Source organism: Rhizobium sp. H4, from assembly GCF_003013335.1.
Classification (GTDB): domain Bacteria; phylum Pseudomonadota; class Alphaproteobacteria; order Rhizobiales; family Rhizobiaceae; genus Rhizobium; species Rhizobium sophoriradicis.
This window is the reverse complement of the sequence record NZ_PSOW01000002.1, coordinates 1-57671: the sequence shown is the minus strand read 5'-3', so window position 1 is coordinate 57671 and position 57671 is coordinate 1. Positions and strand designations below refer to the sequence as shown.

Below are 57671 nucleotides of genomic sequence, written 5' to 3'. Positions count from 1 at the left end.
GCCCCCTGCACTTGCCGAAAGGCCTGAGCGGTTTCTTGCAAAGCAGGGGCGCGTGCTTATCTAGAAGGCGCCGATCAAGCGATAGAGCGCCTTTGGCGCGTCCCGTCGGACGCGCGGCGCTCCAGGGAGCTGCCATGTCCAAGCCGCGCAACCTTTTCTTTGCTGCCCTCTCTCTTTTCGCGCTTTCAGCGGGCGCCGTCTCGGCCGAAGTCGTCGGTAAGGTCGGGGTTGACTGGATCGGCAACGACATCATCGTCGAGGCAGTCTCCGATCCCGAGGTCAAGGGGGTCACCTGCCATGTCACGTATTTCGACCGCAGCCTGATCGACAGGTTCAAGAAAGGCAACTGGTTCGAAGATCCGTCTAACAATTCCATTGCCTGCCGGCAGACCGGACCGATCGAGGTCGGCAATATCGACGTGTCCAAAGACGGCAGCGAAGTGTTCCGCCAAGGCATGTCGCTGATCTGGAAGACGCTGGTCGTCAACCGCATCTATGACAAGGCGAACGACACGCTGATCTACCTCGCCCATTCCAGGGAGCTGACGGATGGCTCGGCGAAGATGTCGATTTCGACGATTCCGCTCTACGGGCAGAACGTCACCTGGAAGAATGGGAAGCCGCAATAAGGCGAGGGTAGCGTTCGATTTCGGGGCAGTGCATTGCTTCCTCCTCGCCCTCATTCCTGTGCCTGTCACAGGAATCCAGCGCGCCCAAGTCCTTGGGCGCAAGAGACTCTTCTATCTGCTGCAAGTGAGGTCATTCACCGCGCGGACGCGCGGTGGCTGGATCTCTGTGACGAGCACAGAGATGAGGGAGGATGGGCCGTGCCATGGCTCTGAAGAGATTGGTGGCAAGTCGGTCTTTTCAAACAAAAAGGCCCGGACGAGCCGGGCCTTCGCATTCCGTTCAGCGATAAATTTCAAGCCGCCTGATTCAGCTCGTCGGCAATCACGGTATCGAGGTTGAGGAAGCAGACCATGGTCTTCTCAAGCGCGACGATGCCGCGGCAGAAGGCGCGCTGGGCTTCCGGGATGATTTCCGGCGGCGGCTGCAGGTCTTCGCTCTTGATGGTCATCATGTCGGAAACCTGCTCGACCAGCAGCCCCACCAGCTTGCCGGCGATGTCGGTGACGATGATTGCCGAGCGCTCCGAAGGTTCGGTCATCTTCATGCCAAGGCGGCAGGCCATGTCGATGACCGGGATCACCGCGCCGCGCAGGTTGATGAGGCCCAGCACGTAAGGCGGAGTATGCGGCATCGGCGTCACCGGTGCCCAGCCGCGGATTTCGCGGATGGCCATGATGTCGATGCAGAATTCCTGGTCGCCCAGATGGAACGAAACGATTTCGAGATAAGCGCCCGACTGTTTGATGGCGTTGTTGTTCATGGTCAGAATTCTTCCCAGTTGTCCCCGGCGGGTGAGGCGATGACTTTGGCAGCAGAGCCGCCGTTGAATGCGCCCGCGACCTTGCCGATCAGGCTGCGCGCGGGAGAAGGTCTCGAATGCGAGGCGGCGGTTGCCTCTCGCGGCGTTTGCCGGGCGCTCATGCCCTCGCCGGTTTTGAACTGCTTGATCAGCTGCGTCAGGTTTTCCGCGTCGATGGCGAGCGTATGGCTTGCGGCGTTCGTCTCTTCCACCATGGCCGCGTTCTTCTGCGTGACCTGATCCATCTGGCTGATCGATGTGTTGATCTCGTTCAGTCCGACCGATTGTTCGCGCGCAGAGGTTACGATTGATTTAACATGTTCGTCGATGCGCAGAACATCTTCGCCGATCTGGCGAAGCGCTTCACCGGCGGCTGTTACCAGTTCGCCGCCGATCTTCACTTCCTCGCCGGATTTTCCGATCAAGGCCTTGATATCCTTGGCAGCACCCGCGGCGCGGCCGGCGAGTTCGCGCACTTCCTGGGCAACGACGGCGAAGCCCTTGCCGGCCTCACCGGCACGCGCCGCCTCGACGCCGGCGTTGAGCGCCAGCAGGTTCGTCTGGAAAGCGATTTCGTCGATGACGTTGATGATCTTGCCGATCTCACGGGAAGCACCTTCTATCCGTTCCATCGCGGCCATCGCATCGCCGACGACGATGTCCGATTTCGCCGTGTTCTGACGGGTATGCGAGACCATGTGGCCGACTTCCTCGGCGCGGTTGGTCGCATTGCGGACGGTGGCGGTGATCTGGTCGAGGGCGGCCGAGGTCTCTTCCAGCGAAGCGGCCTGCTGCTCGGTGCGCTTGGCAAGATCGTCGGCTGCGGCGCGCATCTGACGGCTGTTGGCTTCGATCGAGCTGCTGTTGAGGGCAATGTCGCTCATCGCCTTGCGCAGCGTCGCCGTCGTCTGATTGAAATCCAGGCGCAGACGCTCCAGCTCCTCGCGGAACGGCTGGTCGATCGTAACGGTAACGTCGCCGCCCGACAGACGGGTGAGGCCGGCGCCGAGCGCGGCGACGGCGGCGTTCAGGGCCTCGGCGTCGGCAAGCTTGGCGGCTTCGCGGGCGCGGTGCTCGGCGTCGCTGCGCTGCCTGTCGTTCTGGCTCTGCGCTTCGAGGTCGCGCTTTTCGATGGCGGCAAGGCGGAAGGCGTCGGCGGCGCGGGCCATGTCGCCGATCTCGTCGCCGCGGGCCTTTTCCGCAACGTTGCTGGTGAGATCGCCGCCTATGATGCGCCGCATGCTTTCGCTCACGGCTGTGATGCCGCGGCGGATCGATCCGCCATGGATATATTGCAGGACGCTCATGGTGAGGATGGCGAGGATGCCGAGTCCGATCTGCAGGAAGAGGGCACGTTGCGATATGGCATTGGCGGCCTGGACATGCTGATGGGCAAATACGGCACCATCGGCGGCAAGCTTGTCGAGCGTCTTCGTCAGCTCCTCGCCGGCGCCGTCGATCGTGTCGTCGATCTTGTCGAACGCCGCGTCGGGCGCACCTTGCTGGACCAGCGCGACGAGATCGGTCTGGATCGCCTTGCCCATCTCGGCGACGTCGGCGTCGTAGTTCTTCAGCAGGGCGCCGGCATTTATCTCGTCGGCCAGCAGACGTATGTCTTTCGAGCCGTTGGATAGGACGGCCAGAGAATCGGCAATCAGCTTGATACGCTCCGGCGCTACCGCCTTGTCATCCTTGTCGACGATGATGTCCATGGCGGCCAGCACCATCGTCAGGTTGGCAAGCCGCATGTCGTTGATACGGTCGACACTCGCCTGGATCTCGGTGGCGCGGCGCAGGCCGGCGTCGATGCGCGTGTTTTCGTACCAGCCCACGGCGAGCATCGTTCCGAAACCCACAAAAGCGGCGCCGCCGAGCGTCCAGAGCCGCTGGCTGACCGACAGGCTCTTGCGCACTGCTGAATTCGTCATGAAAAGACCCTTCCACAAACCGCTCGGGTTTATGCTTTTCTACCCTCATGCGGATGTCCGGGGTTTTCGCCACGCGGCAGACTTCATGTCAGAACGGCTCGATGGGGCCGCACGCAATGTTAAATATAGATAGGACGGCTTAAGTCTTTCCTAACGATGTTTATCTTGAGATCGCTGATAGGCCTCCGCGGCAAGCCATTAAAAGCATGTGATTTTTTGCTCCATCTCCGGGACTGATCGATGGATAGCCCGTTGCCGGCGGGCTTGGTCGGTGAGACAATTCATCACGGGTCAGAAAACATAATGTTGAATTGCGCCCGTCTGGTCGGGACTATATCAGCGGGCAAGAGCAGCCGGACATATTCGGCCCGGACGAGGACAGTGCCAATGAAGACATTCCGCATCGCCATCTGGGTCGGCGTCCTGATACTGGCCGGGATTCTCGGTTGGGTCACACTCAATCTCGACACATCGAAAGACGTGGTGGCGGAAGCTCCCTATGGCGTGCCTTTCACGCTCGTCTCCCAAAGCGGACAGCCGATCACCGAGCAGGCGCTGCGCGGCAAGCCGACGGCGCTGTTCTTCGGCTTCACCCATTGCCCCGAAGTTTGCCCGACGACGCTGTACGAGTTGAACGGCTGGATGGAGAAGGTCGATCCGGACGGAACCAAGCTGCAGGCCTATTTCGTGACCGTCGATCCCGAGCGCGACACGCCCGAAGTTATCAATCAATATGTCTCCAATGTTTCCAAGCGCATCATCGGCATTTCCGGTCCGCCGGATAAGGTCACCGAGGTCATCAAAGGTTTCCGCATTTACGCCAAGAAGGTGCCTGTCGACGATAAGGATCCGAACGGCGACTATACGATGGATCATTATGCCTCGGTTTTCCTTCTTGATTCGGCTGGACGATTTGCGGGGACGATCGCCTATGGCGAAAACCCGGACACGGCGGTAAAGAAGCTGGAGAATCTCGTCAGCAAAGGGTGACAGCTTCAGCGTGATAGGGCGCTGGCTCGACCGGTGGCGGGCAACGGAAACGGGAAAGACCGCCTAACGTGAGTGAAATCCGCCTCTACGTGTCGACGACCGAAAGCCAGGCCGAATCGATCCTCGACCTCCTGAGCGAAGTCTTCGGCGAAGAAGACTTTGCCATCGGCACCACTGAAATCGATGAGAAGAAGGATATTTGGGAGGCCTCGGTCTACATGATGACCGAGGACGAGGCGGACGTGCGCTCTCGCATCGAAGCGGCGCTGCAAAGCGCCTTTCCCGATGCTCAGCTGCTGCGGGAGGTCATCCCCGACGTTGATTGGGTGGTGAGATCGCTGGAAGGACTGAAGCCGGTCAGGGCAGGGCGTTTTCTAGTGCATGGCTCGCATGACCGCGACAAGGTCCGCCCCGGCGACATCGCCATCGAGATCGATGCCGGCCAGGCCTTCGGCACCGGCCATCACGGCACGACGGCCGGCTGCCTCGAAGTGATCGATCGTGTGGTGCGATCCCGCCGCGTCCGCAACGCGCTCGATCTCGGCACCGGCAGCGGTGTGCTGGCGATTGCGGTGCGTAAGCTCAAGAACATACCGGTACTGGCCACCGACATCGACCCAATTGCAACGCGGGTGGCGGCCGAAAACGTTCGCCGCAACGGCATCGCCTCGGGCATCGTCACCAGAACCGCGCCGGGTTTTCATTCCACGGCCTTTTCCGAGCATGGTCCGTTCGATCTCATCATCGCCAACATCCTCGCCCGGCCGCTGATCCGCATGGCGCCGCAGCTTGCCGCCCATCTTGCGCCGGGCGGTTCGGTGATTCTTTCGGGGATTTTGGCTGCGCAGCGATGGAAGGTGATTGCCGCCTATAGCGGCGCGAGGCTCCGGCACGTCAGGACGATCTGGCGGAACGGCTGGGTGACGATCCATTTAGACCGGCCGTGAGTTTTTGGGCTGGGTCTGCAGTCCGCTTGTTGAGGCGCGGCGTCTTCTCCCCACCCTCATTCCTGTGCTCGTCACAGGAATCCAGCCACGGCGCGTCCGCGCCGTGAAAGACTCCATCAGACCTTGAAGAGTCTCCTGCGCCCAAGGACTTGGGCGCGCTGGATCCCTGTGACGAGCACAGGGATGAGGGAGGAGAGGTTGTGCATCTCGCCGATGCGAAACCGCTCTGCGCTACCCCGAAAATAGCAGAACTTGCCCAGCACAACAAAAAAGGCGGCGCCAGTGGCACCGCCTTGGACCGGTCTATCCGGTCAATGCCCGCGAGCTCGAAGGAGGAGGAGCGCTCGAGCGGGCTCTACTGCATTCCAATAGGCCGGTCCGGGGAGGAGACGGACGGCTTTCAGGTTCAGAACGCGTAGCTTGTGGCGCCCTGGTGGCGCGTGACGCGCTGGCCGGCACCGAGCAGCTTGAGGCTATCCTCGTTCTGCGGGCGGCGGGCGCCGATCACGTGACGCACGGTCTGGCGTTCGCCAGCCTGCACCGGGCTGCTGTATGCGAAGCGCGAGAGAGAGGCGGTCATTTCAAAAAATCCTTTGTTTGCTGGTTCGTCCGAACCGTTCGATGGCGTCTATATAGCTATTCTGAAATGCGGAGGCAGAGGGTTTTGCTCATGGGAGCCATGCGGCCAATGCAATGCGCGTGGCAAATTGACTTTTGTCGTCACAGTTCTGTCAAAATGCTGAGCGGGCTCGACGCTTTCGACTCGTTTCGTCGCTTTTTCTCCCCATCGATTGAAATTTCGCTAACATGGCCGCCATCCCATTAACCGGATTCGTCTCAAACATTCGGGTTTTCAGCATGTTTCAGTCCTTCGACGTCACCTCCACGCCGCATTTCGGCAGGGAACGGGTATCGGCACTGCGCGCGACTTTCGATTCGCTGGGCATCGACGCCTTCCTCGTGCCGCGCGCCGATGAATTCAACGGCGAATATGTTCCAGCATGCTCGGAGCGGCTGGCATGGCTGACGGGCTTTACCGGTTCGGCGGGCGTTGCGCTTATCCTGCGTGCGCAGGCGATCGTCTTCGTCGACGGGCGCTATGTGACGCAGCTTGCCGAACAGGTCGACGGTTCGGTGTTTTCAGGCGGCGATCTCGTCAACGAGCCGCCGCATGTCTGGCTTGCCGCAAATGGCGCCAAGGGTCTCAAACTCGGCATCGATCCCTGGCTGCATTCCGGCGCCGAGGTTCGCCGTCTGGAAAAGGCGCTTGCGGAGATCGGCGGCACGCTGATCCTCGTGCCGCACAACCCGCTCGACAGGCTCTGGAGCGACCGGCCGGCCGAGCCGCTCGGCGCCGTGACCATCCAGAATGTCGCCCAGGCCGGAGTGCTGGCGAGCGACAAGATCGCGACGATCGCTGCCAATCTTACGAAGAAGAACCTCGCGGCGGTGCTGATTGCCGATCCCTCTTCGGTCGCCTGGATCTTCAACATCCGTGGCGCCGACGTGCCGCACACGCCGCATCCGCTGGCGCGTGCCATCATCCTCGCCGACGGGCGGGCCGAGCTCTTCCTTGACAAGCGCAAGACCGGCATCGAACCGGAGGCCTATCTTGGGCAGATCTGCACCCAGCTGCCGCCTTTGGCGCTGGAAGAGCGGCTTGTCGCTGTTTCGAGGGATGGGGGCCGCGTGCTGATCGATCCCGATATCGCTTCCTATGCCCTCGCCGAGATCATCCGCAAGGCGGGCGGCGAGGCGGTGGAAGGGGCCGATCCCGCCAAGCTGCCGCGGGCGGTAAAGAACGACGTCGAAATCAACGGCTCGGCCGCCGCGCATCTGCAGGATGGGGCGGCGATGGTGGAATTCCTCTACTGGCTGTCGCAGGAAAAACCCGGCACGGTCAGCGAGATCGCCGCTGCCGAACGGCTCGAAGCGGCGCGTGCCCGCGTCGGCCAGAACATGCAGAACCCGCTGAAGGACATTTCCTTCGATACGATATCGGGCGCCGGCGAACATGCGGCGATCATGCATTACCGCGTGACGACCGAGACCGACCGGATGATCGAGGCCGGCGAACTCTTCCTGATCGATTCCGGCGCGCAATATATCAACGGCACGACCGACATCACCCGCACCGTCGGCATAGGCGCGGTTTCGCAGGAGCATCGCCGCTTCTTCACGCTGGTGCTGAAGGGCATGATCCAGATCAGCACGGCGCGTTTTCCTAGGGGTACGCGCGGCTGCGACCTCGATCCGCTGGCCCGTATCGCGCTGTGGCGGGCGGGGGCCGATTTCGCCCATGGTACGGGCCACGGCGTCGGCTCCTATCTCTCGGTGCATGAGGGGCCGCAGCGCATCTCCAGGCTTTCGACGCAGGAGCTGCTGCCCGGCATGATCCTTTCGAACGAACCGGGTTACTATCGGCCCGGCAGCTTCGGCATCCGCATCGAAAACCTGATCTATGTGCGCGGCGCCGAGGAGATCGAGGGCGGCGACATGGCCATGCTCGGCTTCGAGACGCTGACTTTCTGCCCGATCGACCGCAGCCTCGTCATCCCCGAGCTTCTGACTCATGACGAGCTGCACTGGTTCAATGATTATCACCGCCGCACGCGCGAGGCGCTGATGCCGCTGATCCACGATCACGACGTCAGGGCATGGCTCGAGAACGCGACGCTGCCCTTGGAATATTAGGGATTATCGCGCCTGAACGCCGGCGTTAGGCGCCGGCGCTATGGCGCCATATCATCACGACGATCCAGGCGGCGACCAGCATCCATGTATGGGTGAAACGCAGGCCGACGAAGAGAGCGACGGCGAGCGCCAGCTTCGTATCCCAGCCGCCGATGAAGAAGGCAGGTGCGACCAGCGTCGTCAGAACAGCGGCCGGCACGGCGTTCAGCGCCGCCTCCATGCGCGGCGGGATGCTCTTCATTCGGGTGATAAGGACATAGCCGCCGATGCGGGTGGCGAAGGTGGCGGCAGCGGCGGCGAGGATGACGAGCGCCATGTGAAGATCGAATTCCATGGCTCAGACCTCATGCACTTCGGATTGCAGGGCATCGGCTTCCAGATCCGGCTCCTGCCGGGGCAATGGCAGCAGGGCGGCGAGCACGATACCGGCAGCCGCGCCGAGGCTCACATGCCAGGGCGAGCCGACATAACGATAGGCGAGGACGGAAGCCACCGCGCTGACGAGCGCCACGGGCAGGAAATTGTCGCGCTTGCGGAAACCGAGGACGATGCCGAGGAAATAGGCCGGCAGCAGGATGTCGAGGCCGATCGCCTTGGGGTCGCCGATGAAGCCACCGAGCATGCCGCCGGCGATACTGATCAGCACCCATGGAATGTAGATGATGATGCCGAAGCCGAAATACCAGGCGAAGGTCAGCGGTTTTCCGGCCTCGCTGCGCTTCACAGCTTCGGCAAATTGCGGATCGACGAGCAGGAAGAAGGTGAAGAATTTCTGCACCGGCGTGAAATGGCCGATATAGCGCGCGAGCGCCGCCGAGTAGAGCACGTGGCGAAAATTGACGGCGAGGATTGACAGCACGATCAGCCAGGCGTGGACATTGTGGCCGAAGAGCTCGATGCCGACCATCTGGCTGGCGCCGGCATAGACCGTGGCGCTCATGAAGGCGGCTTCGGCAAGCGACATCCCGTTTTCGACCGCCAGCGCCCCGAACAGAGCGCCGAAGGGCGCCGACGCCAGCGCAACGGCGGAGCCTCCTCGCAAACCTTCAACAAAGTCGGCGCGATTCATCTGGATGATCCTTTTGGAAATTCAGTTTTCCCTTATGGTCTGCGATCTGCAACGGCAATTGAATTTCGTTGATTGATCAATCGATTTCGCTGAAGCATCAACCTACTGATCGTAACCGGCGGAGAGGGTGCCTATGAAGAAGATCGAATTTACCAAGGAAGCGAAAGCGGCGATCGTCTCGCGCATCCGCCGCTATTTCGAGACGGAACTCGACCAGCCGATCGGCGCGCTGCCGGCGGAGTTCCTGCTCGACTTCTTCGCCGAGGAGATCGGCGCTCACTATTACAATCAGGGTGTTCGCGATGCACACGCCGCCCTTTCGAAGAAGATGGAGGACCTCTCCGAGGACATCTATCTGCTCGAGCGTGACGAGAAGAACAAGGCTGCGGGCGCCTGAGCCGGCGCTTCACCCCTCGCGCTTCATCCGCTCCCGACGCGCCAGTTCGGCCTGCGAGGGATCCTGCATCGCGAAGCTGCCGGGCTTGACCTCGCCGGCGCGCTGATAGACGCTCATGGTGACGCCCGTCGTCGATACCGAGCTGGCGGTGAGCTTCAGCGCTGCCGGTGTGGCGCCCGTGCCGAACAGGCGCTTCCCGGGGCCGAGGATGAGCGGGAAGGTCAGGAGCCGGAGTTCGTCGATCAAGTCGTGCGCCAGCAGCGTTTGCAACAGGCCGCTGCTGCCCTGCGTCAGCAGGTCGGGGCCGTCCTCCTGCTTCAGCCGGGCGATTTCGGCGGCGGCATCGCCGCGCAGCGGAACGGAATTTTCCCAGGTGAGCGGCTCTTGCGATGTCGTCGCGACATATTTGGTCGCGGCATTGAAGACCTTTCCGATGGGGTCGTCTTGCCCGACAAAGGGCCAGTGCGCGGCGAAGATCTCGTAGGTCTTGCGGCCGAGCAGCAGAGCGAAGGGATCGGTAAAGATCCCGTCCATGAACTCCCCCATCGGCTCGTCCCAGTAATTGACGGTCCAGCCGCCAAGTTTGAAGCCGCCGGTCGGATCTTCCTCGGGCGCGCCGGGCGCCTGCATAACGCCGTCCAGGCTCACGAAGGCCGCAGTCACAAGCTTTCTCATCTCTCAACTCCCATGTTTGGTTCGTTCAGAAGCAAGGACGGATCGATATAAGCCGAACCGACACCGGACGCATCAATCCGGCGAGTATATTTCACCTTAACGTCAAATTATCGGGGCGCCGCTATGGTCACGGCATTTTCGATGACCGGATTGCTTCCGTTGGCTGTTATTGTCTCTAAAATCGATGAACCTCGATCAACAACGCTCTGCAAGACGTTGATCTTTGTGGTGTGGTTTGCGCTGACATCCGCGCTTTGTTGGTCAGAAACCGTGTGGCGCGATGAGGTTCGCGCCTTGTCGCTGGCCCTTCAGGGAGAGAATTTCGTCGACATGCTTCGTCAGATGCAGGGCGAAGGTCATCCGGCTCTCTGGTATATCCTGTTGCGCGCCGTTTATCTTGTCATCGGCTCACCGGTCGTCCTGAAAATCGTCGCACTGACGATCGCGGCCGCCTCGGCCTACCTTCTTGTTTTCAGGCTTGAACTGCCGCGCTCGATTATGCTGCTGTCGTTGTTCAGCAGCTTTTCGGTTTTCGACTACGCCGCGATGTCGCGAAATTACGGCATCAGCATGCTTTTGGTCTTCCTTATCGTCCTGAGCTGGGAGAGGGGAATGCGCAACGGCATGGTGCTCGGCCTGTTGTTTGCCTTGCTGGCAAATACCAACGTCCACTCGGTCGTGCTGGTCGGCGGCTTTCTTGCCTATTGGTTTTTCGATCTGATCCTGGCGCGTCCAAGACCTTTTCTGTCGGCATATCGCGCCTTTGGGACAGCCGCGGCCTTTGCCGCGGTCGGCGTTCTTCTGTGTGTCATGACAGTCTATCCGACCTTCAACGATGCCGGGCAGAACGATCTCGCAGGCAAGAATTTCGCTCCGCTAGTCCTTTATGCCTTTGCCGGGGCGCCTTCCTATTTCATGGAGTTCTACCCCGACAGGATCCTTCGACTGGTCTTGGCCGATCCATTGCTTGCTCGGGTTTTCGCCTCGCTGATGGCGGTGCTCATCTATGGCAGTCTGCTTAGGCTGGCCAACCGGCCGCCGGCGATGTTCGCGGCCGCATCGGTTCTCTTCGGGCTTTCGCTGCTTTTTACGCTTGTCTACCCAGGCAACTACAGACATCAAGCCTTATGGCTGGTCTTCATGATCGGCATCACTGCTTTGACCACGTCGCCTCGGCCCGGCTCCGCGGGCATAGCCGGTGTCGAGGCAGCCGGTGGCGTCGTCAAGATCGGGCGTCTGTGCTTCATGATATTGCTGGCGCTGCAGGTCGCCTCCGGTATCGAAAAGGTCCATCAGTTCCTCTTCACCGACATTCCGCTGAGCCGAGCCCGGGACCTCGGGTCGTTCATTCAATCGCGCCCGGACCTCAAGGATGCGATCATCATGGCGGATCCCGATTATCTCGTGGAACCCTTGCCCTATTACATCCCCAATCGCACCTATCTTCTACGGGAGCAGCGGTTCGGCGCGATCGTGCGGTATACCCGCCATGCGCGGCTTTCGCTCAGCCTTGCCGATATACTGCAGACGGCGCGGCAACTGCAGCAGAGCGAGGATGCGCCCATCGTCATTCTTCTCTCACAGCGGCTTGACCGGATTGCCGCGCCCGTCTCATTGCGCGAAAGTTACAGTTGGCTGCTGTCTCTGACGCCGGAGGAGATTTCCGCATTCCGGAGCGAGACGACCCTCGTCAGGCGTTTCGGCCCCGTTGCCGGCAGCGATGAGACATTCGATGCCTATCTGTTGAAATAGGAGATCGGCGGTTCATTCGCGCAAGGCATCCGCACTGTTGATCACGGCAATGCCGTGCGCCCGCATCTCATCGATGGCGGCGGCGACGCCTTCAGGCGTGATGCCGCGGCTGGCGTCCTCGATGAAGCGCACGCGCAAGCCCGGCATCATCTCCAGCGCGTCGAGGGCGGAGAATTTGACGCAGTAATCGGTCGCCAGCCCGCAGACGTCGAGGTCGGTCACACCCTGATCTTCAAGGAAATCGGAAAGGCCGGTCGAAGCGTCGCGGTCATTGTCGCGGAAGGCCGAATAGCTGTCGATCCCGGGATCCTCGCCCTTCTGCTGGATGAGGTCGATTTCTTCGGATTTGAGCTCCGGATGCAGTTCGGCGTCAAGCGTGCCCTGGATGCAGTGGTCGGGCCACATCATCTGCGGCTTGCCGGACAATTCCCCCATCTCGAAGGGGGCGGCACCCGGATGGGCGGAGGCGAAGCTGCCGTGGCCGGGCGGGTGCCAGTCTTGCGAAGCGACGATCAGATCGTATTTGCCGCTGTCGATCAGCCTGTTTGCGACGGGAACGACCTTGTCGCCGTCCGGCACCGGCAGGTTTCCTCCCGGACAGAAGCCGTTCTGGATATCAACGAGCAGCAGCGCTTTCATCAAGGCCAATCCCTTCGCGTTATGGCAATGCAAATGCCAAATGCACCGAATGCATCAACTAGTGAATTCCCGGAAGCCCGCATGCAAGCGTTAATTCTGTCACTGTTGGTAGCAGTCGGCGGAAAAGAATTTGCTAATTCAACCAATGCGATAGGTGTCGGTTGCGTCCGGCAAAGAGGGCGGCCTTGCCGGCCGCCCCGATTTCTGCCTTTCTTGCCCGAGCAGCAAGCCGAGACCGAGACCCATGTCCGAACCCCAGACAGATGAAAAGATCGATGCAACCTTCCGCAACGGATCGTTAACGGCAACCGGAATCATTCTTGGTTTCTCGCTCAACTTCATCAGTCTGTGGGTTTCCAACCCGAATGACTGGAGCCGTGTCGATCTGCTGCCGATGGCATTCCTGACCGTCGGCATCGCCATTCAGGTGAAGGTGTTTGCCGATCTTTTGGCGCGAGACTCGCTGCTCGCCGTCAAATACGACCGGGCGCGCCGGCTGTTCCTGATCGGATTGTCGATCGTCGCCCTCGGAATGGGGATCGCTCTGCTGAACGATATCCTAGGGCTCAGCAGTATGCGGATGTTCGGGTGACTGTTCCTGCGGTTCGTCGCGCGGTCAGACGCGCTCAACGAAACCGTCCAGCACCCGCTTCTGCCCCGCACGGTCGAAGTCGATCGTCAGCTTGTTGCCTTCAATGCCGGTAATGTTGCCATTGCCGAATTTCATGTGGAATACGCGATCGCCAAGGGTGAAGCGCGACGGCTCCGACGAGGTCGACTTCGCCACCAGCTCGCCATCGATCGTGCGTCCCTTCGGGCCGCTTTCGCCATAGCCGATGCGTTCGACGGCGTGGCCGGAGCGGGTACCCCAGTTGTCGCGCGTGGCATCGGTCTTGTTGGCCTGGGCACGTTTCCAGCCGGGCGTGGAATAGGAGTTGGCGAAAGGTTCGGCCTTGTCGAAGCGGGACTGGCCGTAGCCGCCGCGGCCGTAACCGCCGTAGCTCTGCTCCATCTCGGCGACCTCGACATGGGTTTCCGGCAGCTCGTCAAGGAAACGCGAGGGCAGCGTCGATTGCCAGAGGCCGTGGATGCGGCGGTTGGAGACGAACCAAATGTGGCAGCGGCGCTTGGCGCGGGTGATGCCGACATAGGCCAGCCGGCGTTCCTCCTCCAGGCCGGCGCGGCCGCTTTCATCCAGCGAGCGCTGGTGCGGGAACAGGCCTTCCTCCCAGCCGGGCAGGAAGACGGTATCGAATTCCAGGCCCTTGGCCGAATGCAGCGTCATGATCGAAACGGCGTCGAGGTTCTCGTTGGTCTCTGCATCCATGACGAGGGAGACGTGCTCGAGGAAACCGCGCATCGACTCGAAGCTCTCCATCGAGCGGATCAGTTCCTTCAGGTTTTCGAGGCGGCCGGGCGCTTCGGCGCTCTTGTCGTTCTTCCACATGTCGGTATAGCCGGACTCTTCGAGGATCTGCTCGGCAAGTTCGGTATGCGGCGTGTTTTCAAGCAGTTCCTGCCATCGGCGGAAAGATTGAATCACGTCGAAGAGAGCCTTGCGTGCCTTCGGCTTCAGTTCGTCGGTCTCGATCATGTCGGCGGCCGCCGCCAGCATCGGGATATCGCGGGCACGCGCATAATCATGCAGGGCGCGCACCGTCGTATCGCCGAGGCCGCGCTTCGGCGTGTTGATGATGCGCTCGAAAGCCAAGTCGTCGGCCGGTTGGGCGACCAGGCGGAAATAGGCCATGGCATCGCGGATTTCCAAGCGCTCGTAGAAGCGCGGGCCGCCGATGACCCGGTAATTGAGGCCGAGGGTGACGAAGCGGTCTTCGAACTCACGCATCTGGAAGGAGGCGCGCACGAGGATCGCCATGTCGTTCAGCAGATGCTTGCCCCGCTGGAGCTGCTCGATCTCTTCGCCGATGGCGCGGGCTTCCTCCTCCGAATCCCAGGAGGCGTGGACCTGCACCTTGACGTCGTCGGGATCGGCGCGGTCGGTGAACAGCGTCTTGCCCAGGCGGCCTTCATTATGGGCGATCAGATGGGCGGCCGCACCGAGGATATGTTCGGTCGAGCGATAATTGCGCTCGAGCTTGATCACCTTGGCGCCGGGGAAATCCTTCTCGAAGCGCAGGATATTGTCGACCTCGGCGCCGCGCCAGCCGTAGATGGACTGGTCATCGTCGCCGACGCAGCAGACATTCTGGGGCTCGCCCTTGCTGCGCTGGGCAAGTAGCCTCAGCCACATATATTGTGCGGTATTGGTGTCCTGATACTCGTCGACGAGGATATAACGGAAGCGGCCGTGATATTCCTTGAGGAGATCCGGGTTCTTGCGGAAGATCGCGATCGGATGCATCAGCAGATCGCCGAAATCGCAGGCGTTGAGCGTCGACAGGCGCGCCTGATAGGCGAAATAGAGATCACGGCCGCGGCCATTGGCGAAGGCACGCGCGTCGCCTTCGGGAATATCGGCCGGGCCGAGACCCTTGTTCTTCCAGGTGTCGATCATGCCGGCGAACTGCTTGGCCGGCCAGCGCTTGTCGTCAAGACCTTCGGCCTGGATCAGCTGCTTGATCAGGCGGACGACGTCGTCGGTGTCGAGAATGGTGAAATCGGAGCTGAGGCCGACGAGTTCGGCGTGACGGCGCAGAAGCTTGACGCCGATCGAATGGAAGGTGCCGAGCCAGGGCATGCCCTCGACGGCGCCGCCGACGAGGAGCGCGATGCGCTCCTTCATCTCGCGGGCGGCCTTGTTGGTGAAGGTGACGGCGAGAATCTGCGATGGGAAGGCGCGGCCGGTATTGAGGATGTGGGCGATGCGCGTGGTCAGTACTCGTGTCTTGCCGGTGCCGGCGCCAGCGAGGACGAGAACCGGACCTTCCAAGGTTTCCACGGCTTCCGTCTGTTCGGGATTGAGGCCCGCGAGGTAATCCGGTCGCTTGCCGCCGTCTCGCGCCGCCATGGCGCGGGCGGCGATACCGCCGCCGGCAGCGGGCGCCCTTCCGGCGGGTGCGGCAGGCGGCTGCGGCTTGCGCGCCATTTCGCCCGGCTCTTCGTCGAAGAAGGGGATGTCGTCGAAACTATTGCTCATGGCGCGTAATGTAGTGATTCGGGAGGGAAAGACCAGAAAAGATGTTCTGCTTTCATTCCCGGACTGCCGCGATCCCAGGCGGTTCGCCGCCACGGCACTGCGGCAACGGATCGGAATGTGGCGGCTGGGACCGCGGCGACTGCCGAAAAATTTCTGCGGCAGCTGTCGGTGCCGGCGCCGGATCGACGTCCTTGGATCATCGAACAACGATCCGGATCATCCCGCCGACAAGCCATCAGGAGGAAGTTTCATGCCGAAGGTCATCTCAAATCTCTGGTTCGCGGAGCAAGCGCGCGAAGCTGTCGAATTCTACATATCCATCATCCCCGATTCCAGGATCGGCCGCACGACTATATTGCCGGCGGAAACGCCGAGCGGTCCTCCCGGCAGCGTCGAGCTGATCGAGTTCACCCTCGGCGACCAGGCTTTCCTGGCGATGAAGGCCGGCCCGCTCGACAGCTTCAATCACTCCTTCTCGATCGCGGTTTTGCTGGAAAGCCAAGCCGAGATCGATCGGGTCTGGGATGCTTTTCTCGCCAATGGCGGCACGCCTGAGGCTTGCGGCTGGCTGAAGGATCGCTGGGGTCTTTCCTGGCAGATTGTGCCGCGGGTGCTTTCGGAAATGGTCGCTGACAGCGATCGCGAGCGGGCGAGGCGGGTGACCGAGGTGATGCTCGGCATGGTCAAGATCGATATCGCCGCGCTGGAAAAGGCGTTCAACGGCTGACGGCGCGGGCGGGCGCGTGGTCACGATGCGCCCGTTCTATTCTGTCGGAGGAAGAGAGCGCGATTCGCCACCCGTACCGACCGGGCTTGTCGGCCGCCGATTTCCCGCAGCTCGAATCACCGGCGCCATTGCACACCTTTTTGACAGTCATGTCACGTCGCTAAATGTGCTGATATCGCGATGGGCCTTTTCTCAACTACAATATGAAACAGTTTCGTAGAGTAAAAAAATACCGGTGCATGCAATTTTTTGTGCATTGCCACAAACAGCCGGTGAGCGTCGAATATACCTACGAAACTATTGATTCTTAGGAACGCCGTGGCCATCTCGATGGTTATACGGCTTAGAGCCTGCGGCATAACCTTAATGGAGGTCCCATGCTGAGTGAATCCGTATTCGATGCGTTCACGCGCAGTTATGAAGCGCGCCGCGAGACCGACATCTCGGTTTCGGAATATCTCGACCTCTGTAAAAAAGAACCGATCGCCTATGCGAATGCGACGGAGCGCCTGCTAGCTGCCATAGGCGAGCCGCAGATGGTCGACACCGCCAGGGATGCGCGCCTCGGCCGGATCTTCATGAACCGGACTATAAGGGTCTATCCAGCGTTTGCCGGCTTTCACGGCATGGAAGAGACCATCGAACGCATTGTTTCGTTCTTCCGGCACGCGGCGCAAGGACTCGAGGAGCGCAAGCAGATTCTCTATCTGCTCGGCCCGGTCGGCGGCGGCAAGTCATCGCTGGCGGAGCGGCTGAAGCAGTTGATGGAGGTCCATCCGATCTACGTGCTGAAAGCGGGCGACGAGATCAGTCCCGTGTTCGAGAGCCCGCTCAACCTCTTCGATCCTGAGACGATGGGCTCGCTCCTCCAGGAGCAGTATGGCATCCCGCTGCGGCGCCTGAACGGGCTGATGAGCCCTTGGTGCCTGAAGCGGCTTGACGATTTCGGCGGCGATATTTCCCGATTCCGCGTGGTCAGGATACAACCTTCGCGGCTGCGCCAGATTGCGATCGCCAAGACCGAGCCCGGCGACGAGAACAACCAGGACATTTCCTCGCTGGTCGGTAAGGTCGATATTCGCAAGCTGGAAACCTACTCGCAGAACGATCCCGACGCCTACAGCTATTCCGGCGGGCTCAACCGCGCCAACCAGGGCATTCTCGAATTCGTCGAAATGTTCAAGGCGCCGATCAAGATGCTGCATCCACTGCTGACGGCAACGCAGGAGGGCAACTATATCGGCTCCGAAAATATCGGTGCCATACCCTTCTCCGGCATCGTCCTCGCGCATTCGAACGAGGCGGAATGGCAGACCTTCAAGGCCAACAAGAACAACGAGGCCTTCATCGACCGTATCTGCGTGATCAAGGTGCCCTATTGCCTCCGGGTGACGGAGGAACAGAAAATCTACGAGAAACTGATCGAGGGATCCGAACTGGCGGATGCACCATGCGCACCGGCAACGCTCGAAATGCTGGCGCGTTTCTCCGTGCTTTCTCGCCTGCGCAAGCATGAGAACTCGACCTTCTTCTCGAAGATGCGCACCTATGACGGCGAAAGCCTGAAGGAAAGCGATCCGCGCGCCCGCAGCGTTCAGGAATACCGGGATGCTGCCGGCATAGACGAAGGCATGGACGGGATATCGACCCGCTTCGCCTTCAAGGTGCTCGCCTCCACCTTCAATCACGACACCACGGATATCGGCGCTGATCCCGTCCATCTGATGTATGTGCTGGAACAGGCGATCCGTCGCGAGCAGTTTCCCGACGATGTCGAGAAGCGTTATCTGGAATTCATCAAGGCCGATCTTGCGCCGCGTTATGCAGAGTTCATTGGCAACGAGATCCAGAAGGCCTATCTTGAATCCTATGCGGACTACGGACAGAACCTGTTCGACCGCTACGTAGACTATGCCGATGCCTGGATCGAAGATGTCGACTTCAAGGATCCCGATACCGGCCAGCTTCTCGACCGCGAGCTCCTCAATCAGGAACTGACGAAAATCGAAAAGCCGGCTGGAATCGCCAATCCGAAGGACTTCCGCAACGAGATCGTCAAGTTCTCGTTGCGATCGCGGGCAGCCAACGGCGGAAAAAATCCGTCGTGGACGAGCTACGAGAAGATCCGGGAAGTCATCGAGAAGCGTATGTTCTCTCAGGTCGAGGATCTTTTGCCGGTCATTTCCTTCGGATCGAAGAAGGATTCGGAAACCGAAAAGAAGCATAGCGAATTCGTCTCGCGCATGGCCGCGCGAGGTTACACGGAGCGGCAGGTTCGGCGCCTTGTCGAATGGTACATGCGCGTCAAACAGGCAAGTTAATGCGGAGCCATTATGCACATTGTCGACCGGCGGCTAAATCCGCGCGGTAAAAGTCTGGAAAATCGTCAGCGGTTCCTTCGACGCATGAAGGGAGCCGTGCAGCAGGCGGTGAAACGTTCGCTGCAAAACCGAAACATTCGAGACGTGCTCGACGGCGGGGAGATCAGCCTGCCGATCGATGGGATGGCCGAACCGAGCCTGCGCAGGGGTGAGGGCGGTATTGCCGATCACATCCTGCCCGGAAACCGGGCCTTCGTCGAAGGCGACATCATTCCGCGGCCGCCGAGCGGGAGGGGTGGAAAACCAAAGGATGCGGGCGAAGGCGATGGTGAGGACGGCTTCCGTTTCGTCCTGACGCGGGAGGAATTCCTCGATGTGTTCCTCGACGATCTTGAACTGCCCGATCTCGCCAAGCGGCGTCTAGCCGAAACCGAGGAGGAAACGCCGTTCCGGGCTGGCTATTCGGTTTCGGGATCGCCCTCCAACATCGCCGTCGGCCGCACGACGAAGCTTGCGATGATGCGCCGTGTCGCGCTTGGCCGTCCGCGCCGCGAGGAAATCGAAGCGCTGCAGCGGCAGATCGAGGAATGCGAGGACGACGAGAGCCGTCTGGCGCTTGAGGCAAAGCTAAAATCGCTGACGGAGAAAAGCCGGCGCATTCCCTATATCGATCCGCTCGACGTTCGGTATCGCCGCTTCGAAAACGAGCCGAAGCCTGTGGCGAAGGCAGTGATGTTCTGCCTGATGGACGTCTCGGGCTCCATGTCGGAGCACATGAAGGACCTGGCCAAGCGGTTCTATCTGCTGCTCTATCTTTTCCTGTCGAAACGCTACAAGAAAGTGGAAATCGTCTTCATCCGTCATACTGACAGGGCCGAAGAGGTCGACGAGGAAACCTTCTTCTACGGTCCGGCGACGGGCGGCACGCTCGTTTCCAGCGCCCTTGCCGCGATGCGGGCAATCATCGCGGCGCGCTTCGATCCCGCCGAGTGGAACATCTACGGCGCCCAGGCTTCGGACGGCGATAACGCCCATTCGGACGGAAACCTGACCGGGCAGTTGTTGCGCGAAATTCTGCCGCTGTGCCAGTATTTCGCCTATATCGAAGTCGGTGAGGAAGGCGGGGATTCATCCATATCCCGGTCACCGCTGTGGATGCTCTATGACGGGATCCGTTCCGAGCCGCTGCCGCTGTCGATGCGGAAAGTCTGCCGGCGAGGCGAGATATTCCCTGTTTTCCACGATCTGTTCCAGAAACGTGACGCACAGTCAAAGGTGACGCCATGACCATGACGGTGAGGCCGAGAGACCGGCTCTTGTTCGAGGGGGCCGACTGGGACTTCGCAACACTGCAGCGCATTCATGATGCCTGCGAGGAGATCGCCCTCGGCGAACTCGGCCTCGACGTCTATCCGAACCAGATCGAAGTCATTACGTCGGAGCAGATGCTGGATGCCTATTCCTCAACCGGCATGCCGCTCTTTTACCGGCACTGGTCGTTCGGTAAACACTTCGCGCATCATGAGACCTTCTACCGTCGCGGTATGCGCGATCTCGCTTACGAGATCGTCATCAACAGCTCCCCTTGCATCTCCTATCTGATGGAGGAGAACACGGCGACGATGCAGACGCTTGTCACCGCCCATGCCGCCTTCGGTCATAATCACTTCTTCAAGAACAATTATCTCTTCAAGCTTTGGACCGATGCCGAGGGTATTCTCGATTACCTCGACTTCGCAAAGGGTTATATCACGCGTTGTGAGGAACGTTACGGCGAGACGGCAGTCGAACGGACGCTTGATGCAGCGCATGCGCTGATGTCGCACGGGGTGCATCGGTACGCGGGCAAGACCGCCATCGATCTTCGTCAGGAGGAGAAGCGGCAGCAGGAGCGCCGCGCCCACGAAGAGCAGATGTTCAACGACCTGTGGCGCACGGTTCCCGTCGGCAAGGCGAAAAAGGCCGGTGACATCGGCTTGGAGAAGCGTCGCGCCGCGCTCGGCCTGCCTCAGGATAATATACTGTATTTTCTTGAGAAATCTGCACCGCGACTGCAGCCCTGGCAGCGCGAGATTCTTCGCATCGTCCGCCATGTCGCGCAATACTTCCATCCCCAGCGGCAGACGAAGGTCATGAATGAGGGAACCGCAACCTTCGTCCACTACCAGATCATGAACCGGCTTCACGAGCGGGGGCAGATCAGCGACGGGAACTTCCTCGAATTTCTGAAGTCGCATGCCAATGTCGTCTTCCAGCCAAGCTATGACGATCGACGGTTCTCGGGATTTAATCCCTATGCGCTTGGTTTTGCGATGATGCAGGATATCGAGAGGATCGTCACGAGGCCGACGGAAGAGGACCGCACGTGGTTCCCTGACATCGCCGGCCGCGGCGATGCGATGGCGGTCCTGCGCGACATCTGGGCCAATTACCGCGACGAGAGTTTCATCAGCCAGTTCCTGAGCCCGAACCTCATCCGGCAATTGCGGCTCTTCCATCTCTACGACGATCCGGAACAGGCCGAGGGTGTGCTGGTTTCGGCGATCCACAATGAGCGGGGCTACCTGCGCATCCGTCGCCAGCTCTCCCGCGAATATGATATCGGCTGGACCGATCCGGCAATCGATATCGTCGATGTCGACCTCGCCGGCGATCGCCGGCTGCTGCTGCAGCATATCGTCATGAACGGCTGCTATCTTCAGGAAAACGACACGAAGCTTGTCCTGCAGCATCTCGCCGATCTCTGGGGCTACGACGTCTTGCTCCAGGAAATCGACGGTTCCAGTACGGTGGCGAGGGAGCACACGGCGAGCCCGCGTAAGATCGTTCAATAATCGCGGCACCGGTGGCATGCTTGTCTGTTGCTAGTCGATGATATATATCACGATAGCTATCGCAATGGAGAGGCTGTCATGGCAACGAAAACGGCTAAGATTTTTACGACCGGCCGCAGCCAGGCGGTGAGGCTCCCTGCGGAGTTTCGCTTTGAGGAGAGCGAAGTGTTCGTTCGTCGTGATCCGAAGACCGGTGATGTCATATTATCGCGCAAGCCGGATTCATGGGATGGCCTTTTCGAACTCCATCGGAAGGATCCGATTCCGGACGATTTCCTTGGACCGGCCGATCGTCGCCAACCTTCGCAAGATCGTGATCCGTTCGAAGGTTGGAAGGAATGACGGCATGGATGCTCGACACCAATATCGCCAGTCATGTCATCAAAGGCGATCGGCCGGAGATACTTAAAAGACTGGCGACGCTTCCAATGGACGAGATCGTCATCTCATCGATCACGGAAGGGGAATTGCTCCACGGTCTTGCCAAGCGAGGCTATCCGAAGGCGCTATCCGAGCGGGTAAGGCAATTCCTTCTCAGGGTCGATGTTCTCCCCTGGGATCACGACGTCACGCGAACCTATGGTGACCTGCGCGCCGCCTGTGAAGCCAAAGGCACGATTCTGGCGCCCCTGGACATGATGATTGCCGCTCATGCCGTCGCGACCGCGGCAACCCTCGTCACGCGTGACAAGGCTTTCGCTCGCATTTCTGAGCCTTTAAAGGTCGATGACTGGTCGGGCGGAAGAAGCTGAACCGCTTACATCAGGAATGATGGATGATCGATCAGCAATTACCGGTGGCAACAAAGGCAAAGCCTTCGTAATCTGCTGTCGTTGCGATCCCTCCGGGTCGGACAGCGCGGAGACGAAGGACCATGGGTGAAACGCGGCGCAAGCTGACGACGATCTTCTGTGCTGACGTGCAGGACTATACGCGGCTGATGGGAGCCGACGAGGAGGGGACGCTTGCAACGCTGAAGCGCTGCCGGGAGGCGATGGGGCGGCTGATCGAAAGCCATGGCGGCCGTGTCGTCAACACCTGGGGCGATGGGCTGATCGCCGATTTCCCGAGCGTGGTTGAGGCCGTGCGTGCAGCCGTCGACACGCAGAACGAACTTGCCGGCTTCAACGCCCGCCGCCCGGACGACGGGCGCATGCTGTTCCGTATCGGCCTCAATCTCGGCGATGTGATCGTCGAGGGCGACGACATCTATGGCGACGGCGTCAACATCGCCGCGCGGCTGCAGGCCTCGGCGGCGCCGGGCGGAATCGTTATATCGAGTACGGTGTACGACCAGGTTCGCAACAAGGTGGCCGTCGGTTTCGAATTTCTCGGGCCGCTGATGGTCAAAAATGTCGAGGAAGGCGTGCCGAGCTATGCGGTGAGGATCGGCGACGGCAGTGACGAGGCGCCGTCTGCCGAGCGGCCTGCCGCTGCCCGGCCATTGCCGGCGGCCGCGGTCACGGCGGAGACAAGTCCGGCTCCGGGCGGACGAAGACTGTATGCCGTGCTCGGCGTCATCGCCGCCGTGCTGATCGGTATCAATCTTTTGTCGTGGCAGGGCGTTTTCTGGGCGCGCTTTCCTGTCCTCGCGCTCGCCGTCGTTGCTGCGCTGGCCTGGAACCGTGGCCAGACCCTCTTCGGCGGCGCTGGTGATCGTGGCGCTCGGCATCATCGGCATCAACCTCTTCACCTGGGAAGGACGCTTCTGGGCGGTGTGGCCTGTGCTGGGGCTGGCGGCGGTGCTCGGCCTGCGGTGGTCAATGCGTCGGTAGACATTCACCGGCACTGGTTGCGCTGAGCAATCTTGCCTGGAACCCGGCTTCGTCAAGACGTTTGCAAGCTTGTTCAAGCAAAAGTGAGCGACGCGGCGACTTCCATTCTTTGCTGATATTACAAATCGGTAATGCCGGGTGCTTATGCTTGCCGTTAAGCTGTAAACGCGCGATATTGTCGCATCAACAGGGTTCTTGATCCCTGGGGGACTTCGACCCCACAGCGCCTCTTTCGACCGACCCTGGTCCAACCTCGAGTCCCTCCGGAGACGTGAATGGCCTTTTGGAAGCAGTTCGTACTTTCGCTCATCGTCATTATTGCCGGCTTTGCCGCATGGGTTTTCTTTGTGCCGGGTGCCGGCGATATGATGCGCGATGCCGGCATTCCAGAGAGCCTCGTTTCCAAGATCGCACCGAAGGCTGAAGAGACAGCAGATGCTGGGGCGCAGGGCCAGCGGCGTAGCCAGGGCGAGGGCCAGGGGCAGAACCGCCGCAGTGGCGGCGGGCGCAACAGCGCGATTCTCGTCGCGACCGAGGCTGTCGTCCAGGGTGTCGTCAACGATCGGCTGAACGCCATCGGCACAGGTGACGCGATCCGCTCGGTTGCCGTGACGCCGCAGGCAGCCGGGACGATTCGCGAGATTCTCATCAAGTCGGGCGACAGGGTGAAGGCCGGCCAGGTGCTGGCCAAGCTCGACAGCGAGGAGCAGGTAATCGCCCGCGGCCAGGCGGATGTGGCGGTTAGGGCCGCCGTCGAAAAATCCAATCTCTATCACAACATCAAGTCCAGCGTGTCGCGCATGGACGTCTTCGATTCCGAGATTGCCGAGCAGGGCGCCCGCCTGCAGCTGCAGGCGGCCGAGCTCAATCTCGCCCGGCGCAATATCGTGGCGCCGATCGACGGCATCGTCGGCATCGTGCCGGTCAATATTGGCGACAACGTCACGACGACGACGCCGATCGTCACCCTCGACGACCGTTCGGAAATCCTTGTCGATTTCTGGGTGCCGGAGCGCTTTGCCAATACGGTGGCGGTCGGCCAGCCGGTCGAGGCGATGTCGGTCGCAAAGCCGGGGCAGATGTTCTCGGGCGTGATCGAGGCCGTCGATAACCGCATCGATGCAGCGAGCCGCACGCTGCGCCTGCGCGCCCGGATCGACAATTCGTCGGACGAGCTGCGCGCCGGCATGTCCTTCAGCGTCAGCATGAAATTCCCCGGCGACAAATATCCGGCGGTCGATCCGCAGTCCGTGCAGTGGGATGCGCAAGGCTCCTTCGTCTGGCAGGTGACTGACGACAAGTCGCATAAGGTGCGGGTCAGCGTTGTGCAGCGCAATCCCGACTTCATTCTCGTCAACGGCGATCTCAAGGACGGCGACAAGATCGTAACGCAGGGCCTGCAGCGCGTGCGTGAGGGCGGAGCGGTGCGCGTTTCCGCCGATGTCGCGTCGAACGGGGAGGTCGCGACCCAATGAGCGTGACCGAGATTTATCAGGGCGGATCGTCGGGCAAGCAGAGCTTCACCGCGCTTTTCGTTCGCCGGCCTATCCTGGCGCTGGTATTCAACACGCTGATGGTCGTTGCCGGCCTCGCGGCCTATGTCGGCGTCGAGGTGCGCGAGCTGCCGGATGTCGACCGTCCCGTCGTCACCGTGCGCACCACTTTTGACGGTGCATCGCCGCAGACGATCGACCAGGAATTGACCAAGGTGATCGAGGGTGCGGTCGCCCGCGTCAGCGGCCTGAAATCGATCTCGTCCACCTCTTCCTTCGGCCAGAGCCGGGTGACGCTCGAATTTTCCGATGCGATCGATCTCGCAGTCGCCGCCAACGATGTGCGCGATGCGATCGGCCGCATCACCCAGAACCTGCCCGACGAGGCGGATGCGCCGCAGATCGTCAAGGCGGATTCGGACTCCTCGGCGATCATGCGCCTTGCCGTCACCTCCACCAACCTCAACATGGACGACCTGACGCAGCTCGTCGAGAATGAGGTGATCGATCGGCTGGCCTCCGTCGACGGCGTGGCCGACGTCGAGGAATATGGCGACCAGGAGAAGGTCTTCCGCGTCGATGTCGATCAGGGCGCGCTGGCGAGCCGCGGGCTCACCATCGGCGACCTGACGAAGGCGCTCGACAATGCCGCGCTCGATGTGCCGGCCGGTTCGCTGAAGAGTGCGACGCAGGATATCGTCGTGCGCGCCACCGCCAACCTGCAGACGCCGGCGGATTTTTCCAACGTCATGCTGCAGGACCGCGTCCGGCTGGGCGACGTCGCGACGGTGACGCTTGGGCCGCGCGACGGCGACACGACGCTGCGCTCCAACGGCAAGCCCGGCATCGGCCTCGGCATCATCCGCCAGGCGCAGTCGAATACGCTGAACATCTCGACCGGCATCAAGGCCGCCGTCGAGCAATTATCGAAGACGCTGCCGGAGGGAACGACGATCGCGATCACCAGCGACGACGCCGTCTTCATCCAGGGCGCGATCCATGAGGTGGTGCTGGCGCTGGTGCTCGCCGCCGTCATCGTCACCGCCGTCATCTATCTCTTCCTGCGCGACTGGCGGGCGACGCTGATCCCGGCGGTCAGCATGCCGGTGGCGCTGATCGGCACGCTGGCGGCAATCTACATGGTCGGCTTCTCGATCAACATCCTGACGCTGCTCGCCATCGTGCTGGCGACCGGCCTCGTCGTCGACGACGCGATCGTTGTGCTCGAAAACATCGTGCGCCGCCGCGCCGAGGGCATGGGGCCGCGGGCGGCAGCCGTGCTCGGCACGCGCGAGGTGTTCTTCGCCGTCGTCGCCACGACCGCGACGCTGGCTGCTGTGTTCATCCCGCTCTCCTTCCTGCCGGGACAGGTCGGCGGCCTGTTCCGCGAATTCGGCTTCGTGCTCGCCTTCTCGGTCGGGCTGTCATCGATCGTGGCGCTGACGCTGTGTCCGATGCTCGCCTCGCGCATGCTGACGAAGCCGATGATCGAGGATCACGGCGTGCTTGGCCGCTTCGGCGGCGCGCTTGCCCGTCTCTACAAATGGGCGCTGCACGGCTGTCTGAACGCGCCCTTCGTTGTCATCCTGTTTTCGGTGATCTTCGCCGGCGCCGCCCTCATTGCCTTCTCCACAGTCAAAAGCGAGCTGACGCCCGAGGAAGACCGATCGCTGGTGATGATGCGGCTGACGACGCCACAGGGATCGAGCCTCGAATATACCCGCGACAAGATGCAGCTCGTCGAGGAATCTCTGCAGCCGCTGGTCGACAGCGGCGACATTCGCAACGTCTTTTCGATCTCCGGCCAGGGCGGTTCGCTGAACAGCGGCTTCATGGTGCTGACGCTCGCTCCCTGGGGCGAACGTGACAGGACGCAGGCGGAGATCGTGGCGGACATCAACCAGGCGGCGGCGAAGGTGCCGGCGCTGCGCGGCAATGCAATCTCCTCCAACAGCCTGCGTATTCGCGGCGCCGGCAGCGGCGTGCAGATGGCGCTGGTCGGCAACGATCATGAGGCGCTGACGGCGGCTGCAGCCAAGCTGGTGCAGGCGCTCGAGGCCACCGGCCAATATGACACGCCGCGCCTGACCAACGAACCGAGCCAGGCGCAGGTGTCGGTGGCGATCGATCGCGAGCGCGCCTCGGACCTCGGCATCGACATCACCGGGCTTTCGACGGCGATCCAGTCACTGCTCGAAGGTCGCTCGGTGGTCGACGTCTTCGTTGACGGCGAGTCCTATCCCGTGCTTCTGACCTCGACGACGCGGCCGATCGACGATCCGACCGACCTCGAAAACGTGTTCCTGAAGACCGGCGACGGCAAGATCGTGCCGATGTCGGTCATCGCGACGATGAAGGAAGGCTCGGTTGCGCCGCAGCTCAACCGCGAGCAGCAGCTCGCCTCCGTCGCGATCACCGCCGGCCTGAAGAACAACATGTCGCTCGGCGATGCCGTCAAGCAGGTGACCGAGCTCGCCGAGCCGCTGCTGCCGCCGGGCGCGCGCCTGCTGCCGCTCGCCGAAGCTGCGACGCTGGAAGAGAACTCAAACGGCATGGCGCTGACCTTCGGCTTCGCCATCGTCATCATCTTCCTGGTTCTGGCGGCGCAGTTCGAAAGCGTGTTGTCGTCGCTGATCATCATGTCGACGGTGCCGCTCGGCCTTGCCTGCGCCGTCTTCGCGCTCGTAATCACCGGCTCCAGCCTGAACATCTACAGCCAGATTGGCCTCGTCCTGCTCGTCGGCGTCATGGCGAAGAACGGCATCCTGATCGTCGAATTCGCCAATCAGTTGCGCGATCGAGGCGAGGACGTGCGCTCGTCGATCGAGAAAGCCTGCGCGCTGCGCCTGCGCCCTGTGATGATGACGATGATTGCCACCATTCTCGGTGGCGTGCCGTTGGTCTTCGCCCATGGCGCAGGTGCGGAAGCGCGCGTGGCGCTCGGCTGGGTGATCGTCGGCGGTCTCGGTTTCGCGACTCTGGTGACGCTGTTCATCACGCCGGTCGCCTATCTGCTGCTTGCCCGCTTCGCCAAGCCGCACGCCCATGAGGAAGCGCGCTTGCACGAGGAGATGGCGGTCGCCACCCGGCCTCGCGCCGCACCAGACGAAGAGCAGCTGCAAGCCGCAGAATGAGGCTTGCATCAGACTGAATCCCCCGCCGGATTTCCCATTCGGCGGGGTTTGTTATGGTATATCAAGCCTTGCCAAATAAGATAAATTTCGTCTGAAGATTAGCCGTTTGTTAAGCATAAGCGGCAATGATCGTGACCAGGAACCAACTGGTCTTCTCCGTTTCTCGAAGGCCGCAACGCGCTGGATTCAGCGACCCCGGACATGAGTGTCCGCGCGGATGGTTCATTCCTGGTTCAGTTGCGTTCTGTTGTGTTTTTGGAGTTTAGTTCCCGTGAGTATTTATCAGCGCGTCTCCATCGATGCGGCGCTCCATGTGCTGCGCGATATCAACCGCAATATGACCGTCACGCAGAACCACATCACGACGGGCATGCGTGTGGCGAAAGCGGCCGACAATGCGGTTTACTGGTCGATCGCCACCACCGCACGGACCGACAACAAGGCGGTCTCGGCAATTCAGGATGCGCTCGGCATGGCGGCGGCGACGATGGGTACCGCCTATACCGGCGTCCAGAACGTCGTCGACGTTGTCTCAGAGATCAAAGCAAAGCTAGTCGCCGCGACCGAGGATGGGGTCGACAAGACGAAAATCAACGAAGAGCTCAAGCAACTGCAGGAGCAGCTGCGTAGCGTCTCTGAATCGGCGACCTTCAACAGCGACAACTGGGTCGTCCTCAACAACGACGCCACGCCGACGCAACCGCGGCAAATTCCGGCCTCCTTTATCCGCAATGCCGACGGCACGGTTTCAGTCGGCATGCTGAGCTACCATATCGACAATACGCCGGTTGGAGCCACGAGCTCCAAGGATGCGCGCTATCTGATCGATGACCGGGCGACCGGCTCCGGCGAATACGGCGTCCTGACCTCGGCCCATTTCGCTAGCGAACTCGGGACCTCGCAGAATTACGTGCTGATGACCAGCAAGAACGGCACCACCGCCGGCCAGGTCGTCATTTCGCTATCGGCCGCGACGACGCAAGGGCAGATCGGCGAGATGATCAGTGTCGTCGATGCGGCGCTGACGCAGCTGACGACGGTTGGCTCGGCCTTCGGCGCGCTGGAAAAACGCATCGAGCTGCAAAACGACTTCGCCGCCAAACTGCACGACAACATCACCGCCGGCATCGGCCGGCTGGTCGATGCCGACATGGAGGAGGAGGCCAGCAAGCTCAAGGCACTACAGACGCAGCAGCAGCTCGGCTTGCAGTCGCTGAACATCGCCAACGCGACCTACGATACGGTGCGGCAGCTGTTCCAGAACTTCTAAGAGGTGAGATCACCCAGCTACCCGCCCTCGTGGTTCGAGACGCCCCGAGCTTCCTTACCATGAGGGCTGATCGTCGCGACTGCTGCCCGTCATCCTGATCGAGTTGCTAAAACTGGTGATATCCGCGCATTCAAGCAACATGGCTGCTATTTCGGCGCCTGAAATTCTCCTATCAAGGGAACCTCTTCATTTTCTTGCCGTAATCCTTGCCATTTGCTCGCATCAGCTTTGAACGGAGACCGTCCTGTCCATGATCAAGAAATTCATACTTCTGGCTGTCGCAGCAAGCTATCTCAGCGCCTGCACGACGACCGATCCCTATACCGGTGAACAGAAGGTTTCCAATACGGCGGGGGGCGCGGCGCTCGGTGCGCTTGGCGGCGCTCTCGTCGGTGTCGCCGTCGGCGGCGGCGGGCACGGCAAGCGCAATGCGGCGCTGATCGGCGCCGGCATCGGCGCGCTCGCCGGCGGTGCGATCGGCAACTATATGGACCAGCAGGAAGCCGAACTTCGCGCCCAGCTCGAAGGCACCGGCATTTCGGTGACCCGCAACGGCGATAACATCATCCTCAACATGCCCTCGAACATCACCTTCGACGTCGACCAGGATGCGGTGAAGCCTGGCTTCTATCCGACGCTGAATTCGGTGGCGATCGTGCTGCGCAAGTTCAACCGGACGCTGATCGACGTCAACGGCCATACGGATTCGACCGGCAGCCTGCAACACAACCAGGATCTGTCGCAGCGCCGTGCGCTTTCGGTTGCCGATTATCTCGGCGGCCAGGGCATCGACCAGCGCCGCGTCTCCGCCGTCGGCTTCGGCCCGTCCCAGCCGGTCGCCTCCAATGCAAGCGAGGCGGGCCGCGCCCAGAACCGCCGCGTCGAAATCCAGATCGCGCCGATCACCCAGGGCTGAGCCTGTGCCGACAGAGTGTACGAAAGGCCGGGTCGCTCCCGGCCTTTTCTTTTAAAGCGTCAACGTGCTTCGCATCTTGTGCCGGGCCCGCTGACATGTGTTCAATGCTGCATCGTCGCGCCCTTGGTGACCTTGTCGACGATCTTCTTGTCGGCGCGTAGCGCGATGCCGACGACCTTGGCATCGTCGGGCGCATATTCGGCGAAGACGGCGCGATTGGCGGCGTCGTGACCGGTCGCGAACATCTCCTCGATAAACAGCGAGGCGGTGACATCGCGTTCCAGCGCGCGGCGGTGGATTGCCGACATCGTCGCCTCGTCGGCCGATAGCACGATGATCGGCTGGATGGACAGCGGGTTGTAGAGATTGCCGACGCGGTCCTCGTAAGCCTCGCCGATAATCTCGGGATGCCTGCCGGCGATGCCGGTCATCAGGAACGCGGTGACGTTCAGCTTCTGCCAGCCGGCAAGATTGTTTCGCAGGACGACGGCAATTTTGGTATCAAACATTGGACAGTCTTTCACCTATGCATGGAATACGGGGTGTCTAGGGCGTTGAGCCAGCTTCTACAGCCGCAGATCTTCGAAGGTCTTGAACGTTTGTGCACGGGACCATCCGGCAACGGCATTCTGACCGCACCCGCCTTTCCCGGCATCGAGCGCATCGGCGCGCAATTCTCCGGCAATGCGTTCGAGCCGCACCGGCACGACACCTATGCACTCGGCGTCACCGTGAAAGGCGTGCAGACCTTTCGCTATCGCGGAGAGCGGCGCTTCAGCCTGCCGGGGCAGGTGATCGTGCTGCACCCCGACGAGGAACACGACGGCGGGGCGGGAACGGAGGACGGGCTGCAATACCGCATGCTTTATTTGGAGCCGGCGCTGCTGCTCGAATGCCTGGAGGCGGAGGGCCTTGGCCTGCCGTTCGTCGATGAACCGGTCATCGGCGATCCGGCGCTGGCCGGCGTGCTACTTGCCGCGCTCGGCGAACTCGACCGCGAGCTGGACGAGCTCTTCGTCGACGATTTCGTGTCGCGGGTGACGGGCGGCTTGTCACGGCACGCGCGGTTGCCGCGCCGGCCGCTCGGGGCCATCGCCTGGCGGCAGACACGGGCGGCGCGCGATTATCTTGAAGCGCATGCCACACGGCCGGTTCATTCCGGCGAACTGGAAGCGGTCACTGGGCTCGATCGTTTTGCACTGTCGCGGCACTTCCGGGCGGCCTTCGCCACGAGCCCGCATCGCTACCTCCTGATGCGGCGGCTGCAGCAGGCTCGCGCCATGATCGGTGCCGGTGAGGGCATTTCGGACACGGCGGCGGCAACGGGCTTTGCCGACCAGAGCCATCTCAACCGCCACTTCAAGAAGGCCTACGGCATGACGCCCGGGCAGTGGGCGGCGCTGGCGCATAATTCCGAAAATCGGAAAGTGTCGCCGGCCCGGCTATAGGACAGGCGTGCGCCCTATACGGGATTTTCCGCGAGCCCTGAGCGGCGGGCGATGAAGCGGGCGAGGGTCGGGCCGATCAGCAGGATGACGAGGAAACGGCCGGTTTGCATCGCCATCACGAAGGGTACGTCGACATTGCTGGAGGCGGCGATGATGGCGACGGAATCGGCGCCGCCGGGGCTGGTGGCGAGATAGGCCGTCAGCGGGTCGATGCCGGCGAAGACATGGAGCGCAACGGCCATGCAGCCGCAGAGCGCCATCAGCAGCACGATGCAGGCCGATACCCTTGGCAGGGCGCGCGCCACATGCGAAAGGATCGAACGGGTGAAGCGCAGGCCGATGCTCCAGCCGACGAGCGCATAGGCGAGGGCGAGCAGCCACATCGGCAGCTCGATCTTCAAGAGACCGATGCCTTGCAGGAAGGCGCCGAGAAAGAGCGGCACGATGATCATCCCGCCCTGGATGCGCAGGCGCCGCACCGTATAGGCGCAGAGGGCGGCGAAGGCGACCGTCGTTGCGAGGGCAGGCCAGTCGACTTCGGGAAAGAGGATAAGCGGCGGCGGTTCGGCGCCGTCGGCGGCCACCCACAGGCGTGAAATCACCGAGGCGCCAACGGCGACGAAGACGACTCGCAGATATTGCATGAAGGCGACGAGCCGGGCATCGGCGCCATAGGCTTCCGACATGATGACCATGGCCGAGGCGCCGCCCGGCGAGGAGCCCCAGACGGCGGTCGTTCCGGGCAGCACCTGCCAGCGCGTCAGCAGCCAGCCGAGGCCGGTGGCAATAGCAATGACCGAGAAGATGAACAGCAGGAAGAGCGGCGCATCCTTCGCCATGGTGCCGAGAATGTCGGGGGTGATGGTGCGGGCCATCATCAGGCCGACGAGGACCTGGCCGAATTGCAGCGGCCAGGCCGGCACGCGAAGCTTTCCCTTGCCGACGGTCAGTGCCAGCACGATGGCGGCGACCATCGGTCCGATCAACAGCGAGGCGGGCAGCCCGAAGAGCTCGAGGAAGACAGTGAAGGCGGTCGAGAGCGCCAGCAACAGCGCCCATTTCGGCAGGCCGGATTCGCGCAGCAGGCGGCTGGATGGCATGTGTCCCGTATCTTTCATAGCCGGGGCCAAGCCCTGAGGCTGAAGGAGGGAGGAAGCTCCGGCGTGACGAAGAGAGGCCGGCAGCAACGGCCGGCTGGCGCAGGCCCCGGTATAGAGGGGTGGCTCGGACGCGGTCAATTGCGAAATCTGGCTTCTCGGTGCCATTTGATGCGAGTTTGATTCAAGTAATCGGCTTAAGTCGCTGTTTTCATGGAGTCGCCTTGTCCGATGCCTCAGAGCCGCACATGGCTGGCGAGAAAATCGAGCAAGGCGCGTACCCGCGCCGGCAGTGGGCCGCCCTGGCCCATATAGAGGGCGTAGAACTCCTCGAGATCGCCGGGGTTTGCCTCTTCGAGCACCGGCACGAGGCGACCTGCTTCTATATCGGCGCGCACAGTGAAGGCGGCCAGTCGGGCAAGGCCGGCGCCGGATAGAGCGAGATGCCGCATGGCTTCGCCGTCTCCGACCTGAATGCCCGGAGTGATCGGGATCGTCACCGTCTCACCGCTCTCCCGCATCGGCCAGCCCTCGATGGCGCGGGCATAGGAAAAGCCGATGCGGCAATGGCGACGGAGATCGGCGAGCGTGCGCGGTTCGCCATGACGGCGGAGGTATTCAGGCGAGGCAACGATGATCTTGCCGGTGGCGCCGAGCTTGCGGGCGATCAGGCTGGAGCTCTTCAAGGGCCCGGCGCGGATCGCGACGTCGGCGCGCTCCTCCATCAGGTCGATCACCTTGTCGGTATGGGCAATATCCAGCGTCACAGCGGGATGAAGCGCCATGAAGGCGGGCAGGAGCGGCGCCAGTACATGATTGCCGAAGGAGCCGCTGGTGTTGATGCGGATGCGGCCTGCCGCTTCCTCGCCGGATGAGGCCTGGCGTTCGGCCTCGGCGATATCGGCAAGGATGGCGATGCTGCGCTCGTAGAAGGCACAGCCCTCCGGCGTCAGCTGCAGTCTGCGGGTGGAGCGGTTGACGAGGCGGACGCCGAGGCGTGCCTCCAACCGGGCGACGAGCTTGCTGACGGCGGAGGGCGTCATCCGCCGCACCGCGGCGGCCGCGGAAAAGCCACCGCGCTCGACGACGCTGACGAAGACTTCCATCTCGCCGGAGCGGTTGATGTCCTGGTGGCCCATGATGAATTCAAATCACAAATGCTTTGCTGAAAGGCAATCTATATCACCACAGGGGCCGGGTCTATCTCACGAGAAACACAGGAGACAGAGCCATGGAATATAGAAATCTCGGTGCATCCGGCCTCAGGGTGCCGGTCTTGAGCTTCGGCGCCGGCACTTTCGGCGGCAGCGGGCCGCTGTTTGGCGCATGGGGCAATACCGATGCCGAGGAGGCGCGACGGCTCGTCGACATCTGTCTCGAAGCCGGCGTCAATCTTTTTGACACGGCGGACGTCTATTCGGCCGGCGCCTCCGAGGAAGTGCTCGGCCAGGCGATTCGCGGTCAGCGCGATGCCGTGCTGATCTCGACGAAGACGGCGTTGCCGACGGGCGAGGGGCCGCAGGACTGGGGAACGTCGCGGGCGCGGCTGATCCGCGCGACCGAGGAGGCGCTGCGGCGGCTTGGGACCGACTATATCGATCTTCTGCAGCTTCACGCCTTCGACGCCTCGACGCCGGTCGAAGAGGTGCTGGCGACACTCGACGGGCTCATCGCCCCCGGCAAGATCCGCTATGTCGGCGTTTCCAATTTTGCCGGCTGGGAACTGATGAAGTCGCTCGCGACCGCCGATCGGCACGGCCATCCGCGTTATGTCGCCCATCAGGTCTATTATTCTCTGGCGGGGCGGGATTACGAATGGGAGCTGATGCCGCTCGGCGCCGACCAGGGCGTCGGCGCTCTCGTCTGGAGCCCGCTCGCCTGGGGGCGGCTGACCGGCAAGATCCGCCGCGGTGAGCCGCTGCCCGCGGCAAGCCGCCTGCACGAGACGGCGCAATACGGCCCGCCTGTTGACGACGAGCAGCTCTACGACATTGTCGAGGTGCTGGACGCCGTCGCAACGGAGACCGGCAAGACGGTGCCGCAGATCGCCATCAACTGGCTGCTCGGCCGGCCGACGGTGTCGAGCGTCATTATCGGCGCCCGCAACGAAGAGCAACTCAGGCAGAACCTCGGCGCTGTCGGCTGGAGCCTGTCGAAGGAGCAGATCGAAAGGCTCGACGCAGTCAGCGCCACAACGGCGCCCTATCCCTATTTCCCCTATCGACGGCAGGAGGGCTTCGCCCGGCTCAATCCGCCGATCGTCTGAGGTCTCGGGCAAAGCGGACCGTCCTATCACAAAAGGGGAATGAAATCTTCTCCCATTCTTAACTGGACAGCCGCTTTGACTTGCCGCATACCCTGCCTGGTCCCACGAAACACGACGTGGTTTCTTGGAATGGCAGGGAGATCAAAGAGATGGCGCTGAAGGACGCAAAGGCCGGCACACGCAACGAGGCGGGCATTGCCGCTGTGCTCGGCATTCTCAAGCAGAGCTTCGGCGAGCGCTTCCAGACCGGCCAATCCTTCCGCGAACAGCATGCGCACACGACCAGCTATATTCCGTCGCAGCTGCCAGACGGCGTGCTCTTTGCCGAGAGCGCCGAGGATGTGAAGATGGCGGTCAGGGTCTGCGCGACCCACAAGGTGCCGGTGATCGGCTTCGGTGCCGGCTCCTCGCTGGAGGGACAGGTCAATGCCGCCAATGGCGGTATTTCGATCGATTTCAGCCGCATGAACCGCGTGCTCGAGGTCAATCCCGAGGATCTCGACTGCACGGTCGAGCCGGGGATCACCCGCGAGGCTCTGAATATCCACCTGCGCGATACCGGCCTGTTCTTCCCGATCGATCCCGGTGCCAATGCTTCGATCGGCGGCATGGCGTCGACACGGGCGTCGGGCACCAATGCCGTGCGCTACGGAACAATGAAGGACAATGTGCTCGCCGTCACGGCGGTCACCGCCAATGGCGAGGAAATCCGCACCGCCCGGCGCGCCCGCAAATCTTCGGCCGGCTACGACCTGACGCGGCTTTTCGTGGGCGCGGAAGGCACGCTCGGTATCCTGACCTCGGTGACGCTGCGCCTGCAGGCGATCCCGCAGAAGATTGCCGGCGGCGTCTGCGCCTTTCCGAGCATCAAGGCGGCCTGCGATGCCGTCATCATGACGATCCAGATGGGCATTCCGGTGGCGCGTATCGAACTGCTCGACGCTGTGCAGATGCGGGCGTGCAACGCTTATTCCGGACTTTCCTATGCCGAAAGCCCGACGCTGTTTCTCGAGTTCCACGGCACCGACGAAACGGTGCCGCTGCAATCGGCAGCTTTCGCAGAGATCGCCGCCGAATGCGGCGGCGGCGAGTTCCTGTGGACTGCCAATGCCGAGGAGCGGACCAAGCTTTGGAAGGCGCGTCACGATGCCTATTGGTCCGCAAGGGCCCTGGCTCCAGGGCTTGCCGCACTTTCGACCGATGTTTGTGTTCCTATTTCGCGCCTTGCCGATTGTGTTTCGCAAACCCAGGCGGATATCGAGGCGCATGGACTGCTCGGTCCGATCGTCGGCCATGCCGGCGACGGGAACTTCCACGTGCTCCTGCTGTTCGACGACAAGAGCGCCGAAGACATCGCCGTCGTTGAAAGCTTCGTGCAACGGCTCAACCGGCGGGCGCTCGACATGGACGGGACATGCACCGGCGAACACGGGATTGGCCAAGGCAAGATGGCCTTTCTGGAGCAGGAGCTCGGAGGAACGGTGGATCTGATGCGACAGGTGAAGCAGGCGCTCGATCCGGACGGCATCTTCAATCCCGGCAAGATTTTCCACTATGGCTGAAAACGGAATATTCTCATGAACTTGGGCCTTGCCCCCGGCATGAATAGCGCTAGTGTCGGCAACAGAATCCCGAATGGAGAATCCTTGCATTGTTAGGCCGGTTCCTCGTCTTTCTGGGGGGAGTGATCGTCGTAGCGCTGTTTGTGGCGCTGCTTGCGCCGCTGTTCATCGACTGGACGGATTTCCGCAAGAACTTTGAGGATCAGGCAAGCCGCATCATCGGCAAGAAAGTCACCGTCCACGGCACGGTGGATGCCCGCCTGTTGCCGTTTCCGTCGGTCACGCTGCATGACGTGCGCGTCGGCCAGGAAGCCGACGGCACGCCGATCGTCAGGGTCGAGCAGTTCTCCATGGATGCGGAGCTCGCGCCTTTCCTGTCGGGCGAGGCGCTGATCTTCGATATGCGGGTCGTCAATCCGAAGGTGCGTCTGAGATTGCTCAAGGACGGCACACTCGATTGGATGCGCGGCAGCCGCGCCGAAATTCCGGCAAAGACGGTCGTCCTTGAAAATGTGCATGTCAGCGGCGGCGAGGTCGAGTTCATCGACGACCAGTCGGGCCGGGGCCGCCGCATCACCGGCCTGAATGCGGAGATGTCGGCCAAGTCGCTCGCCGGCCCCTGGCGCATCGAGGGCGATGCGGCGCTCGACGGCGAACACGGGAATTTCTCGATCTCGAGCAGCCAGCCGGACGAGAAAGGCGTGCTGCGCATGCGCACGAAACTTTCCCCGGACAAGCAGCCGGTCAGCGTCGATCTCGATGGCGAGCTGAAGCTCGTCGACCGCAAGCCGAATTACCAGGGCCAGCTTTCAGCAGCGATCGAAAACCGCAACAGCGCCAAGTCGGCCAACAAGAATGAGCAACCGCCGCGGGTCAAGGGTCGCTTCGAACTCACCAATGAACGCATCCGCATCCCTGAATACCGGATGGAGATCGGCCCGACGGACGATCCCTATGTCATAACAGGCGAGGCGACGCTCGATACCGGCAATGCGCCGGAATTCCTGCTGACCGCTGACGGCCAGCAAATCGATGTCAACCGCATCGGCAATGAAGGCGCGGCCGGCAAGACGACGCGGGATCCTGCGGTTTCGGCGCGGCAGCGATTGAATTCGCTGATTGATATCGTCGCACAGGTGCCGATCCCGCAAGTGCCGGGCAAGGCAAGCGTCAAGTTGCCGGCGATCGTCGCCGGCGACACGACATTGCGCGATGTGCAACTGGAGCTGGAGCCGGCCGGAACGGGCTGGATGATCAACAGCGCCGTCGGCACGCTGCCGGGACGCACCCAGGTGGAAGGCAAGGGCAAGCTCCTGCTTCAGGGCGAGCCCTCGTTCAACGGTCAGATCGTGGTGGCCTCGAACCAGCCAACAGGGCTTGCCTCCTGGCTTGCCGGCTCGGTCGACCCGGCCATCCGGCAATTGCGGCAGGCGGGTTTTTCCGCCAATGTCAGCCTCACCCATGAATTGCAGCGTTTCGAAAACCTCGAAATCGCCATGGGATCGGCGACGCTGAAAGGCCGGCTGGAGCGGCAGGCGGTTTCCGGCCAGACGCCGACCCTGTCTGTGGCGTTGAATGGCGACACGCTTGATCTCGACGCGCTGCAGGCGCTGGCCGGCCTCGCGACCGGGCAGGACGCCGGCGACAATGTCCTCGATCACAAGATCGCCGCCCAGCTCAAGGCCGACAAGTTCACCGCTTTCGGCGTCGACGCCGAGAATGTCGAGACCACCTTCACGATCGCTGACGGGGCGCTTGCGGTCGACCGGTTGTCGGTCAAGAACCTCGCGGGCGCCGAGCTGACGGCGACGGGCCGGGCGGAAGGCTCGCTGCTCGACTACAAGGGTGCGGGTGAGATCACCTTCAAATCGGCCGATCCCGGCGGCTTCTTCACCATGCTGCGCGAGCATCTGCCGCACCACCCGGTGCTCGACCGGCTGGTGCGCAATGCCGGCTGGTACGGCAATACGGCATTGCGCGGAGCGCTGACGCTCGGCGGCGACGAAGGCGATGCGCTGACGGTGACATTGGCCGGTGTGGCGAACGGCAGCCGTGTCAATCTCGACTATCGCATGTCCGATCTGCTGGCGCTGACCGGCAACGGCACGACGAGCCTCGAGGCGACGCTCGAAAACGCCGTGCCGTCGATCCTCTTCGGCCAGGCCGGGCTCGACCCGCTGCCGGTCGAAGTCGGTGCCAACGGCCGCCTGACGCTCAAGGTGAAGGCATCGGGCAATGATCCCGCCGATGCGGCGCTGACCTTTGCCACCGACCGGACTTCGTTTACCGCCAACGGCAAGGTCGATGTCCGGCCGGAGAGTTTCATGAATGGTCAGATCGCGATTTCGCTCGATAGCGCCGATATCGACCCCTATCTCATCATGAACGGCATCGCCCTGCCGCAGACCGGGACGGGATTGCCGTTCGGCCTGCAGGTCAATGCCGCCGTCGACAGCGACAAGATCGCCTTATCCGATATAAAGGGGCATGCGGCCGACAACGAGTTTTCAGGAGCGCTGAGCTTCGACCGGAAGGCTGCGAAGCCGACGGCGAGCGGCGCGCTGACGATCTCCAAAGCCGACGCCGGCTGGCTTGGCGAGGCAGTGTTCGGCCAGATCGTCGATCCCGCCAATGGCGCCTTGACGAAGGCCCCGCTCGGCCTGCCCGTCTTCAAGGATGTCGACGTCAAGGTGAAGCTTTCGGCCAAGCAGTTCTGGCCGGGCCTGCCGGAAACGGCGGTGTCCGATTTTACCAGCAACGTCGCCTATAAGGGCGACGAACTGCAGCTCAACGACATGGCCGGCAACTGGGACGGCGGCAAGCTCTCCGGCAACCTGCTCTTCACCAATGCCGACGGCACCGGCTTCCTGCAGACGAAGCTTGCGCTTGCCGATTCCGATCTTGCCGGCGTCGTCTGGCTGCGTGACGGTGCGCCGATCGCCAATGGCAAGTTCGACCTGTCGCTGTCGATGGAGGCCTCGGGCAAGACGATCGGTGAGATTGCCAGCTCGCTCAATGGTTCGGGGGAGCTGAGGCTCGGCGATACCAGCATACGCGGGTTGAACCTTGCCATCCTTCCGCCGCTGCTTGCCGCGACCGACACGATGCAGGAACAGATCAATGCCGGCAAGGTACATCCGATCGTCGAGACGCTGCTCAACAACGGCGAAGCGAAGCTGCCGCCGCTTGGAGTTCCCTTCAACATTACCGACGGGACGCTGAGGGTACAGAATGTCACCGTCGCCAATGATCTGGCCCGCGTCACCGCCGACGCACAGATCGCGTTGCCGGAAGAGCGCATCAGCGCAACGGTCGGCATCGGTCTCAATCCGGGCACGGAGGCGCTTCCCGGCGCAGAACCGGCGCTGAGGCTAAATTTCTCCGGCATGCTGCCGTCGCCCGGCAAGACGATGGATGTGACCGATATCACTAGCTACCTCTCGCTGCGCGCCTTCGAGCGCGAACGGCGGCGCGTCGAGCGGCTGCAGGCGATCGTGCTCGAAAAGCAGCGGCTGCGTCGCGAGACCGCGCTCTACCGCTTCAATGCCGCCGAGCGCGTCAGGGCCGCCGAGATCGAGCGGCAGCGGCAGGCGGAGGAAGAGCGGCTGCGCGCGCTGGCACAGGCAGCGGCGGCGCAGCAGGCGGCCGCCGAGGCGGAGGCTGCGCGCGCGGCGGAAGCCAGGGACAAGGCCGATGCGCAGGCGAGGGCGGCCGCGGAAGCGGCGCGGCGCAGCGGGCAGGTGCAGCCCGGTCAGCTCAACTTCGATCAGCTGCCGGACGTTCAGGCGCAATGAAGGCGCTTGGAAGGTCCGTGGGTCTTATCGGAAATCGACGCAGATTTTGATGGGCAATCGCGGCATCATGGCTGGCGGCTACCGCCGGCCTTCGCCCAGGAAAGCACATGGAGCCGCAGCGCCGACGACAGGTTGCTGTCTGGCTGGCGGTGGTCGTCGATCTCGGAAATCAGCGCGGCCAGCGACATCGAGCGCCCAGCCGCGATCGTCTTCAGTTCGGCCCAGAATTCATCTTCCAGCGAAAAACTGGTGCGATGGCCATGCAGTGTTGCCGAGTGCTTGCGGATCATGAAGGACGTTCACATCGCAACCGGCTTCGAAGGTCGATTCAAGAAAATCGTGCAAGTGGCTGATCGCAGATTCGTTTTCGGCTTTTCAAGCTTTGCGTGAAGCCTCATGCGCCGTCATCATCCGTCTCGATCCGGCCATCGCGGTGGGCCTTGTCGGCCTTTTCGTTCAGGCTGCGGGTGAGCTGCTTTTCGGCCTTGGTGCGTCCGAAGGAAATACGGTTCTGCTCGGCCTGTTTCTCTTTCTCGGAGCGGGCCTGCTTCTTGCGGAACTGGCGCAGATTGATGATTTCGGCGCTCATGCGGTGGCTGAAATCCCTTAAAAAGGGAGGCAGGGCCTCCCTTTGAAATCACTGCTTCTTGCGGAAGGAGTCGAGCGAGACGACGGAACCCGGTTTTTTCTCTTCACCGTCGGCCGGTTTTGCGCCGGCGGTTTCGTCAGGCTTTCCTGCGGCATCGACCGGATAGGCGGTGATCTCGCCGGACGGCAGCTCCTCGCCATCGGCGAGCGGCACATCGAATTCGAGCTCGAAATTGACGGAAGGATCGTAGAAGCCGCGGATCGCATTGAACGGAATGACCAGCTTTTCCGGAACGTCGGAGAAGGACAGGCCTATTTCGAAATGCGTCTCGGTGATCTTCAGATCCCAGAACTGGTGCTGGATGACGATGGTCATCTGCTCTGGATATTTCGACTTCAGGTGCTGGGAAATGCGGACGCCGGCCGCACCCGTCAGGAAGGTGATGAAGAAGTGATGGTCGCCGGGCAGACGGCCCGTTGTTGCGACTTCCGCCAAAACCTTGCGGATGACGCCGCGAAGTGCATCCTGCGCCAGAATGTCGTAGCGGATATGATCCTGCCCCATGCTTTTCCTGTCTTTCGTCGGTTCGGAAGTCTTTTCACAAGGTTATATGCCACGTCCGGGCGCCTTGGGAAAGACCGGAGCCGAGTCACGTTTTTTCGCAGCATACATGATTTCGTCAGCAGGGAGAAGGTGAAGGCTTCTGTTGCCAGGTGCCTTCGGACCCCGCCTAGAGGTGCGAACCACTAGGACTTTGATTGAAGTGTCACACCGCGATTAAGCAGCGAGACGAGCTTCCGCATAGTTGTCGTTTGCAACTACAATTTTAGCCCGATAACGGCGGTACAATGCCGAGCAAAAAGTCGATCTTTACACCCTTGTCGATCCTGTTTCGCCCCCATCAAAAGCCGGCCTTCAATGCCGCCGGTTTTTGGTGGAGGCGCCGGGTACTGCCCCCGGGTCCAATAGGTTTATTACACCGCTCATTTATTGCCATAGCCGGCCCGAAAGCCGGCAGGGTTGATATAGTGATTTCCTTCGCCCAAGGAAAGGGCAAACGTCATAAAAGCTTTACCTCCGGCGGCAGAAAGGACTGGAAAATGCCTGCCGGCGATTGGTTTCCTGAAAGCGAAGGCTTAAATTGGAGAAAACGGAATCAGCGCGCCATGCAGCAATATCTCGATCTCCTGAAGCATGTGATTGAAAATGGCTCCGACCGGGGTGACCGTACCGGCACCGGCACCCGCTCGGTTTTCGGCTACCAGATGCGCTTCGATCTCGAAGAAGGCTTTCCCGTGCTGACCACGAAAAAGCTGCATCTGCGCTCGATCATCCACGAGCTTTTGTGGTTCCTGAAGGGCGAGACGAATATCCGCTATCTCAAGGAGAACGGCGTCTCGATCTGGGATGAGTGGGCCGATGAGAACGGCGACCTCGGCCCGGTCTATGGTGCCCAATGGCGCTCCTGGCCGGCACCGGATGGCGGCCATATCGACCAGATCGCCAATCTGATCAAAGGCATAGTCAACAATCCGAATTCGCGCCGCCACATCGTCTCGGCCTGGAATCCGGCGGAAGTGGACAATATGGCGCTGCCACCCTGCCATTGTCTGTTCCAATTCTATGTCGCCGACGGCAAGCTCTCCTGCCAGCTCTACCAGCGCTCAGCCGACATCTTCCTCGGTGTGCCCTTCAATATCGCCTCATATGCGCTTTTGACGATGATGGTGGCTGAGGTGACGGGGCTCAAACCCGGTGATTTCGTCCACACGCTCGGCGACGCCCATCTCTACCACAACCATTTCGAACAGGCGAAGCTGCAGCTGACGCGCCGGCCGAAGCCGCTGCCCTTCATGCGCATCAACCCCGATGTGAAGGACATTTTCGGCTTCACCTTCGATGATTTCGAGCTGATCGGCTACGAGGCCGATGCCAGCATCAAGGCGCCGATCGCCGTCTGATCCGGGACATTTCATGGCCGATATCCGCAGGACCATCATCGCCGCCGTTGCCCGCAACGGCACCATCGGCCGCGACGGCGACATGCCGTGGCGGCTGTCGAGCGATCTCAAGCGCTTCAAGGCGTTGACGCTGGGCAAGCCTGTCGTGATGGGCCGCAAGACCTATGATTCGATCGGCAAGCCGCTGCCGGGACGGCCGAACGTGGTGATTTCGCGGCAAACGGCGATCGATCATCCCGATGTCAATATGGCGCATTCGCTGCCCGAGGCGATGGACGCGGCTGACAGGCTGGCGCGCGAAACCGCCGCCGACGAGATCTGCATCATCGGCGGCGGCCAGATCTACGCCCAGGCGATCAATCTCGCCGACCGGCTCTGCATCACCCATGTCGAGGCCGATCTCGATGGCGATGCGTCGTTTCCTGAGATCGATCCCGATCTCTGGCAGGCGGGAGAGACGATCGCGGTGCCGGCCGGCGAAAGGGACAACTATCCCACCCGCTATGTCGTCTATGAGCGCCGTCACGCCTGAAAACGAACTATTTTCCAATTAAATTGACCAAGTTTCTCACGCTGCGTTGAAAGCCGGTGCGGTGATACCTATAACGGTCACCAACGCATCCGCCGGTCAGCCCCCACGGTCCCGGATGCGGGGAAGACTTAACGAACAACGAGGTTTTGATGCCCTGGAGCAATCAGAATGGCGGCGGCGGCCCTTGGGGCGGCGGCGGCGGTAACAATCAGGGACCATGGGGTCAGGGGCCGAACCGGCCGCGCGGCAGCGGCGGCAAGGGCGGACCGCCCGATCTGGAAGATATTATCCGGCGCGGCCAGGACCAGCTGCGCAACATCGTTCCCGGCGGTTTCAACGGCGGCGTGGCGGTGATCGTTTTGGCGATCGTCGCCGTCTTCTGGCTGATCCAATGCGTCTACACCGTCCAGCCGGACGAACGCGGCGTCGAGCTGCGCTTCGGCAAGCCGCGGGAAACGGTGTCGATGCCGGGTCTGCATTTCCATTTCTGGCCGATGGATACGGTCGAGATCGTCAAGGTCACCGAGCAGCTGCTGAATGTCGGCGGCACGCAGGGCAGCAGCAATACGGCCGGCGGGCTGATGCTGTCGGGCGACCAGAACATCCTCAACGTCCGCTTCAACGTGCTCTACCAAATCAGCGATGCGCGCGCCTATCTCTTCAACGTCGAAAGCCCGGCGCAGACGCTGCAGCAGGTTTCCGAAAGCGCGATGCGCGAAGTGGTCGGCCGGCGCCCGGCGCAGGACGCGTTCCGCGACCGGCGCCTGGAGATCGCCAGCGAGGTCGCCAATATCATTCAGGATACGATGTCGCGCTACAATTCCGGCATTTCGATCAATAAGGTGACGATCGAAGACGTGGCGCCGCCGCGTGAAGTGGCCGACGCCTTCCAGGAAGTGCAGCGCGCCGATCAGGACAAGCAGCGCCTGGTGGAAGAAGCCAACCAGTACGCCAACCAGAAACTCGGTCAGGCACGCGGTGACGGCGCCCGTATCCGCGAAGATGCCGCCGCCTACAAGGACCGCGTCGTCAAGGAAGCGGAGGGCGAGGCGCAGCGCTTCATCGCCATCGACGAACAATATTCGAAGGCGCCCGACGTCACCCGCAAGCGGCTGTTCCTGGAAACGATGGAACAGGTGCTGAAGAATTCCAAGAAGGTCATCATCGAGGAGAAGCAGGGGGTCGTGCCCTATCTGCCGCTCAACGAGATCTCCAGACCGTCGCAGCAGGGAGGTTGAGCCATGACTTCGAACAGGCTTCCCGTCATTCTCATCATCTTCGCCGTCGTGCTGGTCGGGCTTTATTCCTCGGTCTACGTGGTCAACGCCCGCGAACAGGCGATCGTCGTGCGCTTCGGCGAAATCCAGTCGGTCAAGACCGAGCCCGGCATCTACTTCAAGCTGCCGTTCAGCTTCATGGATGCCGACCGCGTTCAGCTCGTCGAAAAGCAGAAGCTGCGCCTCGACCTCGACAATATCCAGGTGCAGGTCAAGGGCGGCGCGACCTTCGACGTCGACGCCTTCGTGATCTATTCGATCAACGATGCCCGGCGCTTCCGCGAAACTGTCTCCGGTGACCGCGACGCGGCCGAAGCACGGTTGCGCACCCGTCTCGATTCGGCATTGCGCCGCGTCTACGGTCTGCGGGAATTCGATGCCGCACTGTCCGACGAGCGCGTGTCGATGATGCTTGAAGTGCGCGACGATCTGCGTCCGGACGCTGAACTGCTCGGCCTCAACATCGAGGACGTGCGCATCCGCCGCACCGATCTGACGGCCGATGTTGCGCCGAACACCTATAACCGCATGCGCTCCGAGCGTCTGGCCGAAGCCGAACTCTTGCGCGCCCAGGGCACGGAAGACGGCCTGCGCCGCCGGGCGATTGCCGACCGCCAGGTGGTGGAGATCACCGCGGATGCCCAGCGCGATGCAGAAATCCTGCGCGGTCAGGGCGATGCCGAACGCAACCGCGTGTTCGCCGACGCCTTTTCCAGGAACCCCGCCTTCTTCGAATTCTATCGTTCCATGGCGGCCTATTCCTCGGCGCTTTCATCGCAGGACACGATGCTGGTGCTGTCGCCGAATTCGGAATTCTTCCGTTATTTCGACAATGCCGCCGGCGCTCTGCAGACGCCGCCGGCAAATTCCGGAGCGCCGGCTGCGGCCGTTCCCGGCGCGGCTGCGCCCGCAGCCCCCGCCCAGCCGGCGAACTGACGCCGCGCGCTGTCCGCACACTGAAAGGGCCGGCCTGCGCCGGCCCTTTTTGCATGCAGATTGAGACAATCCGGCTTTTGCGAGGAGGCGTCAGATTGCACGGGGATTTCGCGAAAAGGTGATTTCGCCCTCCATCATTCCGCCTTATGCTGATGCTCAATGTGCGCATTTACCGCTTATGAGGAAGCTTGATGGCCCCCACGATTGGCTCGCCCTTCAGACGAACGCTCGCGCTTATGGCGAGCGCCGCAATTCTGGCGCAAGCCGGCATGAGCGGGATTGCTTTTGCGCAAACCACGCCTGAAAAAGCAGCACCCGGGGTTGCGGCGCCTGTTCCGGCTGCTCCGGCGCCGACACCACCCGCACCCGCGGCACCGCAGCAGGTCCCGCCGCTTCAGGGCGTCGTGCCGAACAACGGACCGGCTTCCGTCGCCGATCTCGCCGAGGGGTTGCTCGATGCCGTGGTCAACATATCGACCTCTCAGAATGTGAAGGATGACGAAGGGGTCGGTCCGGCGCCGCGCGCGCCCGATGGATCGCCATTCCAGGAATTCTTCAACGACTTCTTCAACAAGAAGCAGGACGGCAGAGGCCCCAACCACAATGTCAGCTCGCTCGGCTCCGGCTTCGTCATCGACCCGACCGGTTATATCGTCACCAACAACCACGTGATCGAGGGCGCTGACGACATCGAAGTCAATTTCGCCAATGGTTCGAAGCTCAAGGCGAAGCTGATCGGCACGGATACGAAGACCGATCTTTCGGTGTTGAAGGTCGAGCCGAAGGCGCCGCTGAAAGCGGTCAAATTCGGCGATTCCAGCGAGATGCGCATCGGCGACTGGGTGATGGCGATCGGCAATCCCTTCGGCTTCGGCGGCTCGGTGACGGTCGGCATCATTTCCGGGCGTGGCCGCAACATCAATGCCGGCCCCTATGACAATTTTATCCAGACGGATGCGGCGATCAACAAGGGCAATTCCGGCGGCCCGCTCTTCAACATGAAAGGTGAAGTCATCGGCATCAATACGGCGATCATTTCGCCGAGCGGCGGCTCGATCGGCATCGGCTTTTCGGTGCCGTCGGAGCTCGCCTCCGGCGTCGTCGCGCAGCTGCGCGAATATGGCGAGACGCGGCGCGGCTGGCTCGGCGTTCGCATTCAGCCGGTGACCGACGATATCGCCGACAGCCTCGGACTCGACACGGCCAAGGGTGCACTGGTCGCCGGCGTCATCAAGGGCGGCCCCGTCGACGACGGCTCCATCAAGGCGGGCGACGTGATTTTGAAATTCGACGGCAAGACGGTCAATGAAATGCGCGATCTGCCGCGTGTCGTGGCGGAAAGCACGGTCGGGAAGGAAGTCGACGTCGTCGTGCTGCGCGATGGCAAGGAGCAGACCGTCAAGGTGAAGCTTGGCCGCCTTGAGGACAGCGATCAGGCTGCATCCGGTGATGCAGCGCCCGATGGCTCGCAGGACGGCGTGATCACCCCTGATCCGGACGAGAACAACGACCTGGACCAGCCGGATACCGGCGATCAGATGCAGCCCGTTCCGGGTGCACCGGCGCCGGACCAGCACCAGGGCCAGGTATCGCCGGATGCGGCAACACCCAAGGAGGTGCTCGGATTGTCGCTATCGCTATTGAGCCCCGAGACACGCAAGGCTTTCGGCATTGCCGAGAGCGTCGACGGCGTCGTCGTGACGGAAGTGGCGCCCGGCTCCGCCTCGGCCGAAAAGGGGTTGAAGCCAGGGGACGTGATCGTCGAGGTGGCGCAGGAATTCATGAAGTCGCCGGGCGCGGTCGCCGACAAGGTGAAATCGCTGAAACAGGAGGGCCGCCGCAACGCTCAGCTGATGATCGCATCGGCGAATGGGGATCTGCGGTTCGTGGCGGTGCCGATGGAGTAGGGGAGCTACGGCGCCTAGCGCCGTCTTCCTGTTCTCGCTCAACCTCTCCTCCGTCATTCCTGTGCTTGTCACAGGAATCCAGCCACCGCGCGTCTGCGCGGTGAATGAGTCTCATAGAGGTAAGAGAGTCTCCCGCGCCCAAGGACTTGGGCGCGCTGGATCCCTGTGACGAGCACAGGGATGAGCGGCGCGCCAAATCTCATGCCGACGCATGCGACAGTGCTGAATGGCCTGTGATCGACCGGTTTTTATTTGGTAACCCGGCCAGTGATGGTGAGTTGAGCATTCAACCCGTCACAAAATCCGTCTTCCGATAACCCTGGATATAGAGCAGCGCCGTCAGGTCAGCGTGGTTGATGCGCATCTGCGCCTGGGCGGCGACCGTGGGTTTGGCGTGGAGGGCGACGCCGGAGCCGGCGAGCTGCAGCATGCCGAGATCGTTGGCGCCATCGCCGACGGCGATCGCCTCCTTCGGCGAAATGCCGAGACGTGCCGATATTTCGTTCAGTGCATCGACTTTGGCCTGCTTACCGAGGATCGGTTCGGCGACGAAGCCGGAGAGAATGCCGCCATCGTCCAGCAAGGTGTTGGCGCGGTTCTCGTCGAAGCCGAGCGTGGCGGCGATGGGGCCGGTAAAGACGGTGAAGCCGCCGGAGACGAGGGCGGTATAATGGCCTTTCGACTTCATGGTGGCGATCAGCTCCGGGCCGCCCGGGGTGAGCGTGATACGCTTGGCGATGACCTCGTCGACAACCGAGATCGGCAGGCCTTTCAGCAGAGCGACACGCTCACGCAAAGCGGGCTCGAAGGCGATCTCGCCGTTCATGGCGCGGGCGGTGATTGCGGCGACCTTCTCCTTCAGGCCGACTTCGGCAGCGAGTTCGTCGATGCATTCCTGGCCGATCATCGTCGAATCCATGTCGGCGATCAGCAGCTTCTTGCGGCGGGTCTCCTGCTCCTGGATGACGAGGTCGATCGGCGCGCTGGCGATGACGGCAAGGATATTGGCCTCGGCCGCCTGCGCATCCGTACCGTCACGCAGTGCGATATCGCAGGCGACGCCGTCGGCCAGCCAGTAGAGACCGGAGGCTTCCACCGCCTCGGCCGCCTGTTCGGCGATACCGGGGGTTAGAACAGGATTTGACGGATTGGCAACAAGCGTGGCAACGAGGGCCATGATGGAAAACCTTCTGAGCGTAGAGAACGCGATCCTGATAACCGGGCCGACCGCCAGCGGCAAGTCCGCGCTCGCCGTCGAATTGGCAAAGCGCCATGGCGGCGCGGTCGTCAATGCCGACAGCATGCAGGTCTACGACACTTTGCGGGTGCTGACCGCCCGCCCATCGGAAGAGGAGATGCAAGGCGTGCCGCATCATCTCTACGGCCACGTGCCGGCAGGTGCGGCCTATTCCACCGGCGCTTGGCTGCGCGATGTTTCGGCGCTGCTGCCGGCATTGAAAGCCGCCGGGCAACTGCCGGTCTTCGTCGGCGGCACCGGGCTCTATTTCAAGGCGCTGACAGGCGGTCTCTCCGACATGCCCACGATACCCGAGGCGCTTCGGGAGGAACTCAGGACGCGGCTGCTGGAGGAGGGGCCGGATAAGCTCTATGCCGAGCTTGATGCAATCGACCCTGCCATGTCGGCAAACCTCAACCGGCAGGACGGGCAGCGCATCGTCCGGGCGCTGGAGGTGATCCAGGCGACGGGACGGTCGATCGCCGATTTTCAGGGGCGGTCCGGGCCAGTTCTGATCGACGCCGAGGAGGCGCGAAAGATCGTCGTTCTGCCGGACCGGGCGGTGCTGCATCAGCGCATCAATGGCCGTTTCGAAAAAATGCTGCAGCAGGGCGCCGAAGACGAGGTGAGGACGCTGCTTGGCCTCGGCTTGCCGGCGGAGGCGCCTGTCATGAAGGCGATCGGGGTTTCGCAGATCGCGGCGATGCTGAAGGGTGAGATGACGCGCGAGGAGGTGCTGGAGAAGGGGGCTGCGGCGACACGCCAGTACGCCAAGCGGCAGATGACCTGGTTCCGCAATCAGATGGACGAGAGCTGGGAGCGGCTGGCCCTATAGCGCGTAAGTCCGCGCCTGCTCCTTCAGGTGCGGTTACGTGCCGCGCACCTGCAGCAGTTTGGCGAGCTCGCCCGCCGCCGCCTGCAGTTGCTCCGGTGGAAAACCGCCGAAACCCAGCATCAAGCCGGGGCGTGCCGGCTGCGCGCCATACATGGGGGAGATCGCCCGCACTGCAAGGCCGGTCGAAAGGGCGTGCGCTGCCAGTCGCACGTCGTCGGCTTCCTCGGGCAGCCATAGAAGGATGTGCATGCCCTGATCGCTCGGCTGAACATGGCACCCTTCCGGCAGAACCCGCTCGAGCGCCGCGAGCAGAACAGCGCGGCGCTCGGCATAAAGACCCCGAATGCGCCTGATATGCGCCTCGAAATAACCTTCCCTGATATAGGCGGCCAGAACGTGCTGTTCTGATATCGGCGAATGCCGGTCAAGGATGGCGCGTGCGCCCGCGAAGGCTTCTGCGAGCGGCGCCGGGGCGATGACGTAACCGAGACGCAACGACGGAAAGAGCACCTTGCTGAAGGTGCCGAGATAGATGACGCGCGACGGACGCAGCCCCTGCATGGAGGGAAAAGGGTGGCCGGCATAACGCAGTTCGCTGTCGTAGTCGTCCTCCACGATCCAAGCCCGGTTCTGGTCGGCCCAGGCGATCAAAGCGTTGCGCCGCGCCATGCTGAGGGGCATGCCGACCGGATATTGGTGCGAAGGCGTGACGAATGCGGCGCGCGCTTCCGGGCAGAGTTCGAGGCCGCGTTCCACATTCATTCCTTGTGCGTCGACTGGGATTCGATGCGTCCGAACGCCGAGATCGTCGAGCACTGCCGTCAGGCCGGGATAAGCGGGATCCTCGGCCCATACCGGGTCGTCATGCGACAGAAGAACCCGGCCAGCCATATAGAGGCCTTGCTGGGTGCCTGACGTAACGATGACCTGCTCGGGTTCGCAATGAACGGCCCGTGCACGGCGCACGTGGTCGGCAATGGCGATGCGCAGCTCGAGCACACCCATCGGATCGTGGTAGCCCGAGGGGGCGGCCTGTTTTGAGGCGCGCATTCGATTGCCGAGACGGCGCCAATTGTCGTCGGGCGCAATGCCGGAAGCGGGCACGGCGATGGCGAAGGGAACGGGCGGGTGAGGGGTCAGCGCACGGGCGATCGATATCAGCCGGGCAGCCGGGGCAGGCAGGTCCACCGCCTCTGCGGACGCCGGCGCGGGCGGTGGCGGCGGAAGTGCCGGCGCCATGTCCGTCAGGGCGGTGGCAACGCGAGTTCCCGCGCCCACTCTCGCCTCGAGATAACCTTCGGCGGTCAACTGGTCGAAGGCTTCGACGACGGTGCCGCGGGCGATCTTCAAAGAGGCGGCAAGGCTACGCGTCGAAGGAAGACGCTCGCCCGGCCTCAGTTCGCCGCAGGCAATGGCGTGCCGCAGCGCCTGTGCAAGCCGGCGGCCGACATCGGCCGTTCGGTCGATCCCGTGGAGAGACGGAATTTCGATGGTGGCCCGTCGCTTCGACATTGCAAAATGGTCCATGAAGATTCTTGAAAATGGCGCTTCATGGTGAACCAATTTTAGAAGAGAAGGAAGGCCTCAGCGACTTCTGGAAAGCGAAAATGCAGGATCTTCTCGTCGTCTATATCGCCTATGTCATCGCAGCAGGAAGCCCAGGGCCAAGCAACATGGCGATCATGAATGTCGCGATGAGCCAGGGGCGCCGACCGGCCCTGGCGCTTGCCGCCGGCGTGATAACGATGTCGACATGCTGGGGTCTGATTGCCGTCACCGGCATTTCGACACTGCTCGTACGCTATGCTCATGCCCTGTTATTCCTCAAGATCGCGGGCGGGCTTTACCTCCTCTGGCTCGCCTGGAGGGCGGCTCGCTCGGCCGCTGCCACGGATGCGCCGGCAGGCGAGCCAGCCCGACTGTCGACGGACTTCGGCATGCTCTATCGCCGTGGGGTACTGATGCATCTCGGAAACCCCAAAGCGGTTCTGGCCTGGGTCGCGATCATGTCGCTTGGCCTCAAACCGGGCGCTTCGCCCGAGATGGCGGTCACGGCTTTCGGCGGCTGTGTGCTGCTCGGGATATCGATATTCGCCGGTTATGCCCTGCTGTTCTCGACGGCGCCGATGGTGCGCGGCTATGCCAGGGCGCGCCGCTGGATCGAGGCAAGCCTTGCTGTGTTCTTCGCGGGCGCCGGATCGCGCCTGCTGTTCTCAAACTGACGCTTCTGCAGGATCACATCATGTCTTCGGCTTCTCCCTTTCACGGCCTTTCGGCCTTTCCGGCAACCCCCGCGAATATCGATGGCCGCGTCGACACCGAAGCCCTCGGCGGCCTTCTGGAACGCTTGTGCGACGCGGGTGTCGCCTCTGTCGGGCTTCTCGGCAGCACCGGGATCTATGCTTACCTCACGCGCGAGGAGCGGTTGCGCGCCGTCAAGGCCGCGGCCGAATGCGTCGCCGGCCGTATTCCTCTCATCGTCGGGGCCGGGGCTCTCAGAACGGACCACGCCGTGGGTCTTGCCAGGGATGCCGAGGCGGCCGGCGCGGATGCACTTCTGCTGGCGCCGGTCTCCTATACGCCGCTGACGCAGGAAGAAGCCTATGAGCATTTCCTGGCGGTCGCGAAGGCGACGAAGCTGCCGGTCTGCATCTACAACAATCCCGGCACGACCCATTTCACCTTCAGCCGGGAGCTTCTCCAGCGCCTCTGCGATATCGAAACGATCAGGGCGGTGAAGATGCCGCTGCCTGTTGACGGCAATTTGCCAGGGGAACTTGCGGCCTTGCGGGAGAAGACCGATCTCGCGATCGGTTACAGTGGCGATTGGGGCGCGGCCGATGCGCTGCTTTCCGGCGCAGACGCCTGGTACAGCGTCATCGGCGGTTTGCTGCCGCGCACGGCTCTCGGCCTGGCCAAGGCCGCCATGGCCGGCGACGTCGATGAGGCACGCCGGCTCGATAAGGTGTTCGCGCCGCTATGGCAAACCTTTAAGGCATTCGGAAGCATCCGCGTGGTCTATATGCTGCTCGAGCATCTCTCACTCGCCAGGGCGGAGCTTCCGCGACCGCTCCTGCCGCTGAAATCAGCGGATCGCCAGCGTGTGCTCGAGATCGTCGAGCCGCTGATCGCTCTGGAGGGCGGGCGGAAGAGCTAGTCCTTGTTGTAGAGGCTGCTCAGCGGCTTTTTCAGTATGCTTTCGCGCAGCGACGAGCCGGGTTCCCGGCGGGTGATGGCCGGCTGGTCGGTCGGCGGCGCAGGTCGCGGAAAGATCGGTTCCTCGCGGCGCATCTCGCGGCGCAACGCATCGAGCCGTGGATCGACGGGTGGAGGTGCGGCCGGGTCCAGCCCCGGCGTCTGCGGCAGCAGTTCGCGCCGGTAGGATTCGAGAGGCGCCGAAACCGGTGGTGGCGAGGCCGGTGGAGGCGGTGCGTAGGGCTTGGCCTCGAGAACCTCGTCGGCGTCATCCGCCTCGTCGGAAGGTGCCGTCGATGCGCCGAAGCTCTGCTGGAAATTCGAAATATCGGGTCCGACCGTCACCGCCCGCATGCGGGTGACGATCTTGCGCAGATCGACCGTATCCGGATCTTCCTCGCTATGCTTGCTGTTGGCGCTGGCAGCTTTCGGCAGCAGGTTTTCGTCGACGCGCGAAAAGCGCATGCGCATTGGCACGCTGATCGCCTCGCCGAAGGCGATCGCCTCGCCATTGCCGATCGAGGAGATGAAGCTCGTCGTCGAGATCGATGAATTCGGGATGGCCGAGCGGATGATTTCCTGGTCGCGGTCGTTGGCAAGGCGCATGGCAAACAGCGTCGAGCACTGCGACAGGATCGTCTGGTCGAGCTCGCCCGGCCGCTGGGTGATGATCCCAAGCGAGACGCCGTATTTTCGGCCTTCCTTGGCGATGCGGGCGATTGCCTGGCGCGTCGGCACGAAGCCGAGGCTGGGATCGGAGGGGATATAGCGGTGGGCCTCCTCGCAGACGACGAGCATGTGGATGGCGCCGTCACTCCAGAGTGCCACCTCGAAGGCCATGCGGCAGAGCACAGAGGCGACCGAATTGACCACTTCGGAAGGAATGCCGGCAAGCTGGAAGGTGCAGATGGGCCTGCTGTCTCCGGGAATGCGGAATATCTGCGCGATGGTGTCGGTGATCGTGTCGCTGATCGTGTTGTTGGAAAACATGAAGTGATAGCGTGGATCGTTGATTGCAGCGATCAGTCGCATCTTCAGCGAACGCAGGGAGGGTTTTTCGGCGCGGCCCTCGAGGCGGCCGATGCGCTCGTCGATCAGGGCCAGGAGATCGGCCATGCGATAGGGAACCGGCGTATCGGCGGTAATCGAGCTCTTTTCCGTCGTCCGGCGCACCAGTGAGTTATCGCTGCCGCGGAAGGCGCGCTTGGCCTCGGGCATGATGTCGCGCAGCATATCCAGTTCTTCAGGCACCGGCGGGCGGCCGCGGAAGACGACTTCGGCGAACTCCTCGAGCCGCATCAGCCAGAAGGGCAGGTCGAGCGTATCTGTATCGATGGTGACAGCGTGCTTGGGAAAGGCGGCGGCGAATTCATTGTGCGGATCGAGGATCAGGACGCGCAGCTTCGGGTCCGCCACAATCGCCTTGTGCAGCAGCAGAGAGACTGCCGTCGACTTGCCGACGCCGGTCGAGCCGACGACGGCGAAATGCTTGGAGAGCATCGAAGGGATGTGGATCGCTGCATCGATGCTTTCGTCCTGCGTCAGCTTGCCGATGACGGCTGTCGTGCCCGTTCCGGCATCGTAGATGCGCATCAGGTCGGCAGCACGGATGCGGTGGGCGATGGCGCCGAGATAGGGATAACGAGAGATGCCGGTTGAGAATTCCTCGCGCCCGTCCTCATCGACGCGGACTTCGCCGAGCAGCTCGGTCTCGATCTTGAAAGTGTTGTCCTCGCCTTCGCCCCAGGCGTGGCCGCCGGTGTTCATCTGATAGACGAGGGCAACGACGCGGTTGCGGCCGACGCTAATCGAAATCAGCCGGCCGACGGACCAGAGTTCGGTAAGATCAGTCCCGCCCTCAACGGCGACGGCGGCAATCGTCGCCCGCGAGCCGCTGCATGCAACAACGCGGCCGAGAAAGCGATTCCCCGGCGCGAGGCCATCGCGGCGATCGTGCTCGCCTGCCTTGCCAGACATGCGCAAGTCGTTGTTGAGCAACGGGCTACTCCTACAGTAGCGTTAAAGGATAAAGTCGATCCTTTAACAAATCCTTCATCCTATCGATTTTCAGGGGCGAAGGGGCGGGGCAGTTTTTTATTGTGGCATGCGTTGACGCTGCGAAATTTTCTGTCTATCACTTCGGACCATGAAAATCGCAACGGCTCTTATCGTGGTGGGAAAGCGCATGGGCAGGGTGGTGTAACCATCCGGCGACAGCCACCCATGCGCTAGATGACAGGCTCCTCCGGGGCCTTTTTTTATGCCCGAAATTCGGGCTTCCGGCCACAAACGCAAATCCCAGCATCAAACGGAACAGACAGATGAGCACGGACAATCAGGCGGCAGGCAATCGGATGACGGGAGCGGAGATCGTTCTCAAGGCGCTGAAGGACAACGGCGTCGAACATATCTTCGGCTATCCCGGCGGCGCGGTTCTGCCGATCTACGACGAGATCTTCCAGCAGGAAGAGGTCAAGCACATCCTCGTGCGCCACGAGCAGGGTGCAGGCCATGCGGCCGAAGGCTATGCCCGCTCCACCGGCAAGGTCGGCGTCATGCTGGTCACATCAGGCCCCGGCGCCACCAATGCTGTGACGCCGCTGCAGGACGCGCTGATGGATTCGATCCCGCTCGTCTGCCTGACCGGCCAGGTGCCGACCCCGCTGATCGGCTCCGACGCCTTCCAGGAATGCGATACGGTCGGCATCACCCGGCCCTGCACCAAGCACAACTGGCTGGTCAAGGACGTCAACCAGCTCGCCGCCATCATTCATGAGGCTTTCCGCATCGCCCAGTCCGGCCGTCCGGGTCCCGTCGTCGTCGATATTCCGAAGGACGTGCAGTTTGCGACCGGCACCTATACGCCGCCCGCCGATTACCCGATCCAGAAGAGCTACCAGCCGAAGATCCAGGGCGACCTCAACCAGATCCATGCGGCAATCGAGCTGATGGCGAATGCGCGCCGGCCGATCATCTATTCCGGCGGCGGCGTCGTCAATTCCGGTCCGGAAGCCTCCAAGCTGCTGCGCGAGCTGGTCGAGCTCACCGATTTCCCAATCACCTCGACGCTGATGGGCCTCGGCGCCTATCCGGCTTCCGGCAAGAACTGGCTGAAGATGCTCGGCATGCACGGCTCTTACGAGGCGAACATGGCGATGCATGACTGCGACGTCATGGTCTGCATCGGCGCCCGCTTCGACGACCGCATCACCGGCCGTCTCAACGCCTTCTCGCCAAACTCGAAGAAGATCCATATCGACATCGATCCGTCCTCGATCAACAAGAACGTCCGCGTCGATATCGGCATCCGCGGCGATGTCGGCCATGTCTTGGAAGACATGGTCCGCCTGTGGCGGGCGCTGCCGAGGAAGCCGGAGAAGAACCGCCTTGAGGATTGGTGGAGCGATATCGCTCGCTGGCGGGCGCGCAACTCCTTCGCCTATACGAAGAACAACGACGTGATCATGCCGCAATATGCGCTGGAGCGGCTCTATGCGCATACCAAGGACCGCGACACCTATATCACGACCGAAGTCGGCCAGCATCAGATGTGGGCAGCGCAGTTCTTCGGCTTCGAACAGCCGAACCGTTGGATGACCTCGGGCGGCTTGGGCACGATGGGTTATGGCTTGCCGGCCGCCCTCGGCGTCCAGATCGCCCATCCGGAAAGCCTCGTCATCGACATTGCTGGCGACGCCTCGATCCAGATGTGCATCCAGGAAATGTCGACGGCGATCCAGTATGACGCGCCGATCAAGATCTTCATCATGAACAACCAGTACATGGGTATGGTGCGCCAGTGGCAGCAGCTGCTGCACGGCAATCGCCTGTCGCACTCCTATACCGAGGCGATGCCTGATTTCGTCAAGCTGGCGGAAGCCTATGGCGCGGTGGGCCTGCGCTGCGAAAAGCCGGATGAGCTCGACGACGCCATCGTCGAGATGATCGAGGTCAAGAAGCCGGTCATCTTCGATTGCCGCGTCGCCAATCTCGCCAACTGCTTCCCGATGATCCCCTCGGGTAAGGCTCATAATGAAATGCTGCTGCCCGACGAAGCCACGGACGAAGCGGTCGCCAACGCGATCGACGCCAAAGGCCGTCAGCTCGTATAATGATAAGGTAGGAACCCAGGACCATGAACGCACATCTTCAGCCCACCGGCTCTGCCTACTTCATCTCGCCGGAAACGACGGCGATCGAGAGCCATACGCTTTCGGTCCTCGTCGACAACGAACCGGGCGTCCTTGCCCGCGTCATCGGCCTGTTCTCGGGCCGCGGCTACAATATCGAAAGCCTCACGGTTTCCGAGACCGAGCATCAGGCGCATCTTTCCCGCATCACCATCGTCACGCGCGGCACGCCGCACGTGCTGGAGCAGATCAAGGCGCAGCTCGATCGCATCGTGCCGGTTCATCGCGTCGTCGATCTGACGGTGCGCGCCCGCGAACTTGGCCAGGAGCGGCCGATCGAGCGCGAAGTGGCGCTGGTCAAGGTGATCGGTGAGGGCGAAACCCGCGCCGAGACGCTGCGCCTTGCCGATGCGTTCCACGCCAAGGTGGTGGATGCGACGATTGATCATTTCATTCTGGAGATCACCGGCAAGTCGTCGAAGATCGACCAGTTCGTCGCGATCATGAAGCCGCTCGGCCTGATCGAGGTCTGCCGCACCGGCATCGCGGCGATGAACCGCGGCGCGCAGGGGATGTGAGGCACGAGCTTCCTACTTCCCTAGGCGTCATCCTCAGCTGTGCTTACTAGGCAAGGGACGGAGACGGCGCGGCGAATCTCTTCTCCCCTCGGGGAGAAGGTGCCGGCAGGCGGATGAGCGACTATCTGGATTGTCAAGTTGCATATTCGAATTCTCTTCGCGCGTCTCGTGCTTTTGCATTGAGAATAACCAGGAGTTTTCGGGCGAGTGCGATGCGGATGACCATTTTGGGTTTGCCGG

49 protein-coding genes, 1 other RNA gene and 2 pseudogenes (1 of these 52 running past the window's edge) are annotated in these 57671 nt (G+C 62.0%); 33 read left to right on the top strand and 19 right to left on the bottom strand.

Annotated elements, in window-relative coordinates:
• Together C4N04_RS03020 and C4N04_RS03015 are read left to right on the top strand one after the other, a co-directional pair.
• On the top strand, positions 1-27 hold the 3' portion of the coding sequence (locus C4N04_RS03020) for a 3'-5' exonuclease (RefSeq protein ID WP_106795405.1). 564 nt of this gene lie to the left of the window's left edge; 27 of the gene's 591 nt are visible here — the last part of the coding sequence; its start codon lies off the left edge, out of view; the stop codon is at positions 25-27.
• Between the two features lie 107 nt (positions 28-134).
• The gene (locus C4N04_RS03015) at positions 135-629 is read left to right on the top strand and encodes a CreA family protein (protein ID WP_077993011.1); all 495 of its coding nucleotides are present in this window, start codon (positions 135-137) and stop codon (positions 627-629) included.
• 293 nt (positions 630-922) lie between these two features.
• On the opposite strand, the gene C4N04_RS03010 is transcribed toward C4N04_RS03015, so the two are convergent.
• The gene (locus C4N04_RS03010) at positions 923-1390 is read right to left on the bottom strand and encodes a chemotaxis protein CheW (protein ID WP_004668786.1); all 468 of its coding nucleotides are present in this window, start codon (positions 1388-1390) and stop codon (positions 923-925) included.
• A gap of 2 nt (positions 1391-1392) precedes the next feature.
• Entirely contained in the window at positions 1393-3357 is a 1965-nt protein-coding gene (locus tag C4N04_RS03005; RefSeq protein WP_077993010.1) for a methyl-accepting chemotaxis protein, read from the bottom strand.
• Positions 3358-3744: 387 nt separating this feature from the next.
• On the opposite strand from C4N04_RS03005, the gene C4N04_RS03000 reads away from it, so the two are divergent.
• The gene (locus C4N04_RS03000) at positions 3745-4347 is read left to right on the top strand and encodes an SCO family protein (protein WP_077993009.1); all 603 of its coding nucleotides are present in this window, start codon (positions 3745-3747) and stop codon (positions 4345-4347) included.
• 68 nt (positions 4348-4415) lie between these two features.
• Positions 4416-5294 (top strand): 50S ribosomal protein L11 methyltransferase, encoded by an 879-nt coding sequence (locus tag C4N04_RS02995; RefSeq protein ID WP_009996126.1) that lies wholly within the window; start codon positions 4416-4418, stop codon positions 5292-5294.
• Positions 5295-5700: 406 nt separating this feature from the next.
• Here C4N04_RS02995 and C4N04_RS31745 read toward each other — a convergent pair whose 3' ends face one another.
• Positions 5701-5874 carry a hypothetical protein gene (locus C4N04_RS31745; protein ID WP_009996123.1) on the bottom strand — a complete coding sequence of 58 codons (174 nt, stop codon included), beginning with the start codon at positions 5872-5874 and terminating at the stop codon, positions 5701-5703.
• 278 nt (positions 5875-6152) lie between these two features.
• On the opposite strand from C4N04_RS31745, the gene C4N04_RS02990 reads away from it, so the two are divergent.
• Entirely contained in the window at positions 6153-7988 is a 1836-nt protein-coding gene (locus C4N04_RS02990) for an aminopeptidase P family protein (RefSeq protein WP_106795526.1), read from the top strand.
• 25 nt (positions 7989-8013) lie between these two features.
• Here the strand turns inward: C4N04_RS02990 and C4N04_RS02985 are convergent, their stop codons facing one another.
• Entirely contained in the window at positions 8014-8322 is a 309-nt protein-coding gene (locus C4N04_RS02985; protein ID WP_106795404.1) for an AzlD family protein, read from the bottom strand.
• A 3-nt stretch (positions 8323-8325) separates the two neighbouring features.
• Positions 8326-9057 carry an AzlC family ABC transporter permease gene (locus tag C4N04_RS02980; RefSeq protein WP_106795403.1) on the bottom strand — a complete coding sequence of 244 codons (732 nt, stop codon included), beginning with the start codon at positions 9055-9057 and terminating at the stop codon, positions 8326-8328.
• Positions 9058-9190: 133 nt separating this feature from the next.
• Here C4N04_RS02980 and C4N04_RS02975 point away from each other — a divergent pair, with 133 nt between their 5' ends.
• Positions 9191-9454 (top strand): DUF2164 domain-containing protein, encoded by a 264-nt coding sequence (locus tag C4N04_RS02975; protein WP_106795402.1) that lies wholly within the window; start codon positions 9191-9193, stop codon positions 9452-9454.
• Between the two features lie 9 nt (positions 9455-9463).
• On the opposite strand, the gene C4N04_RS02970 is transcribed toward C4N04_RS02975, so the two are convergent.
• Positions 9464-10129 carry a dihydrofolate reductase family protein gene (locus C4N04_RS02970; RefSeq protein WP_106795401.1) on the bottom strand — a complete coding sequence of 222 codons (666 nt, stop codon included), beginning with the start codon at positions 10127-10129 and terminating at the stop codon, positions 9464-9466.
• Positions 10130-10288: 159 nt separating this feature from the next.
• Between C4N04_RS02970 and C4N04_RS02965 the strand changes: the two genes are divergently transcribed.
• The gene (locus C4N04_RS02965; RefSeq protein ID WP_106795525.1) at positions 10289-11881 is read left to right on the top strand and encodes a hypothetical protein; all 1593 of its coding nucleotides are present in this window, start codon (positions 10289-10291) and stop codon (positions 11879-11881) included.
• A 12-nt stretch (positions 11882-11893) separates the two neighbouring features.
• Here C4N04_RS02965 and pncA read toward each other — a convergent pair whose 3' ends face one another.
• Entirely contained in the window at positions 11894-12520 is a 627-nt protein-coding gene (gene pncA, locus C4N04_RS02960; protein ID WP_051649896.1) for a bifunctional nicotinamidase/pyrazinamidase, read from the bottom strand.
• Between the two features lie 244 nt (positions 12521-12764).
• Here pncA and C4N04_RS02955 point away from each other — a divergent pair, with 244 nt between their 5' ends.
• Positions 12765-13112, top strand: coding sequence for a hypothetical protein (locus C4N04_RS02955; RefSeq protein WP_038692701.1), 348 nt, complete (start codon positions 12765-12767; stop codon positions 13110-13112).
• A gap of 24 nt (positions 13113-13136) precedes the next feature.
• On the opposite strand, the gene C4N04_RS02950 is transcribed toward C4N04_RS02955, so the two are convergent.
• Entirely contained in the window at positions 13137-15617 is a 2481-nt protein-coding gene (locus C4N04_RS02950) for a UvrD-helicase domain-containing protein (protein ID WP_096770445.1), read from the bottom strand.
• 250 nt (positions 15618-15867) lie between these two features.
• Between C4N04_RS02950 and C4N04_RS02945 the strand changes: the two genes are divergently transcribed.
• From C4N04_RS02945 to C4N04_RS02890, 11 genes and pseudogenes are all read left to right on the top strand, one after another.
• A complete protein-coding gene (locus C4N04_RS02945; protein ID WP_038690088.1) occupies positions 15868-16344 on the top strand; it encodes a VOC family protein in 477 nt (158 codons plus the stop codon).
• Positions 16345-16721: 377 nt separating this feature from the next.
• Positions 16722-18665 carry a PrkA family serine protein kinase gene (locus C4N04_RS02935; RefSeq protein ID WP_038690085.1) on the top strand — a complete coding sequence of 648 codons (1944 nt, stop codon included), beginning with the start codon at positions 16722-16724 and terminating at the stop codon, positions 18663-18665.
• 12 nt (positions 18666-18677) lie between these two features.
• A complete protein-coding gene (locus C4N04_RS02930; RefSeq protein WP_038690084.1) occupies positions 18678-19952 on the top strand; it encodes a YeaH/YhbH family protein in 1275 nt (424 codons plus the stop codon).
• Positions 19949-21499, top strand: a complete 1551-nt coding sequence (locus tag C4N04_RS02925) for a SpoVR family protein (protein ID WP_096770446.1) — start codon at positions 19949-19951, stop codon at positions 21497-21499. Before C4N04_RS02930 ends, C4N04_RS02925 begins: the two co-directional genes overlap by 4 nt.
• A gap of 78 nt (positions 21500-21577) precedes the next feature.
• A complete protein-coding gene (locus C4N04_RS02920) occupies positions 21578-21841 on the top strand; it encodes an AbrB/MazE/SpoVT family DNA-binding domain-containing protein (RefSeq protein WP_010061195.1) in 264 nt (87 codons plus the stop codon).
• On the top strand, positions 21838-22251 hold the full coding sequence (locus C4N04_RS02915) for a type II toxin-antitoxin system VapC family toxin (protein ID WP_096770448.1): 414 nt from the start codon (positions 21838-21840) through the stop codon (positions 22249-22251). The genes C4N04_RS02920 and C4N04_RS02915 overlap by 4 nt, the downstream gene beginning before the upstream one ends.
• Before the next feature lie 122 nt (positions 22252-22373).
• Positions 22374-23274, top strand: a pseudogene (locus tag C4N04_RS02910) (adenylate/guanylate cyclase domain-containing protein).
• Between the two features lie 275 nt (positions 23275-23549).
• Entirely contained in the window at positions 23550-24749 is a 1200-nt protein-coding gene (locus tag C4N04_RS02905; RefSeq protein ID WP_096763402.1) for an efflux RND transporter periplasmic adaptor subunit, read from the top strand.
• Positions 24746-27901, top strand: coding sequence for an efflux RND transporter permease subunit (locus tag C4N04_RS02900; RefSeq protein ID WP_096763403.1), 3156 nt, complete (start codon positions 24746-24748; stop codon positions 27899-27901). Before C4N04_RS02905 ends, C4N04_RS02900 begins: the two co-directional genes overlap by 4 nt.
• Positions 27902-28172: 271 nt before the next feature.
• Complete coding sequence (locus C4N04_RS02895) at positions 28173-29171, top strand: flagellin (RefSeq protein WP_077992992.1); 999 nt, start codon at positions 28173-28175, stop codon at positions 29169-29171.
• 250 nt (positions 29172-29421) lie between these two features.
• Positions 29422-30087 carry an OmpA family protein gene (locus C4N04_RS02890; protein ID WP_004673336.1) on the top strand — a complete coding sequence of 222 codons (666 nt, stop codon included), beginning with the start codon at positions 29422-29424 and terminating at the stop codon, positions 30085-30087.
• A 101-nt stretch (positions 30088-30188) separates the two neighbouring features.
• Here C4N04_RS02890 and C4N04_RS02885 read toward each other — a convergent pair whose 3' ends face one another.
• On the bottom strand, positions 30189-30596 hold the full coding sequence (locus C4N04_RS02885; RefSeq protein WP_077992991.1) for a DUF2000 family protein: 408 nt from the start codon (positions 30594-30596) through the stop codon (positions 30189-30191).
• Between the two features lie 45 nt (positions 30597-30641).
• Between C4N04_RS02885 and C4N04_RS02880 the strand changes: the two genes are divergently transcribed.
• On the top strand, positions 30642-31535 hold the full coding sequence (locus C4N04_RS02880) for an AraC family transcriptional regulator (RefSeq protein WP_077992990.1): 894 nt from the start codon (positions 30642-30644) through the stop codon (positions 31533-31535).
• 14 nt (positions 31536-31549) lie between these two features.
• Here the strand turns inward: C4N04_RS02880 and C4N04_RS02875 are convergent, their stop codons facing one another.
• On the bottom strand, positions 31550-32635 hold the full coding sequence (locus tag C4N04_RS02875; protein ID WP_106795399.1) for an AbrB family transcriptional regulator: 1086 nt from the start codon (positions 32633-32635) through the stop codon (positions 31550-31552).
• Between the two features lie 233 nt (positions 32636-32868).
• On the bottom strand, positions 32869-33771 hold the full coding sequence (locus C4N04_RS02870) for a LysR family transcriptional regulator (RefSeq protein ID WP_096763406.1): 903 nt from the start codon (positions 33769-33771) through the stop codon (positions 32869-32871).
• Positions 33772-33863: 92 nt separating this feature from the next.
• Here C4N04_RS02870 and C4N04_RS02865 point away from each other — a divergent pair, with 92 nt between their 5' ends.
• The 3 genes from C4N04_RS02865 to C4N04_RS02855 all read left to right on the top strand — a co-directional run bounded on the left by C4N04_RS02865 (position 33864) and on the right by C4N04_RS02855 (position 40254).
• Positions 33864-34898, top strand: a complete 1035-nt coding sequence (locus C4N04_RS02865) for an aldo/keto reductase (protein ID WP_106795398.1) — start codon at positions 33864-33866, stop codon at positions 34896-34898.
• A 149-nt stretch (positions 34899-35047) separates the two neighbouring features.
• Positions 35048-36460, top strand: a complete 1413-nt coding sequence (locus tag C4N04_RS02860) for an FAD-linked oxidase C-terminal domain-containing protein (protein WP_106795397.1) — start codon at positions 35048-35050, stop codon at positions 36458-36460.
• An 89-nt stretch (positions 36461-36549) separates the two neighbouring features.
• On the top strand, positions 36550-40254 hold the full coding sequence (locus tag C4N04_RS02855) for an AsmA-like C-terminal region-containing protein (RefSeq protein WP_106795396.1): 3705 nt from the start codon (positions 36550-36552) through the stop codon (positions 40252-40254).
• A gap of 65 nt (positions 40255-40319) precedes the next feature.
• Here C4N04_RS02855 and C4N04_RS02850 read toward each other — a convergent pair whose 3' ends face one another.
• The 4 genes from C4N04_RS02850 to ssrA all read right to left on the bottom strand — a co-directional run bounded on the left by C4N04_RS02850 (position 40320) and on the right by ssrA (position 41898).
• Entirely contained in the window at positions 40320-40544 is a 225-nt protein-coding gene (locus C4N04_RS02850; protein WP_009996656.1) for a ribbon-helix-helix domain-containing protein, read from the bottom strand.
• A gap of 104 nt (positions 40545-40648) precedes the next feature.
• Positions 40649-40843, bottom strand: a complete 195-nt coding sequence (locus tag C4N04_RS02845) for a DUF4169 family protein (RefSeq protein ID WP_011426047.1) — start codon at positions 40841-40843, stop codon at positions 40649-40651.
• 48 nt (positions 40844-40891) lie between these two features.
• A complete protein-coding gene (locus C4N04_RS02840; protein WP_009996660.1) occupies positions 40892-41407 on the bottom strand; it encodes an SspB family protein in 516 nt (171 codons plus the stop codon).
• A 128-nt stretch (positions 41408-41535) separates the two neighbouring features.
• Positions 41536-41898, bottom strand: a transfer-messenger RNA (tmRNA) gene (ssrA, locus tag C4N04_RS02835).
• 111 nt (positions 41899-42009) lie between these two features.
• Between ssrA and C4N04_RS02830 the strand changes: the two genes are divergently transcribed.
• From C4N04_RS02830 to C4N04_RS02810, 5 genes are all read left to right on the top strand, one after another.
• Complete coding sequence (locus C4N04_RS02830; protein ID WP_009996662.1) at positions 42010-42804, top strand: thymidylate synthase; 795 nt, start codon at positions 42010-42012, stop codon at positions 42802-42804.
• 13 nt (positions 42805-42817) lie between these two features.
• On the top strand, positions 42818-43336 hold the full coding sequence (locus C4N04_RS02825) for a dihydrofolate reductase (RefSeq protein WP_009996664.1): 519 nt from the start codon (positions 42818-42820) through the stop codon (positions 43334-43336).
• 149 nt (positions 43337-43485) lie between these two features.
• Positions 43486-44574 (top strand): FtsH protease activity modulator HflK, encoded by a 1089-nt coding sequence (hflK, locus tag C4N04_RS02820; RefSeq protein ID WP_038689963.1) that lies wholly within the window; start codon positions 43486-43488, stop codon positions 44572-44574.
• A 3-nt stretch (positions 44575-44577) separates the two neighbouring features.
• Positions 44578-45549: a protease modulator HflC gene (locus C4N04_RS02815; RefSeq protein ID WP_077992983.1), complete on the top strand. Its 972-nt coding sequence runs from the start codon at positions 44578-44580 to the stop codon at positions 45547-45549.
• 191 nt (positions 45550-45740) lie between these two features.
• Positions 45741-47456 carry a DegQ family serine endoprotease gene (locus C4N04_RS02810; RefSeq protein ID WP_077992982.1) on the top strand — a complete coding sequence of 572 codons (1716 nt, stop codon included), beginning with the start codon at positions 45741-45743 and terminating at the stop codon, positions 47454-47456.
• Positions 47457-47742: 286 nt separating this feature from the next.
• Here the strand turns inward: C4N04_RS02810 and serB are convergent, their stop codons facing one another.
• Entirely contained in the window at positions 47743-48633 is an 891-nt protein-coding gene (serB, locus tag C4N04_RS02805; protein ID WP_077992981.1) for a phosphoserine phosphatase SerB, read from the bottom strand.
• Here serB and miaA point away from each other — a divergent pair.
• Entirely contained in the window at positions 48632-49528 is an 897-nt protein-coding gene (gene miaA, locus C4N04_RS02800) for a tRNA (adenosine(37)-N6)-dimethylallyltransferase MiaA (RefSeq protein WP_183738683.1), read from the top strand. The genes serB and miaA overlap by 2 nt on opposite strands.
• A 33-nt stretch (positions 49529-49561) precedes the next feature.
• On the opposite strand, the gene C4N04_RS02795 is transcribed toward miaA, so the two are convergent.
• Positions 49562-51040, bottom strand: coding sequence for a PLP-dependent aminotransferase family protein (locus tag C4N04_RS02795; protein ID WP_199852440.1), 1479 nt, complete (start codon positions 51038-51040; stop codon positions 49562-49564).
• Positions 51041-51135: 95 nt separating this feature from the next.
• Between C4N04_RS02795 and C4N04_RS02790 the strand changes: the two genes are divergently transcribed.
• Together C4N04_RS02790 and C4N04_RS02785 are read left to right on the top strand one after the other, a co-directional pair.
• Complete coding sequence (locus C4N04_RS02790) at positions 51136-51750, top strand: LysE family translocator (RefSeq protein WP_077993094.1); 615 nt, start codon at positions 51136-51138, stop codon at positions 51748-51750.
• A 20-nt stretch (positions 51751-51770) separates the two neighbouring features.
• Positions 51771-52685, top strand: coding sequence for a dihydrodipicolinate synthase family protein (locus C4N04_RS02785; protein ID WP_077992976.1), 915 nt, complete (start codon positions 51771-51773; stop codon positions 52683-52685).
• On the opposite strand, the gene C4N04_RS02780 is transcribed toward C4N04_RS02785, so the two are convergent.
• The gene (locus C4N04_RS02780; RefSeq protein WP_077992974.1) at positions 52682-54721 is read right to left on the bottom strand and encodes an ATP-binding protein; all 2040 of its coding nucleotides are present in this window, start codon (positions 54719-54721) and stop codon (positions 52682-52684) included. The two genes, C4N04_RS02785 and C4N04_RS02780, sit on opposite strands and share 4 nt — an antisense overlap.
• A gap of 323 nt (positions 54722-55044) precedes the next feature.
• Between C4N04_RS02780 and C4N04_RS02775 the strand changes: the two genes are divergently transcribed.
• Both C4N04_RS02775 and ilvN read left to right on the top strand, forming a co-directional pair.
• Positions 55045-56835, top strand: coding sequence for an acetolactate synthase 3 large subunit (locus C4N04_RS02775; RefSeq protein ID WP_077992972.1), 1791 nt, complete (start codon positions 55045-55047; stop codon positions 56833-56835).
• A 23-nt stretch (positions 56836-56858) separates the two neighbouring features.
• Entirely contained in the window at positions 56859-57431 is a 573-nt protein-coding gene (gene ilvN, locus C4N04_RS02770; RefSeq protein ID WP_009994120.1) for an acetolactate synthase small subunit, read from the top strand.
• Between the two features lie 133 nt (positions 57432-57564).
• Here the strand turns inward: ilvN and C4N04_RS02765 are convergent.
• Positions 57565-57671: pseudogene (locus C4N04_RS02765) on the bottom strand (IS110 family transposase); the annotation flags it as partial.

Bases quoted from the DNA above. Each gene is read 5' to 3' on its own strand.
- C4N04_RS03015 (WP_077993011.1), top strand. From the start codon at position 135: ATGTCCAAGCCGCGCAACCTTTTCTTTGCTGCCCTCTCTCTTTTCGCG.
- C4N04_RS03010 (WP_004668786.1), bottom strand. From the start codon at position 1,390: ATGAACAACAACGCCATCAAACAGTCGGGCGCTTATCTCGAAATCGTT.
- C4N04_RS03005 (WP_077993010.1), bottom strand. From the start codon at position 3,357: ATGACGAATTCAGCAGTGCGCAAGAGCCTGTCGGTCAGCCAGCGGCTC.
- C4N04_RS03000 (WP_077993009.1), top strand. From the start codon at position 3,745: ATGAAGACATTCCGCATCGCCATCTGGGTCGGCGTCCTGATACTGGCC.
- C4N04_RS31745 (WP_009996123.1), bottom strand. From the start codon at position 5,874: ATGACCGCCTCTCTCTCGCGCTTCGCATACAGCAGCCCGGTGCAGGCT.
- C4N04_RS02990 (WP_106795526.1), top strand. From the start codon at position 6,153: ATGTTTCAGTCCTTCGACGTCACCTCCACGCCGCATTTCGGCAGGGAA.
- C4N04_RS02985 (WP_106795404.1), bottom strand. From the start codon at position 8,322: ATGGAATTCGATCTTCACATGGCGCTCGTCATCCTCGCCGCCGCTGCC.
- C4N04_RS02980 (WP_106795403.1), bottom strand. From the start codon at position 9,057: ATGAATCGCGCCGACTTTGTTGAAGGTTTGCGAGGAGGCTCCGCCGTT.
- C4N04_RS02975 (WP_106795402.1), top strand. From the start codon at position 9,191: ATGAAGAAGATCGAATTTACCAAGGAAGCGAAAGCGGCGATCGTCTCG.
- C4N04_RS02970 (WP_106795401.1), bottom strand. From the start codon at position 10,129: ATGAGAAAGCTTGTGACTGCGGCCTTCGTGAGCCTGGACGGCGTTATG.
- pncA (WP_051649896.1), bottom strand. From the start codon at position 12,520: ATGAAAGCGCTGCTGCTCGTTGATATCCAGAACGGCTTCTGTCCGGGA.
- C4N04_RS02955 (WP_038692701.1), top strand. From the start codon at position 12,765: ATGTCCGAACCCCAGACAGATGAAAAGATCGATGCAACCTTCCGCAAC.
- C4N04_RS02950 (WP_096770445.1), bottom strand. From the start codon at position 15,617: ATGAGCAATAGTTTCGACGACATCCCCTTCTTCGACGAAGAGCCGGGC.
- C4N04_RS02945 (WP_038690088.1), top strand. From the start codon at position 15,868: ATGCCGAAGGTCATCTCAAATCTCTGGTTCGCGGAGCAAGCGCGCGAA.
- C4N04_RS02935 (WP_038690085.1), top strand. From the start codon at position 16,722: ATGCTGAGTGAATCCGTATTCGATGCGTTCACGCGCAGTTATGAAGCG.
- C4N04_RS02930 (WP_038690084.1), top strand. From the start codon at position 18,678: ATGCACATTGTCGACCGGCGGCTAAATCCGCGCGGTAAAAGTCTGGAA.
- C4N04_RS02925 (WP_096770446.1), top strand. From the start codon at position 19,949: ATGACCATGACGGTGAGGCCGAGAGACCGGCTCTTGTTCGAGGGGGCC.
- C4N04_RS02920 (WP_010061195.1), top strand. From the start codon at position 21,578: ATGGCAACGAAAACGGCTAAGATTTTTACGACCGGCCGCAGCCAGGCG.
- C4N04_RS02915 (WP_096770448.1), top strand. From the start codon at position 21,838: ATGACGGCATGGATGCTCGACACCAATATCGCCAGTCATGTCATCAAA.
- C4N04_RS02905 (WP_096763402.1), top strand. From the start codon at position 23,550: ATGGCCTTTTGGAAGCAGTTCGTACTTTCGCTCATCGTCATTATTGCC.
- C4N04_RS02900 (WP_096763403.1), top strand. From the start codon at position 24,746: ATGAGCGTGACCGAGATTTATCAGGGCGGATCGTCGGGCAAGCAGAGC.
- C4N04_RS02890 (WP_004673336.1), top strand. From the start codon at position 29,422: ATGATCAAGAAATTCATACTTCTGGCTGTCGCAGCAAGCTATCTCAGC.
- C4N04_RS02885 (WP_077992991.1), bottom strand. From the start codon at position 30,596: ATGTTTGATACCAAAATTGCCGTCGTCCTGCGAAACAATCTTGCCGGC.
- C4N04_RS02875 (WP_106795399.1), bottom strand. From the start codon at position 32,635: ATGCCATCCAGCCGCCTGCTGCGCGAATCCGGCCTGCCGAAATGGGCG.
- C4N04_RS02870 (WP_096763406.1), bottom strand. From the start codon at position 33,771: ATGGGCCACCAGGACATCAACCGCTCCGGCGAGATGGAAGTCTTCGTC.
- C4N04_RS02865 (WP_106795398.1), top strand. From the start codon at position 33,864: ATGGAATATAGAAATCTCGGTGCATCCGGCCTCAGGGTGCCGGTCTTG.
- C4N04_RS02860 (WP_106795397.1), top strand. From the start codon at position 35,048: ATGGCGCTGAAGGACGCAAAGGCCGGCACACGCAACGAGGCGGGCATT.
- C4N04_RS02850 (WP_009996656.1), bottom strand. From the start codon at position 40,544: ATGATCCGCAAGCACTCGGCAACACTGCATGGCCATCGCACCAGTTTT.
- C4N04_RS02845 (WP_011426047.1), bottom strand. From the start codon at position 40,843: ATGAGCGCCGAAATCATCAATCTGCGCCAGTTCCGCAAGAAGCAGGCC.
- C4N04_RS02840 (WP_009996660.1), bottom strand. From the start codon at position 41,407: ATGGGGCAGGATCATATCCGCTACGACATTCTGGCGCAGGATGCACTT.
- C4N04_RS02830 (WP_009996662.1), top strand. From the start codon at position 42,010: ATGCAGCAATATCTCGATCTCCTGAAGCATGTGATTGAAAATGGCTCC.
- C4N04_RS02825 (WP_009996664.1), top strand. From the start codon at position 42,818: ATGGCCGATATCCGCAGGACCATCATCGCCGCCGTTGCCCGCAACGGC.
- hflK (WP_038689963.1), top strand. From the start codon at position 43,486: ATGCCCTGGAGCAATCAGAATGGCGGCGGCGGCCCTTGGGGCGGCGGC.
- C4N04_RS02815 (WP_077992983.1), top strand. From the start codon at position 44,578: ATGACTTCGAACAGGCTTCCCGTCATTCTCATCATCTTCGCCGTCGTG.
- C4N04_RS02810 (WP_077992982.1), top strand. From the start codon at position 45,741: ATGGCCCCCACGATTGGCTCGCCCTTCAGACGAACGCTCGCGCTTATG.
- miaA (WP_183738683.1), top strand. From the start codon at position 48,632: ATGATGGAAAACCTTCTGAGCGTAGAGAACGCGATCCTGATAACCGGG.
- serB (WP_077992981.1), bottom strand. From the start codon at position 48,633: ATGGCCCTCGTTGCCACGCTTGTTGCCAATCCGTCAAATCCTGTTCTA.
- C4N04_RS02795 (WP_199852440.1), bottom strand. From the start codon at position 51,040: ATGTCGAAGCGACGGGCCACCATCGAAATTCCGTCTCTCCACGGGATC.
- C4N04_RS02790 (WP_077993094.1), top strand. From the start codon at position 51,136: ATGCAGGATCTTCTCGTCGTCTATATCGCCTATGTCATCGCAGCAGGA.
- C4N04_RS02785 (WP_077992976.1), top strand. From the start codon at position 51,771: ATGTCTTCGGCTTCTCCCTTTCACGGCCTTTCGGCCTTTCCGGCAACC.
- C4N04_RS02775 (WP_077992972.1), top strand. From the start codon at position 55,045: ATGAGCACGGACAATCAGGCGGCAGGCAATCGGATGACGGGAGCGGAG.
- ilvN (WP_009994120.1), top strand. From the start codon at position 56,859: ATGAACGCACATCTTCAGCCCACCGGCTCTGCCTACTTCATCTCGCCG.